General features: G+C 70.5%; 58 protein-coding genes (1 of these 58 only partly in view). 41 read left to right on the top strand and 17 right to left on the bottom strand.

The window, feature by feature from the left end:
• The 5 genes from ACFVW6_RS32710 to ACFVW6_RS32690 all read left to right on the top strand — a co-directional run.
• Positions 1-654, top strand: the end of a protein-coding gene (locus ACFVW6_RS32710) for a choline/carnitine O-acyltransferase (RefSeq protein ID WP_378830408.1). The gene continues 1,167 nt to the left of window position 1, outside the view; only the last 654 of its 1,821 coding nucleotides appear in the window; the start codon falls outside the window, past its left edge; it ends in the stop codon at positions 652-654.
• Positions 655-734: 80 nt separating this feature from the next.
• Positions 735-998, top strand: coding sequence for a phosphoribosyl-ATP diphosphatase (locus tag ACFVW6_RS32705; RefSeq protein WP_043652956.1), 264 nt, complete (start codon positions 735-737; stop codon positions 996-998).
• Positions 999-1,054: 56 nt separating this feature from the next.
• Complete coding sequence (gene hisG / locus ACFVW6_RS32700; RefSeq protein ID WP_355275555.1) at positions 1,055-1,906, top strand: ATP phosphoribosyltransferase; 852 nt, start codon at positions 1,055-1,057, stop codon at positions 1,904-1,906.
• A gap of 173 nt (positions 1,907-2,079) precedes the next feature.
• Positions 2,080-2,214, top strand: a complete 135-nt coding sequence (locus tag ACFVW6_RS32695) for a hypothetical protein (RefSeq protein ID WP_357345547.1) — start codon at positions 2,080-2,082, stop codon at positions 2,212-2,214.
• Positions 2,214-3,341, top strand: a complete 1,128-nt coding sequence (locus ACFVW6_RS32690; protein WP_378830411.1) for a YeiH family protein — start codon at positions 2,214-2,216, stop codon at positions 3,339-3,341. Before ACFVW6_RS32695 ends, ACFVW6_RS32690 begins: the two co-directional genes overlap by 1 nt.
• A 36-nt stretch (positions 3,342-3,377) precedes the next feature.
• Here the strand turns inward: ACFVW6_RS32690 and ACFVW6_RS32685 are convergent, their stop codons facing one another.
• Positions 3,378-4,277 (bottom strand): RecB family exonuclease, encoded by a 900-nt coding sequence (locus ACFVW6_RS32685; protein WP_378830413.1) that lies wholly within the window; start codon positions 4,275-4,277, stop codon positions 3,378-3,380.
• A gap of 82 nt (positions 4,278-4,359) precedes the next feature.
• On the opposite strand from ACFVW6_RS32685, the gene ACFVW6_RS32680 reads away from it, so the two are divergent.
• The 3 genes from ACFVW6_RS32680 (at position 4,360) to ACFVW6_RS32670 (ending at position 6,507) form a co-directional block, all read left to right on the top strand.
• Positions 4,360-5,043: a hypothetical protein gene (locus tag ACFVW6_RS32680; RefSeq protein ID WP_378830415.1), complete on the top strand. Its 684-nt coding sequence runs from the start codon at positions 4,360-4,362 to the stop codon at positions 5,041-5,043.
• Positions 5,040-5,873 carry a tRNA (adenine-N1)-methyltransferase gene (locus ACFVW6_RS32675; protein WP_355275547.1) on the top strand — a complete coding sequence of 278 codons (834 nt, stop codon included), beginning with the start codon at positions 5,040-5,042 and terminating at the stop codon, positions 5,871-5,873. Before ACFVW6_RS32680 ends, ACFVW6_RS32675 begins: the two co-directional genes overlap by 4 nt.
• A gap of 124 nt (positions 5,874-5,997) precedes the next feature.
• Positions 5,998-6,507, top strand: a complete 510-nt coding sequence (locus tag ACFVW6_RS32670; RefSeq protein WP_365013174.1) for a DUF4442 domain-containing protein — start codon at positions 5,998-6,000, stop codon at positions 6,505-6,507.
• A 5-nt stretch (positions 6,508-6,512) separates the two neighbouring features.
• On the opposite strand, the gene ACFVW6_RS32665 is transcribed toward ACFVW6_RS32670, so the two are convergent.
• Both ACFVW6_RS32665 and ACFVW6_RS32660 read right to left on the bottom strand, forming a co-directional pair.
• Positions 6,513-8,063 (bottom strand): acyl-CoA carboxylase subunit beta, encoded by a 1,551-nt coding sequence (locus ACFVW6_RS32665; protein WP_355275544.1) that lies wholly within the window; start codon positions 8,061-8,063, stop codon positions 6,513-6,515.
• 150 nt (positions 8,064-8,213) lie between these two features.
• Positions 8,214-8,738: a hypothetical protein gene (locus tag ACFVW6_RS32660; RefSeq protein ID WP_355275542.1), complete on the bottom strand. Its 525-nt coding sequence runs from the start codon at positions 8,736-8,738 to the stop codon at positions 8,214-8,216.
• Between the two features lie 201 nt (positions 8,739-8,939).
• Between ACFVW6_RS32660 and arc the strand changes: the two genes are divergently transcribed.
• Positions 8,940-10,700, top strand: coding sequence for a proteasome ATPase (gene arc, locus ACFVW6_RS32655; protein WP_355275541.1), 1,761 nt, complete (start codon positions 8,940-8,942; stop codon positions 10,698-10,700).
• 307 nt (positions 10,701-11,007) lie between these two features.
• Here the strand turns inward: arc and ACFVW6_RS32650 are convergent, their stop codons facing one another.
• From ACFVW6_RS32650 to ACFVW6_RS32640, 3 genes are all read right to left on the bottom strand, one after another.
• The gene (locus ACFVW6_RS32650; RefSeq protein ID WP_378830421.1) at positions 11,008-11,703 is read right to left on the bottom strand and encodes a peptidylprolyl isomerase; all 696 of its coding nucleotides are present in this window, start codon (positions 11,701-11,703) and stop codon (positions 11,008-11,010) included.
• A 104-nt stretch (positions 11,704-11,807) separates the two neighbouring features.
• Positions 11,808-12,926: a methyltransferase gene (locus ACFVW6_RS32645; RefSeq protein WP_378830424.1), complete on the bottom strand. Its 1,119-nt coding sequence runs from the start codon at positions 12,924-12,926 to the stop codon at positions 11,808-11,810.
• 248 nt (positions 12,927-13,174) lie between these two features.
• Complete coding sequence (locus ACFVW6_RS32640; protein ID WP_378830426.1) at positions 13,175-14,572, bottom strand: aminotransferase class I/II-fold pyridoxal phosphate-dependent enzyme; 1,398 nt, start codon at positions 14,570-14,572, stop codon at positions 13,175-13,177.
• 122 nt (positions 14,573-14,694) lie between these two features.
• Between ACFVW6_RS32640 and ACFVW6_RS32635 the strand changes: the two genes are divergently transcribed.
• From ACFVW6_RS32635 to ACFVW6_RS32605, 7 genes are read left to right on the top strand one after another with little or no spacing between them, the layout of a single operon-like run.
• Complete coding sequence (locus ACFVW6_RS32635) at positions 14,695-15,534, top strand: nitrilase-related carbon-nitrogen hydrolase (protein ID WP_355275535.1); 840 nt, start codon at positions 14,695-14,697, stop codon at positions 15,532-15,534.
• On the top strand, positions 15,534-16,952 hold the full coding sequence (gene hydA, locus ACFVW6_RS32630; RefSeq protein ID WP_378830429.1) for a dihydropyrimidinase: 1,419 nt from the start codon (positions 15,534-15,536) through the stop codon (positions 16,950-16,952). Before ACFVW6_RS32635 ends, hydA begins: the two co-directional genes overlap by 1 nt.
• A 26-nt stretch (positions 16,953-16,978) precedes the next feature.
• A complete protein-coding gene (locus ACFVW6_RS32625; protein WP_378830432.1) occupies positions 16,979-18,016 on the top strand; it encodes a TIGR03842 family LLM class F420-dependent oxidoreductase in 1,038 nt (345 codons plus the stop codon).
• Entirely contained in the window at positions 18,013-18,954 is a 942-nt protein-coding gene (locus ACFVW6_RS32620) for an ABC transporter permease subunit (protein WP_355275529.1), read from the top strand. The genes ACFVW6_RS32625 and ACFVW6_RS32620 overlap by 4 nt, the downstream gene beginning before the upstream one ends.
• Positions 18,955-18,985: 31 nt before the next feature.
• The gene (locus tag ACFVW6_RS32615) at positions 18,986-19,810 is read left to right on the top strand and encodes an ABC transporter ATP-binding protein (RefSeq protein ID WP_355275527.1); all 825 of its coding nucleotides are present in this window, start codon (positions 18,986-18,988) and stop codon (positions 19,808-19,810) included.
• The gene (locus tag ACFVW6_RS32610) at positions 19,807-20,571 is read left to right on the top strand and encodes an ABC transporter permease (protein ID WP_378830435.1); all 765 of its coding nucleotides are present in this window, start codon (positions 19,807-19,809) and stop codon (positions 20,569-20,571) included. Before ACFVW6_RS32615 ends, ACFVW6_RS32610 begins: the two co-directional genes overlap by 4 nt.
• Positions 20,572-20,584: 13 nt before the next feature.
• Entirely contained in the window at positions 20,585-21,727 is a 1,143-nt protein-coding gene (locus ACFVW6_RS32605; RefSeq protein ID WP_378830438.1) for an ABC transporter substrate-binding protein, read from the top strand.
• Between the two features lie 53 nt (positions 21,728-21,780).
• On the opposite strand, the gene ACFVW6_RS32600 is transcribed toward ACFVW6_RS32605, so the two are convergent.
• Entirely contained in the window at positions 21,781-22,284 is a 504-nt protein-coding gene (locus tag ACFVW6_RS32600) for a nitroreductase/quinone reductase family protein (RefSeq protein ID WP_378830441.1), read from the bottom strand.
• Positions 22,285-22,352: 68 nt separating this feature from the next.
• On the opposite strand from ACFVW6_RS32600, the gene ACFVW6_RS32595 reads away from it, so the two are divergent.
• The gene (locus tag ACFVW6_RS32595; RefSeq protein WP_355275519.1) at positions 22,353-22,709 is read left to right on the top strand and encodes an arsenate reductase family protein; all 357 of its coding nucleotides are present in this window, start codon (positions 22,353-22,355) and stop codon (positions 22,707-22,709) included.
• Positions 22,710-22,874: 165 nt separating this feature from the next.
• Entirely contained in the window at positions 22,875-23,183 is a 309-nt protein-coding gene (locus ACFVW6_RS32590; protein ID WP_355275517.1) for a hypothetical protein, read from the top strand.
• Here ACFVW6_RS32590 and ACFVW6_RS32585 read toward each other — a convergent pair.
• The 3 genes from ACFVW6_RS32585 to ACFVW6_RS32575 all read right to left on the bottom strand — a co-directional run bounded on the left by ACFVW6_RS32585 (position 23,177) and on the right by ACFVW6_RS32575 (position 25,004).
• Positions 23,177-23,710, bottom strand: coding sequence for an NUDIX domain-containing protein (locus ACFVW6_RS32585; protein ID WP_378830444.1), 534 nt, complete (start codon positions 23,708-23,710; stop codon positions 23,177-23,179). The two genes, ACFVW6_RS32590 and ACFVW6_RS32585, sit on opposite strands and share 7 nt — an antisense overlap.
• Positions 23,711-23,729: 19 nt before the next feature.
• Positions 23,730-24,611 carry a membrane protein insertase YidC gene (gene yidC, locus ACFVW6_RS32580; protein WP_378830447.1) on the bottom strand — a complete coding sequence of 294 codons (882 nt, stop codon included), beginning with the start codon at positions 24,609-24,611 and terminating at the stop codon, positions 23,730-23,732.
• A gap of 93 nt (positions 24,612-24,704) precedes the next feature.
• A complete protein-coding gene (locus ACFVW6_RS32575; protein ID WP_355275511.1) occupies positions 24,705-25,004 on the bottom strand; it encodes a DUF6412 domain-containing protein in 300 nt (99 codons plus the stop codon).
• Between the two features lie 82 nt (positions 25,005-25,086).
• On the opposite strand from ACFVW6_RS32575, the gene ACFVW6_RS32570 reads away from it, so the two are divergent.
• The gene (locus tag ACFVW6_RS32570; RefSeq protein WP_355275509.1) at positions 25,087-25,815 is read left to right on the top strand and encodes a TetR/AcrR family transcriptional regulator; all 729 of its coding nucleotides are present in this window, start codon (positions 25,087-25,089) and stop codon (positions 25,813-25,815) included.
• 1 nt (position 25,816) lies between these two features.
• Here the strand turns inward: ACFVW6_RS32570 and ACFVW6_RS32565 are convergent, their stop codons facing one another.
• Positions 25,817-27,001, bottom strand: coding sequence for a DUF418 domain-containing protein (locus tag ACFVW6_RS32565; protein ID WP_378830451.1), 1,185 nt, complete (start codon positions 26,999-27,001; stop codon positions 25,817-25,819).
• Positions 26,998-27,222, bottom strand: a complete 225-nt coding sequence (locus ACFVW6_RS32560; RefSeq protein ID WP_378830453.1) for a hypothetical protein — start codon at positions 27,220-27,222, stop codon at positions 26,998-27,000. The genes ACFVW6_RS32565 and ACFVW6_RS32560 overlap by 4 nt, the downstream gene beginning before the upstream one ends.
• Between ACFVW6_RS32560 and dop the strand changes: the two genes are divergently transcribed.
• The 5 genes from dop (at position 27,221) to pafA (ending at position 32,209) form a co-directional block, all read left to right on the top strand.
• Positions 27,221-28,720, top strand: coding sequence for a depupylase/deamidase Dop (gene dop / locus ACFVW6_RS32555; protein ID WP_355275505.1), 1,500 nt, complete (start codon positions 27,221-27,223; stop codon positions 28,718-28,720). The two genes, ACFVW6_RS32560 and dop, sit on opposite strands and share 2 nt — an antisense overlap.
• A 162-nt stretch (positions 28,721-28,882) precedes the next feature.
• Positions 28,883-29,077 carry a ubiquitin-like protein Pup gene (locus tag ACFVW6_RS32550; protein WP_019047503.1) on the top strand — a complete coding sequence of 65 codons (195 nt, stop codon included), beginning with the start codon at positions 28,883-28,885 and terminating at the stop codon, positions 29,075-29,077.
• Between the two features lie 65 nt (positions 29,078-29,142).
• A complete protein-coding gene (gene prcB, locus ACFVW6_RS32545) occupies positions 29,143-29,919 on the top strand; it encodes a proteasome subunit beta (RefSeq protein ID WP_355275503.1) in 777 nt (258 codons plus the stop codon).
• Positions 29,916-30,683, top strand: a complete 768-nt coding sequence (gene prcA / locus ACFVW6_RS32540; RefSeq protein WP_378830456.1) for a proteasome subunit alpha — start codon at positions 29,916-29,918, stop codon at positions 30,681-30,683. The genes prcB and prcA overlap by 4 nt, the downstream gene beginning before the upstream one ends.
• A 167-nt stretch (positions 30,684-30,850) precedes the next feature.
• On the top strand, positions 30,851-32,209 hold the full coding sequence (pafA, locus tag ACFVW6_RS32535; protein ID WP_355275500.1) for a Pup--protein ligase: 1,359 nt from the start codon (positions 30,851-30,853) through the stop codon (positions 32,207-32,209).
• Positions 32,210-32,301: 92 nt separating this feature from the next.
• On the opposite strand, the gene ACFVW6_RS32530 is transcribed toward pafA, so the two are convergent.
• On the bottom strand, positions 32,302-32,937 hold the full coding sequence (locus ACFVW6_RS32530) for a TetR/AcrR family transcriptional regulator (RefSeq protein ID WP_378830460.1): 636 nt from the start codon (positions 32,935-32,937) through the stop codon (positions 32,302-32,304).
• Between the two features lie 139 nt (positions 32,938-33,076).
• Here ACFVW6_RS32530 and ACFVW6_RS32525 point away from each other — a divergent pair, with 139 nt between their 5' ends.
• From ACFVW6_RS32525 to ACFVW6_RS32500, 6 genes are all read left to right on the top strand, one after another.
• Complete coding sequence (locus tag ACFVW6_RS32525) at positions 33,077-34,228, top strand: acyl-CoA dehydrogenase family protein (protein WP_378830462.1); 1,152 nt, start codon at positions 33,077-33,079, stop codon at positions 34,226-34,228.
• 16 nt (positions 34,229-34,244) lie between these two features.
• Positions 34,245-34,997, top strand: coding sequence for a 3-oxoacyl-ACP reductase FabG (fabG, locus tag ACFVW6_RS32520; protein WP_378830464.1), 753 nt, complete (start codon positions 34,245-34,247; stop codon positions 34,995-34,997).
• Between the two features lie 16 nt (positions 34,998-35,013).
• The gene (locus ACFVW6_RS32515; RefSeq protein WP_355275493.1) at positions 35,014-36,171 is read left to right on the top strand and encodes an acyl-CoA dehydrogenase family protein; all 1,158 of its coding nucleotides are present in this window, start codon (positions 35,014-35,016) and stop codon (positions 36,169-36,171) included.
• On the top strand, positions 36,168-37,367 hold the full coding sequence (pcaF, locus tag ACFVW6_RS32510) for a 3-oxoadipyl-CoA thiolase (protein ID WP_378830467.1): 1,200 nt from the start codon (positions 36,168-36,170) through the stop codon (positions 37,365-37,367). The genes ACFVW6_RS32515 and pcaF overlap by 4 nt, the downstream gene beginning before the upstream one ends.
• 186 nt (positions 37,368-37,553) lie before the next feature.
• A complete protein-coding gene (locus ACFVW6_RS32505) occupies positions 37,554-39,047 on the top strand; it encodes a long-chain fatty acid--CoA ligase (protein WP_378830469.1) in 1,494 nt (497 codons plus the stop codon).
• Positions 39,044-39,499: a MaoC family dehydratase gene (locus ACFVW6_RS32500; RefSeq protein WP_378830471.1), complete on the top strand. Its 456-nt coding sequence runs from the start codon at positions 39,044-39,046 to the stop codon at positions 39,497-39,499. Before ACFVW6_RS32505 ends, ACFVW6_RS32500 begins: the two co-directional genes overlap by 4 nt.
• Positions 39,500-39,516: 17 nt before the next feature.
• Here ACFVW6_RS32500 and ACFVW6_RS32495 read toward each other — a convergent pair whose 3' ends face one another.
• Complete coding sequence (locus ACFVW6_RS32495; protein ID WP_355275485.1) at positions 39,517-39,831, bottom strand: thiamine-binding protein; 315 nt, start codon at positions 39,829-39,831, stop codon at positions 39,517-39,519.
• A gap of 105 nt (positions 39,832-39,936) precedes the next feature.
• Between ACFVW6_RS32495 and ACFVW6_RS32490 the strand changes: the two genes are divergently transcribed.
• From ACFVW6_RS32490 to ACFVW6_RS32460, 7 genes are all read left to right on the top strand, one after another.
• Positions 39,937-40,932, top strand: a complete 996-nt coding sequence (locus tag ACFVW6_RS32490) for a YafY family protein (RefSeq protein ID WP_355275483.1) — start codon at positions 39,937-39,939, stop codon at positions 40,930-40,932.
• Complete coding sequence (locus tag ACFVW6_RS32485) at positions 40,929-41,906, top strand: helix-turn-helix transcriptional regulator (protein WP_378830474.1); 978 nt, start codon at positions 40,929-40,931, stop codon at positions 41,904-41,906. The genes ACFVW6_RS32490 and ACFVW6_RS32485 overlap by 4 nt, the downstream gene beginning before the upstream one ends.
• Positions 41,903-42,931 (top strand): 2-dehydropantoate 2-reductase, encoded by a 1,029-nt coding sequence (locus ACFVW6_RS32480; protein ID WP_378830476.1) that lies wholly within the window; start codon positions 41,903-41,905, stop codon positions 42,929-42,931. The genes ACFVW6_RS32485 and ACFVW6_RS32480 overlap by 4 nt, the downstream gene beginning before the upstream one ends.
• A 92-nt stretch (positions 42,932-43,023) precedes the next feature.
• Positions 43,024-43,290 carry a Sec-independent protein translocase subunit TatA gene (gene tatA / locus ACFVW6_RS32475; protein ID WP_355275478.1) on the top strand — a complete coding sequence of 89 codons (267 nt, stop codon included), beginning with the start codon at positions 43,024-43,026 and terminating at the stop codon, positions 43,288-43,290.
• A 95-nt stretch (positions 43,291-43,385) separates the two neighbouring features.
• Positions 43,386-44,339 (top strand): twin-arginine translocase subunit TatC, encoded by a 954-nt coding sequence (gene tatC, locus ACFVW6_RS32470; protein WP_378830479.1) that lies wholly within the window; start codon positions 43,386-43,388, stop codon positions 44,337-44,339.
• Positions 44,340-44,342: 3 nt separating this feature from the next.
• A complete protein-coding gene (locus ACFVW6_RS32465; RefSeq protein ID WP_378830481.1) occupies positions 44,343-47,039 on the top strand; it encodes a DEAD/DEAH box helicase in 2,697 nt (898 codons plus the stop codon).
• 119 nt (positions 47,040-47,158) lie between these two features.
• Positions 47,159-47,878 carry a DUF4333 domain-containing protein gene (locus ACFVW6_RS32460; RefSeq protein WP_355275473.1) on the top strand — a complete coding sequence of 240 codons (720 nt, stop codon included), beginning with the start codon at positions 47,159-47,161 and terminating at the stop codon, positions 47,876-47,878.
• Between the two features lie 105 nt (positions 47,879-47,983).
• On the opposite strand, the gene ACFVW6_RS32455 is transcribed toward ACFVW6_RS32460, so the two are convergent.
• Entirely contained in the window at positions 47,984-48,955 is a 972-nt protein-coding gene (locus ACFVW6_RS32455) for a 5'-3' exonuclease H3TH domain-containing protein (protein ID WP_378830485.1), read from the bottom strand.
• 117 nt (positions 48,956-49,072) lie between these two features.
• On the opposite strand from ACFVW6_RS32455, the gene ACFVW6_RS32450 reads away from it, so the two are divergent.
• Positions 49,073-50,200, top strand: a complete 1,128-nt coding sequence (locus ACFVW6_RS32450; RefSeq protein ID WP_378830487.1) for a M24 family metallopeptidase — start codon at positions 49,073-49,075, stop codon at positions 50,198-50,200.
• A gap of 6 nt (positions 50,201-50,206) precedes the next feature.
• On the opposite strand, the gene ACFVW6_RS32445 is transcribed toward ACFVW6_RS32450, so the two are convergent.
• Positions 50,207-50,605 (bottom strand): TIGR03618 family F420-dependent PPOX class oxidoreductase, encoded by a 399-nt coding sequence (locus ACFVW6_RS32445; RefSeq protein WP_378830489.1) that lies wholly within the window; start codon positions 50,603-50,605, stop codon positions 50,207-50,209.
• A 97-nt stretch (positions 50,606-50,702) separates the two neighbouring features.
• On the opposite strand from ACFVW6_RS32445, the gene ACFVW6_RS32440 reads away from it, so the two are divergent.
• The 3 genes from ACFVW6_RS32440 to ACFVW6_RS32430 all read left to right on the top strand — a co-directional run bounded on the left by ACFVW6_RS32440 (position 50,703) and on the right by ACFVW6_RS32430 (position 53,688).
• Entirely contained in the window at positions 50,703-51,455 is a 753-nt protein-coding gene (locus ACFVW6_RS32440) for an SDR family NAD(P)-dependent oxidoreductase (RefSeq protein WP_378830491.1), read from the top strand.
• Complete coding sequence (gene cbiE / locus ACFVW6_RS32435) at positions 51,434-52,687, top strand: precorrin-6y C5,15-methyltransferase (decarboxylating) subunit CbiE (protein WP_378830494.1); 1,254 nt, start codon at positions 51,434-51,436, stop codon at positions 52,685-52,687. The genes ACFVW6_RS32440 and cbiE overlap by 22 nt, the downstream gene beginning before the upstream one ends.
• Positions 52,688-52,935: 248 nt before the next feature.
• On the top strand, positions 52,936-53,688 hold the full coding sequence (locus ACFVW6_RS32430; RefSeq protein WP_355275995.1) for a cobalt-precorrin-6A reductase: 753 nt from the start codon (positions 52,936-52,938) through the stop codon (positions 53,686-53,688).
• Positions 53,689-53,693: 5 nt separating this feature from the next.
• On the opposite strand, the gene ACFVW6_RS32425 is transcribed toward ACFVW6_RS32430, so the two are convergent.
• Entirely contained in the window at positions 53,694-54,236 is a 543-nt protein-coding gene (locus ACFVW6_RS32425; protein ID WP_355275465.1) for a PadR family transcriptional regulator, read from the bottom strand.
• Positions 54,237-54,432 lie beyond the last annotated feature (196 nt).

Raw genomic sequence — 54,432 nt, 5'->3', positions numbered from 1 at the left:
CTGGTCTCGTTCGACGACTTCGGCACCGGCGCGGCCAAGCAGCTCGGCATCTCGCCCGACGCGTTCGCCCAGCTGGCCTACCAGCTCGCCCACCGGCGCAGCAAGGGCCTGACCGGCGCCACCTACGAGTCCATCGCGACCCGGCAGTTCCGCAACGGCCGCACCGAGGCCATGCGCGTGGTGACCCCGGAGATGGTGGCCTTCGTCGACGCGATGGTCGACGACTCCGCCGAACGCGCGGACAAGCTGGCCGCGGCCCGCACGGCGGCGTCCGCGCACGTCGGCCGGGCCAAGGAGTGCCAGGCCGGGCAGGCGCCCGAGCAGCACCTGTGGGAGCTGCAGTGGATCCAGCGCCGCCGCGGCGCGGAGCTGGGCGTCGCCGGCGAGCGGATCGCGCTGTTCGACAGCCCCGGCTGGACGATCATGCGCGACGACTACCTGAGCACCAGCTCGGCGCCGTCGGTGCATATCCGCTACTTCGGTTTCGGCTCCACCAGCCCGACCTGCATCGGCATCGCCTACGTGCTGCTGCCGGACCGCTGGAACATCTACCTGGCCACCCCCAAGTCGGTGGCCGACCAGATGTACGCCTTCGCCGACCACCTGCGCACCGCGGTCGCCGACCTGCGCGAACTGCTGGCCGACCCGTCCTGACGGTGACCCGCGCACCGTGGCCGCCGGTGGCCACGGTGCGCGGGAAAACCGGTGTACACGGTGTGAAACAATCACTCATCGTGAAGAACTTCGAATCCCTGTTCGCCGAGCTGCAGGATCGTGCCCAGACCCGTCCCGAGGGGTCGGGCACCGTGGCCGCGCTGGACGCAGGCGTTCATTTCCAGGGTAAGAAGGTGCTCGAGGAAGCCGGTGAGATCTGGCTGGCCGCCGAGCACGAGAGCGACGAAGCGCTCGCCGAGGAGATCTCCCAGCTGCTGTACTGGGTCCAGGTGATGATGGTGGGTCGCGGGCTGAAGCTCGAGGACGTGTACCGACATCTGTGACGGCTGATCCGTCCGGTCGACACCTCCACTTCCGCTCCCCGAAAGGACCCCTTCCCATGTTGCGCGTCGCAGTTCCCAACAAGGGCTCGCTGTCGGAATCCGCCGTCTCGATCCTGAGTGAGGCCGGTTACCGCAAACGCACCGACTCCCGTGAGCTGACCGTCCTCGACCCCGCCAACCAGGTCGAATTCTTCTTCCTGCGGCCCAAGGACATCGCCATCTACGTCGGCTCCGGTGAGCTCGACCTCGGCATCACCGGCCGCGACCTGGCCCTGGATTCCGGGTCGCCGGTCAGCGAGCGCCTCTCGCTCGGCTTCGGCCGTTCCTCGTTCCGCTACGCCGCGCCGGCCGGCGAGGACTGGAAGGTCGAGGATCTGGCGGGCAAGCGCATCGCCACCTCGTACCCGAACCTGGTCCGCGCCGACCTGGCCCGCTTCGGCATCGAGGCCGAGGTCATCCGCCTCGACGGCGCCGTCGAGATCTCGATCCAGCTGGGCGTGGCCGACGCGATCGCCGATGTCGTCGGCTCCGGCCGCACCCTGCGTCAGCACAACCTGGTGGCCTTCGGCGACTCGCTCTGCGATTCCGAGGGCGTGCTGATCGAGCGCACGGGTTCCGACCAGGACGACCGGGCCCGCAACCAGCTCATCGCGCGCATCCAGGGTGTGGTGTTCGCCCAGCAGTACCTGATGCTGGACTACGACTGCCCCAAGTCGCTGCTCGACGAGGCCGTCGCCATCACCCCGGGCCTGGAGTCGCCGACGGTCTCCCCGCTCACCGACCCCGACTGGGTCGCGGTGCGCGCCCTGGTCCCGCGCAAGCAGGGCAACGACCTGATGGACCGCCTCGCCGATCTCGGCGCCAAGGCCATCCTCGCCACCGACATCCGGTCCTGCCGCGCGTTCTGACCTGATTCGTCCCGAACGGCCCGGCGAGCGTGATCGGCTCGCCGGGCCGTTTCGCGTCTCCGGTCGTGCGTGCGGCGCGGTGCGAGATCGGTTCAGGGTGAGCGCAATCGGTGTGTGCCGGGGGAGGGCGTTGCTACCTTGCGGTTTCTCGATGAGGAACACAAGGAGTCACCGTGTCCCAGACACAACCCGAGCCGCGGCCGGGTAGCGCATTCACGTGGAACGAGGACTGGCTGGCCACGGTCGTCGGTCTCGCTCTGATCGGTCTCGTCCTGGTCGGGGCGATCCCCGCGTGGCTGGTGCCGTGATGAGCGAGCCGAAGACCACGACGGAGACCGCCGCGCTGCAGGCCAACCCGCGTCCCACGAGCACCGATATCGCGGCCGGGATCCTGCTCGTGCTCGCGCTCGGCGCGCTGACCCGGTTCTTCGACACCCAGGTGCCGCAGTGGGCGGCCGACACGCCGTTCACGCGGATCGCCAAGTCGGTCGAATACCCGGTGTACGCGATCGCGATCGGTCTGCTCGGCAATGTGGTGCTGAGCAGACTCGGCCTGCGGGAACGGCTTTCGGCCGGGTTCCGGACCGAGTTCTTCATCAAGACCGGTGTGGTGCTGCTCGGCGCGTCGATCAATCTGAAGATCCTGGTGACGGCGGCCGCGCCGTCGATCGTCCAGGCGCTGGCGCTGATCACCATCGTGTTCGGCTTCACCTGGTGGTTCGGCGGCAAGCTCGGCCTCGACGACAAGCTGCGGGCGCTGCTGTCCTCGGCGGTGTCGATCTGCGGGGTGAGCGCCGCGATCGCGGCGGCGGGCGCGGTACAGGCGCGGCGCGAGCAGATCGCCTACGCGGCCTCGCTGGTGATCATCTTCGCGCTGCCCTCGATCTTCCTGCTGCCCTGGCTGGCCGACGCCTTCGGCCTGTCGGACGCGGTGGCGGGCGCCTGGATCGGCGGCAATATCGACACCACGGCCGCGGTGGCCGCGGCGGGCGCGCTCGCCGGGGAGGACGCGCTGAAGATCGCCACGATCGTCAAGACCACGCAGAACGCGCTGATCGGTCTCGTCGCCATCGCGCTGACCGCCTGGTTCGCGTTCCGGGTCGACCGCACGCCGGGCGCGGCCCGGCCGAGTATCGGCGAATTCTGGTCCAGGTTCCCGAAGTTCGTGCTCGGCTTCCTCGCCGCCTCGATCATCGGCACCCTGTACCTGCAGTCGGTCGACAAGAAGACCGGTGCGGCGCACATCGCGATCATCAACGACCTGCGCACCTGGTTCCTGATCCTCGCCTTCGTCTCCATCGGCCTGGAGTTCTCGCTGCGCGGACTGCGCGAGGCGGGCTGGCGCCCGATCGCGGTCTTCGGCTCGGCGGTCGTGGTGAACCTGGCGGTCGGGCTCGGACTATCGGTGCTGCTGTTCCGCGACTTCGCGGTGTGAGGGTGAGCCGGCCGTCGCCGGACGGGCGACGGCCGCTCAGACGTCCTCGGCGGGGCGCGCGTCGGGCAGTCCCAGCTCGACCGGCGCCTGCCGCGGCCAGCCCGGATACGGCGGCGGGGTGCCACCGAACTCCGGGCACAGGTGCTGGAAGTCGCAGAACCGGCACATCGCGGAGCGGCTGGGCGGGAAATCGCCGGTGCGGCCCGCCTCCAGGATCGCCTGCCACAGCGCGATCAGGATCCGTTCGAAGCGGTCCAGCTCGTCGCGGTCGGGGGAGTAGGTGAGCAGCACCTTGTCGGCCAGGTAGATCAGCCGCAGCTGGGCGGGCACGATATCGCGGGTGCGCAGGATCATCAGCGCGTAGAACTTGAGCTGGAACAGCGCCCTGGCCTCGTGCAGCGGGCCGGGGGCGCGCCCGGTCTTGTAGTCGACCACCCGCAGCAGGCCGTTGGGCGCGATATCGATCCGGTCGACGAACCCGCGCAGCGGAATGTCACCGGCCAGCTCGACCTCCACCCGCTCCTCCCGCGAGTCCGGCTCGAACCTGGTCGGATCCTCGAGCTCGTAATAGCTCTCGACCAGCCGCCGAACCTCCGCGAACAGCGCCTCGGGGCCGCCCTCGGCGACCAGTTCGTCGATCCCGTCCCGGTCGGCCCGCACCCGATCCCAGGCGCCGGGCACCAGCTCGGCCGCGCGCTCGGGGTGCCGCTCGGCGGCGGGCAGCCCGAACAGATCCTCGAGCACAGCGTGCACCACCGTGCCCCGCACCGCGGCCCGGGTCGGCGGCTCCGGCACCCGATCGATCGCCCGCAACCGGTACTTGAGCGGGCACTGCTTGAAATCGCTTGCCCGCGAAGGCGACAACGCCGGTCGCGACCGCTGGGCCGGACCGTCGGCGGTGTCGTCGGCGAGGGACGCGGACACGGGCACTGACATACTTCGCAGGGTATCGGCACCCACCGACATCGACCCGCGCTATCGGCGCCACGGTAGCTCCGACGTCCTCACCTCGGCGCGGTTGACGATCTCCGCCGGGCACCACAACGCGATCGCCGAGGTCGCCGACGACAACGGATTGCCGGCGGGCTTCGTCAGCGAGCGATCCAACGGTGGCAAGACCCTGACCGACAGTGAGTGGCTCGTCCACGGCGTCCTGCGCTTCCCCGACGCGGCCACCGCGACCACCGCCGCTGCCGAGTTCGCGGTGGCCGCGACCGCCGAGCGCGGTCTCCTCCAGACGGCCGACTGGACCGCCGCCGACCTGCCCGGTGCGCAGACCGAGCACGCGGCGACCATCGCGCGGGCGCTGGAACGGCAACGGCCACTGCTGGATTCGTTCACCGCGACACCCGAGGCCGAGCTCGCCCGGCTGCCGTACGACCCGGACGGATCTTCGCGTTGTCGATCGGCCGCGATCGCCGCCGCACGGGGCATGGCGGCCGCGCCGGCGCCTGCCGGACGTGCCCGGCGTGTCCTGTCTGACCGACGGCGGGGAGCACGCCGATGCCTGGGTCTGCCTGGTGACCAGCAGAGCCATGTCGCCGAGATCTGGGCGAGGACCCAGGACGCCGCGCACACCGGCGTCCGTGACCAGCAGCGGGTGCTGGTGGCCGCGAAGTGGCGCCCGGTGTCACCCCGTTCGGTGGGTGATCGCGCCGACCTGGCAGGCTGGAGGCTTCACTCGAAGAACGGAGATACATGACGGCCAGACGGACCGGTCCATTCACCATCGGGGACCGGGTGCAGCTGACCGATGCCAAGGGGCGCCTCTACACGGTGGTGCTGGAGGAGGGGAAGGAGTTCCACACCCACCGCGGCGGCATCAAGCACGACGACCTCATCGGCACCGACGAGGGCACCGTCGTGAAGTCCACCAACGGCACCCCCTACCTGGCGTTGCGCCCCCTGCTGGTCGACTACGTGCTGTCGATGCCGCGCGGCGCGGCCGTCATCTACCCGAAGGACGCGGCGCAGATCGTCCACGAGGGCGATGTGTTCCCCGGCGCGCGGGTGCTCGAGGCGGGGGCCGGCTCCGGCGCGCTGACCTGCTCGCTGCTGCGCGCGGTCGGCCCCGAGGGCGAGGTGATCTCCTACGAGATCCGCGACGACCACGCCGAGCACGCCATCCGCAATGTCGAGACCTTCTTCGGCGAGCGCCCGGCGAACTGGTCGCTGACCGTCGCCGACGTCGCCCAGTACGAGGGCGAACAGGTCGACCGGGTGGTCCTGGACATGCTCGCCCCCTGGGACGCGCTGCCTGCCGTGTCCAAGGCGCTCGTTCCCGGCGGTGTGCTGGTCGTCTACGTCGCCACGGTGACCCAGCTGTCGAAGGTCGTCGAGGCGCTGCGCGAGCAGGAGTGCTGGACCGAACCGCGCTCGTGGGAGTCGATGGTGCGTGGCTGGCACGTCGTCGGCCTGGCCGTGCGGCCCGAGCACCGTATGCAGGGGCACACCGCCTTCCTGGTGAGCGCGCGCCGCCTCGCCGAGGGTACGGTCACCCCCAAGCCGCAGCGGCGGCCGTCGAAGGGCTGACGAGGTTTCGGCTCCCTGGATCCGGGGCAGCTTTCGAGGTGGGCGCGCGCGTGCCCGCATCGTGAGCCGCTCCCCGGGGAGCGGCACGGAGCCCGGCCCGTCGGCCGGGTCAGGGAGGGAACCCATGCCGAGTACCGAACCGTCCGCGACAAAGGACCCGTCCGCCGGGATGCTGTATCCCGGCGATTCCCCGCGTCTGTATCGCGCGGTGTTCAACGTCTTCCCGCCCTACCTGTTCGGCGGGGTGCGGGTGAAACACATTGCCGCCGACTGGACGTCGGTCCGCGTCGACTATCGGGTCCGGCCGTGGAACCGCAACAGCCCGAACCGGGCCGCGTTCGGCGGCACCCTGTACTCGATGACCGACCCGTTCTTCGCGATCATGGCCTACGGCCAGCTCGGGCGTGGCTACCGGATCTGGAACATCACCGGGTCCATCGAATTCCTCCGTCCCGGCCGCGGCACCGTCACCGCCACCATGGGGCTCTCGCGCGACCAGGTCGCCGAGATCCGCGAGGCGACCGCGGCGGGCGCGAAATCGATCACCGAGCACAGTGCCGAGATCGTCGACGCGAACGGCACCCTCGTCGCCCGCGCCGCACAGCAGCTCTACGTCCGGCGGCTGCCGGACTGAGCGGTTCAGACCGGGAACAGGCTGTGCTTGCGCGGATTCGGTTCCGCGGACTGCTCCTTCTCCCGCAGCAGGCGCAGCGCGTGCCGGATCTCGAGGCGGGTCTGCGACGGCTCGATGACGGCATCGATGTAGCCGCGCTCGGCGGCCACCCACGGGGTGGCGACGGTGGCGTTGTAGTGGTCGATCATGGCATCGCGGACGGTCGCGCGCTGCTCCTCGGGGACCTGCTGGAGTTGCTTGCGGCCGATCAGGTCGACCGCGCTCTCGGCGCCGATCACCGCGATGCGCGCGGTCGGCCAGGCGAAGCTGACATCGGCGCCGATCTGCTTGCAGGCCATGAATCCGTAGGCGCCGCCATAGGATTTGCGCACGACGAGATTGACGATCGGCACCGTCGCCTCGATGATGGCGCGGAAGACCCGCCCGCCACGCACGATCACCCCGTTGCGTTCCTCCTCGACGCCGGGCAGCACGCCGGGCGTGTCGGCGACGAAGACCAACGGTAGCCCGAACGCGTTGCACAGGCGGATGAAATGGGTCGCCTTGTCGGAGCATCGGGCGTCGATCGCCCCGCCGAGGACGAGCGGCTGATTGGCGACGACCCCGATCGGCCTGCCGTCGACCCTGGCGAAACCGGTGATCAGGTTCTGGGCCGTGCCCGAACGGATCTCGTGGAAGTCGCCGTCGTCGAAGATCCGCAGCAGGATCTCGTGCATGTCGTAGCCTTCGCGATCCGAGTCGGGGATGATCGCGTCGAGTTCCCGGTCGCTGACGGTGGTCTCGGGTTCCAGCCCGGGATTGACGATCGGCGGCTGCTCCAGGCAGCTCGACGGCAGGAAGCTCAGATACGCTCTGGCCCAGGCGAAGGCCTCCTGCTCGGTGGCGCTGACGTGATGGATCGTGCCGTTGCGGACCTGGTTGTGCGCGCCGCCGAGCTCCTCCATGCTGACGTCCTCGCCGGTGACCGCCTTGATCACCTCGGGCCCGGTGACGAACATGTAGGAGTTCTCGGTGGCGACGAGCACATCGGTGTTGACCGGCCCGTAGACCGCGCCCGCCGCGCACTTGCCGAGCATGATCGACACCTGCGGCACGAACCCCGACAGCCGCTCCTGGCGCCTGCTCATCTTGGCGAACCAGGCCAGCGAGGCGACCGCGTCCTGGATCCGCGCGCCGCCGGAGTCGTTGATCGCGACCACCGGGCAGGCCTTGTCGAAGGCGAACCGCAGCGCGTTCTCGACCTTGCGGCCGAACACCTCGCCCGCCGTGCCGCCGTACACGGTCTGATCGTGGGCGACGACCACCACCGGCCTGCCGTCGATCAGGCCGCGCCCGGTGACCACCCCGTCGCCGTAGAGGGCGTTCGGGTTGCCCGGCTGGCGGGCCAGCGCGCCGATCTCGAGGAAGCTGCCGGGGTCCAGCAGCGAACGCACCCGTTCGCGGACGCTCGGGATGCCCTTGGCGGCGCGCTTGGCGACCCCGCCCGCGCCCGCGGGTTCGGCGGCCTGCGCCAGCGACTCCCGCAGTCGTTCCAGCTTCTCTCGCGTACCCGGCATCGCATCCAGCCCTTCGCCCACACGGTCATGTCTCGCGACACGCTAGGGATGGGGGTCGCCGGGAACCGGCTACCGCGGGTTCTCTGTGCAGTTCACAGCGAGCGAACGGCCCCGGCTGGACACCCGGACAGCGCGGGGCCGTGGCGGGCGTCAGGCGGGCGTGCAGGGGGCCTGGGCGAAGCCGAGCAGCAGGCAGCCGCTGGCGTCGGAGATCTTCCAGGTGCCGTCGACCTGCTCCCAGGTGACCGGGAAGGCGGGCGCCGTGCCGTGCGGCGAGGTGATGGTCACATCGGCGGTCGCGGTGTTTCCGCTGGTCACGACGTTGTCGACGGCGAAGGTGAGGGTGTAGCCGGCGAGCATGCCGTTCATCTGGTCGATGTTGGACTTGCGTGCGTCGCCGTTGACGATCAGCTTCGCCTTCTCGTCGGTGGACAGCGCCGGATCCGAGAACTTGATCAGGGTGGCCTTCAGGGAATCGGCGGTGGGGGCGGCGGCGTTGTCACCGGACGGAGTTGCCGAAATGCTGGACGGAGCGGCCGCGATACTGGTACTGCTGCTGGTGGCCTTCGTCGAGGAATCGTCGGAGCCGCCGCAACCGGTCAGTCCGACGGTGACGGCGAGCGCCGCAGCGGCGGTAGCGACGGTGACACGGATCGTGCGGGTAGGAAGGAGCATGCTCGGCAACCTTTCGGCTCGATGGGCGAGGGCACTCGCCTGCTGCCCGGGATCGGAGTGTTAGGGGAGCCTAACACGCAGAATTCGGCGGCCGATGTCGTACCTGCCGTACAAGATGTGATCACGACGAAACCATGTCGGAAAGCGAGAACGGACCGCGCCCGGTAGCGTTGAAAGACCGGGACTGGGAGGAGCAGCATCATGAGCCCCAACGAGAATTCGGATTCGGCGGCCTGGCGAGAGCTCGAGGCGGTACGCGCCGAGGCGGCTGCTCTTCGCAGACAACTCGCCGACTCGCCGGATCGCGCACGCGAATTGGAAGCACGGATCGATTCGCTGACCATCCGCAACGGCAAGTTGATGGACACGCTCAAGGAAGCGCGCCAGCAACTGATCGCCCTGCGTGAGGAAGTCGATCGCCTGGGTCAGCCGCCGAGCGGCTACGGCATCGTCATCCACACCTACGAGGATCAGACGGTCGACGTCTTCACCTCCGGTCGCAAGATGCGCCTCACCTGCTCGCCCAACATCGACGTCGCGACGCTCGAATACGGCCAGACCGTGCGCCTCAACGAAGCGCTCACGGTCGTGGAGGCCGGGAACTTCGACGCCATCGGCGAAATCGGCACGCTGCGCGAGATTCTCGACGACGGCAGGCGGGCCCTGGTGGTCGGCCACGCCGACGAGGAGCGCGTGGTCTGGCTGTCCGGCCCGCTGTCCAAGATCGCCGAGTACGACGACGTCGACGACCCGGATTCCCCGATTCGCAAACTGCGCCCCGGTGATTCGCTGCTGGTCGACACCAAGGCCGGCTTCGCCTTCGAGCGGGTCCCCAAGGCCGAGGTCGAAGACCTTGTGCTGGAAGAGGTTCCCGACGTCGACTACACCGACATCGGTGGCCTCGGCAGGCAGATCGAGCAGATCCGCGACGCGGTGGAACTGCCCTTCCTGCACAAGGATCTGTTCCGCGAGTACGCGCTGCGCCCGCCCAAGGGTGTGCTGCTCTACGGTCCGCCCGGGTGCGGTAAGACGTTGATCGCCAAGGCCGTTGCCAACTCGCTGGCCAAGAAGATCGCCGAAGCCCGTGGTGAGGATGCCAAGGAGGCCAAGTCCTTCTTCCTCAACATCAAGGGCCCCGAGCTGCTCAACAAGTTCGTCGGTGAGACCGAGCGCCACATCCGGATCATCTTCCAGCGGGCGCGGGAGAAGGCCTCCGAGGGCACCCCGGTGATCGTGTTCTTCGACGAGATGGACTCGATCTTCCGGACCCGTGGTTCGGGTGTCTCCTCTGATGTGGAGACCACCGTGGTGCCTCAGCTGCTCTCGGAGATCGACGGTGTCGAGGGTCTCGAGAACGTCATCGTGATCGGCGCGTCCAACCGCGAGGACATGATCGACCCCGCGATCCTGCGGCCGGGCCGCCTGGACGTGAAGATCAAGATCGAGCGGCCGGACGCGGAGTCGGCGCAGGACATCTTCTCCAAGTACCTCACCGAGACGCTGCCGCTGCACGAGAGCGATCTGCGCGAGTTCGACGGCGACAAGGCCGCGTGTGTGGAGGCGATGATCGAGAAGGTCGTCGAGCGGATGTACGCCGAGAGCGACGACAACCGGTTCCTGGAGGTCACCTACGCCAACGGTGACAAGGAGGTCCTGTACTTCAAGGACTTCAACTCCGGCGCGATGATCCAGAACATCGTCGACCGGGCGAAGAAGTACGCGATCAAGGCCGTGCTCGACACCGGCAACCCGGGTCTGCGGATTCAGCACCTCTTCGACTCGATCGTCGACGAGTTCGCCGAGAACGAGGACCTGCCCAACACGACCAACCCGGACGACTGGGCTCGGATCTCGGGCAAGAAGGGCGAGCGGATCGTCTACATCCGTACCCTGGTCACGGGCAAGAACGCCTCGGCCAGCCGCGCGATCGACACGGAGTCGAACACCGGTCAGTACCTGTAGGACCGATCAGCGGAAGGCCGCGTTCCCTCGGGAGCGCGGCCTTCCCGCGTACCGGGACAGTGTGAGTTTTTTTCACGAAAACGCCACGCGACACAGAGTGGATAGGGCACGCTTCAGATGTTCGTTACACCTGATGAGGACCCGTAAACGAGGAGTGTTGTCATGGCCGGTTCCGCCGCTGATCTGCTGACCGAGATCATCCTGCAGACCATTCAGAACCTGTTCAGCTCGATCAGCGCCGGCTGATCACAGCCGTCCGACGAGGGCCGCGTCTCCCACTCTCGGAGACGCGGCCCTCGGTCGTTGATCAGCCCTGTGCGGTGGTCACCGCGTTGAACACCACATCGGCCACCGGGGTGCCGTCGGCCCCGCCACCGGCCACGCCGGCGTTCGCGATGGTGTTCAGCGCGTCCATCCCCGCGGTGATCCGGCCGAACGGGGTGTAGTTGGGCGGCAGCTGGGTGTCGCGGTAGACCAGGAAGAACTGGCTGCCGTTGGTGCCCGGGCCGGCGTTGGCCATGGCCACGGTGCCCGCCGGGTAGACCGCGCCGGCCAGGTTCTCGTCGCCGAACTTGTAGCCGGGGCCGCCCATGCCGGTCGCGGTCGGATCGCCGCACTGCAGGACGTAGATGCCCTGGGTGGTCAGCCGGTGACAGCGGGTGTGGTCGAAGTAGCCCTCGTTCGCCAGGAACGCGAAGGAGTTCACCGTGCGCGGCGCCGCGGCGGCGTCGAGTGTGATCGAGATGGTGCCGCAGGTGGTGTCGAGCGTGGCGGTGTAGGCGGCCGCCGGGTCGATCGTGAGGGCGGGTTCGGTGGTCCACTGCTTGCCGTTCGGCGCGCCGGGCGCGGCCAGCAGGGCGCAGCCGGGGACGAATCCCTGATGGGCGGGCACGGCCTGGGCGACGGGGGCGATCGCCACCACGGCTGCCACGACGGCGCCGAGGCCGAAGGCGGCTCGCCGGGTGGTGCCGACGACGGAACGGTCCTGCGAATGACTGCTCACCTGGACGGTGTCTCCTCGGAATGGGGTGCTGCCGGACGATGTACCGCGCATCCTGCCAGTCGTCGCCGCGACGCGGGGAGGGACCGCCGAACTCGGTCGCCCGGCTAGCGCGCCCGCAATCGCCACAGTGAGGTGGTCTCGGCGGTGCGGGCCGCGGCCAGCGGATCGTCGCGATCGGCGGCGCGCGGGTGGCGCGGCCGGGTGGTGAGGCGGGCCAGCACCCGCAGTCCGGCCTCGTCGAGCAGACGGGGGACGTGCTCGGCCGAGCGCAGGCCGAGTAGTTCGGCCAGGTCGGACAGCACCAGCCAGCCTTCGCCCCGTGGCGTCAGATGCGCGCGCAGGCCGTGCGCGAAATCGGTGAGCATCGACTGATCCCGGTCGTAGACACCACGTTCCAGATCCGAGGTCGGTGTGCCGGGGAGCCAGGGCGGATTGCAGACGACGAGATCGGCGCGCCCCTGCGGATACAGCGTGGGACCGGTGACGGTGATCCGGTCGCCGTAGCCGAGCCGGGTGAGATTGCCGATCGCGCAGCGCACCGCGCGCGGGTTGATGTCGGTGGCGGTGATCCGGGAGACGCCGCGCTGGGCCAGCAGCGCGGCGAGCACGCCGGTGCCGGTGCCCAGATCGAAGGCGGTGCGCACCTCGGGATCCAGCGGCGCGTCCGCGACCAGGTCGACGTATTCGCCCCGGGTGGGGGAGAAGACGCCGTAGCCGGGATGGATGCGGGCGCTGAGCGCGGGCACCTCCACGCCCTGCTGCTGCCAGCGGTAGGCGCTGAGCACCCCGAGCAGTTCCGGGAAGGTGACGACCCGGCTCGCGGCGGCCGGGCCGTAGGCGGCGGCGCAGGCCGCCCGCACCTCGGGTGCCCGGCGCAGGGCGAGGCCGCCGGCCGCGTCGAGCTGGACCAGTACCGCGCCGAGAATGCCCGCGCGACGGCGTTTCCGGGCCCGCTCGTCGCTGTAGCGCGCCGTCAAGTCACGGGCTGGGGACGCGCGGTGTCCACGGTCGGCGCGACGGCCCAACGCCGCCAGCAGTTGTCGCCCGTTGTGGTAGTCGCCCTGCCAGAGCAGGGATTCGCCCGCGCGGATGCGCCGGAACGCCTGATCGGCGGGCAGCCGATCGTCGGCGGTCGACACGGCGACAGGCGCGGGCGCGCCGTTCTCGGAATGCCACGGCGCGGTGTGCTGGATGCGGTCTTCGGTCCAAACGATGGTGGACACGGGAGTCTCCCGGTGGTCGACGGTGCTGGTGACACGACGAGCACTTCGACGCCGGGTGCGAGAGGCGCAGCGGACAGCCTCGGTCGCTACCGCGCCGAAATGCGCGGGACCACGTCGCCGAGGACCATGCCGAGCGTCACCACTGCTGCCTTTCGCGGGGGGAGAAGGTTCCATTCTGCCGTATCGGCGCCGCACGCGACCGGCCGGGGCAGGTCAGGGCAGCGTTCGGCAGGCGGATCGCCGACCGCTCACGGGCGGCGGATGCGGCGGTAGGTGGGGGTGGCGGCGGTGGCGGCGGCCAGCTCGGCGGCCAGCCAGGGGAGGTCGACGGTGGGGGACAGGGTGCCCAGGGTGAGGCGGAGGTGGTCGGTCGGCGGCTGGGCGGCGACGGTGAAGGGGCCGCCGGGCGCGGCCTTGATGCCCGCGGCGGCGAGGCTGATCATGGCGGCGTTCTCGTCGTGGACGGGGAGCCAGAGGTTGATGCCGTCGCCGGGGGTGACGGTGACGCCGTGGGCGGCCAGGGCGCGGCGCAGGGCGGTGGCGCGGCGCCGGTACTCGCGGCGGGCGCGGGTGACGGTGGCGCGGGCGTCCGCGTCGTGCAGCATGGTGAGCAGCACGCGCTGGAGCAGGCGGCTGGACCAGCCGGGGCCGAGCATGCGGCGCTCGACCACCGGGTCCAGCAGCGCCGCGGGGCCGCCCGCGACGGCCAGGCGCAGGTCGGCGCCATGGGATTTGGAGTACGAGCGGATGTAGACGCCGCGGTCGGGGAAGCGGGCGGCGAGCGAGCGCAGCGGACTGGTCGCGATGCCGGCGGAGTGGTCGTCCTCGATGATCAGGGCGGGGTGCGGGGCCAGCAGCGCCGCGAGCGCGCGCACCCGGGCGGCGTCGAGCGAGGCGCCGGTGGGGTTGTGCGCGCGTGGTTGCAGGATCACCGCCCGGGGTGCCGGGCCGTCGAAGGCGCGCGCGAATTCCTCGGGGCGGAAACCGGATTCGTCGAGGCGCACGGCGATCGGCCGGGCGCCGAGGCGGGTCAGCAGATCGAGGAACGGCGGAAAGCAGGGGTCTTCCACGATGACCGGGTCGCCGAAGCGGACATGCGCGGCGAGCAGCCGGTCGACCGCGTCGAGCGCGCCGTCGAGCACGGCCAGCCGCTCGCACGGCCACGGCCAGTCGGCGCGCAGCGTGGTGGCGAGGGTGGGCAGCACCGCCTCGCCGAGATAGTGCGCCGACAGATCGCCCGGCGCGGTGTCGCGGGACAGGGCGTGCAGGGCGGCGGCCAGGTCGGGCAGCAGCGCCGGATCGGGGGTGCCGCGGGACAGATCGACGCGAAAGGCGTTGTCGGAGGGCGAATGCAGCCGCTGATAGCGCCCGGCGGGCTCCGGCGGCAGCTCGCCGACGAAGGTGCCCGCCCGCCCCCTGGCGACGATCGCGCCGGTGGCCGCCAGCGCTCGCCACGCCTGATTGACGGTGGCGGGGGAGACCCGCAGCTCCCGCGCGACCTCGCGCACGGTCGGCAGCCGGGTCCCGGGAGCCAGTGCGCCGGAACGGATCCGGCGGCCGACGGCGGCGGCGATCCCGGCGGCGCTGCGCTCGTCGAGGTCCCCGGCGAAGTCCGCGGGCAGCACGGTCGGCGAGACGTCGGTCATGGCCCCATTCTGCGGCCGTAACAAACCCTATCCCCGGTACACCGCCAGGTTTTACGACAACGAAACTGTTTCCGCGCAGATGTAACACAATGCGATCGTCGGAGGGGGCAATATAACAAAGCATGGGAATCGTCAGAGCGGCCCTGGTCCAGACCACCTGGACCGGCGACAAAGAATCCATGATCAAGGCCCACGAGGACTACGCCCGGCAGGCGGCGGCGCAGGGCGCGCAGGTGATCTGCTTCCAGGAGTTGTTCTACGGACCGTATTTCTGCCAGCAGCAGGACCCGAAGTTCTACGACTACGCCGAATCGGTGCCCGGCCCGACGACCGAGCGGTTCGCCGCCCTGGCCGCCGAACTGAATCTGGTGATGGTGCTGCCGGTGTACGAGCAGGAGCAGCCGGGCGTGCTGTACAACACCGCGGCGGTGATCGACGCCGACGGTAGTTACCTGGGCAAATACCGCAAACACCACATTCCGCAGGTGCGCGGATTCTGGGAGAAGTTCTACTTCCGGCCGGGCAATCTGGGCTGGCCGGTGTTCGACACCGCGGTCGGCAAGGTGGGCGTCTACATCTGTTACGACCGCCATTTCCCGGAGGGGTGGCGGGCGCTCGGACTCGCGGGCGCGGAAATCGTGTTCAACCCGTCGGCGACCTCGCGCGGACTGTCGAGTTATCTGTGGAAGCTGGAACAGCCGGCCTCCGCGGTGGCCAACGAGTATTACATCGGCGCGATCAACCGGGTCGGGATCGAAGCCGAATACGGCGACGACGATTTCTACGGCACGAGCTATTTCGTCGACCCCGAGGGGAAATTCGTCGGCGAGGTCGCCTCCGACACCGCGCCGGAATTGGTCGTCCGTGATCTCGACATGGACCTGATCAAGGTGGTGCGGGATCGGTGGGCCTTCTACCGCGACCGCAGACCCGACGCCTACGGATCGCTGGTGGAGCCCTGATGCGCACCTTCATCCACGGCGGGACGGTGGTCAGCGCCACCGGGTCCCAGCTGCTCGACGTGCTGATCGAGGACGAGACCATCGTCGCGGTGCTGCACCCGGGCTCGACCGTGCTCGGGTCCGACCTGGCCGCCACCGCCGACACCGTCATCGACGCGACCGGCAAATACGTGATCCCCGGCGGCGTCGACGGCCACACCCACATGCAGCTGCCGTTCGGCGGCACCGAGGCCAGCGACACCTTCGAGACCGGCACCAGGGCCGCGGCCTGGGGCGGCACCACCACCATCGTCGATTTCGCGGTGCAGAAGCCGGGGCAGCGGGTGCAGGACACCCTGGCCGAATGGCACGAGAAGGCAGCGGGCAACTGCGCCGTCGACTACGGCTTCCACCAGATCATCGGTGACGTCAACGACGAATCACTCAAGGGGATGAGCGAACTCGTCGCCGAGGGTGTTACCAGCTTCAAGCTGTTCATGGCGTACCCGGGCGTCTTCTACTCCACCGACGGGCAGATCCTGCGGGCCATGCAGACCGCGGGTGACCTCGGCGCGCTGCTGATGATGCACGCCGAGAACGGCATCGCCATCGATGTGCTGGTGGAGCAGGCGCTGGCCCGCGGCGACACCGCGCCGTACTTCCACGGCACCAGCAGGCCGTGGGAGATGGAGGAGGAGGCGACCCACCGGGCGATCATGCTGGCGCAGCTGACCGGCGCGCCGCTGTACGTGGTGCACGTCTCGGCCAAGCAGGCGATGGAACAGATCGTCACCGCGCGCGACGCGGGCCGCAACGTCTTCGCCGAGACCTGTCCGCAGTACCTGTACCTCTCGCTCGAAGAACAGCTGGGCGCACCGGGTTTCGAGGGCGCCAAGTGGGTCTGCTCGACCCCGCTGCGGTCGCGGGCCGAGGGCCATCAGGACGAACTGTGGCGCTACATCCGCACCGGTGACGTCACCGCGGTCAGCACCGACCACTGCCCGTTCTGCATGAAGGACCAGAAGGAACTCGGCCTCGGCGATTTCAGCAAGATCCCCAACGGGATCGGCGGCGTCGAGCATCGGATGGATCTGCTGTTCCAGGGCGTCAAGGACGGGCGGATCTCGCTGGAACGCTGGGTGGAGGTCTGCTGCACCGCGCCGGCCCGGATGTTCGGGATGTATCCGCGCAAGGGGGTGATCAGTCCGGGCGCCGACGCCGACGTGGTGATCTACGACCCGAACGGGCACACCAGCATCGGCCTCGGCAAGACCCACCACATGAACATGGACCACTCGGCCTGGGAGGGCTTCGAGATCGACGGCCACGTCGACACCGTCCTGTCCCGTGGCCGGGTGATCGTCGACGGCGGCGCCTATCACGGCCGCGCCGGGCACGGCCGTTTCGTGCGGCGCGGGCTGTCGCAGAACCTCCTGTAAGAACCCCTATCCGAACGGAGAGTGCCATGGACATCGGTGTCGTCCTGCAGTGCACCCCACCCGCGTCGCGGGTGATCGAGCTGGCCAGAGTGGCCGAGACACACGGGTTCTCGCATGTCTGGACGTTCGACTCGCACCTGCTGTGGCAGGAGCCGTACGTGATCTACAGCCAGATCCTGGCCGCCACCCGCAAGGTGATCGTCGGTCCGATGGTCACCAACCCGGCGACCAGGGACCAGACGGTCACCGCGTCGACCTTCGCCACGCTCAACGAGATGTTCGGCAACCGCACCATCTGCGGTATCGGACGCGGTGATTCGGCGGTGCGCACCCTCGGCGGCAAGCCGACCACTCTGGCGACGCTGCGGAATTCGGTGGAGGTGATCCGCGAACTCGCCAACGGGCGCACCGCCCGGGTCGGCGACACCGAGGTGCGGTTCCCGTGGGCCGCGGACTCCCGGCTGGAGGTGTGGGTCGCCGGGTACGGGCCCAAAGCCCTCGAATTGACCGGTCAGGTGGCCGACGGCTTCATCCTCCAGCTCGCCGACCCCGACATCACCGCGTGGACCATCGCCAAGGTGCGCGGCGCCGCCGAGGCCGCAGGCCGCGATCCCCGCTCGGTCACGATCTGCGTCGCCGCACCCGCCTACGTCACCGACGGGACCCCGGCCGGGCTCGACCACGCCAGGGAACAGTGTCGCTGGTTCGGCGGCATGGTCGGCAACCACGTGGCCGACATCGTCGCGAGATACGGTGCGGGCGGCGATATCCCGGCCGCGCTCACCGACTACATCGCGGGCAGGCAGGGCTACGACTACAACGAGCACGGACGGGCGGGCAATACGCACGCGGAGTTCGTGCCCGACGAGATCGTCGACCGGTTCTGCCTGCTCGGCACGCCCGACGAGCAGCTGGAACGGCTGTGGGAGCTGGAGCGGCTCGGCGTCGACCAGTTCGCCGTCTACCTGCAGCACGATGCCAAGACGGCCACCCTCGAGGCCTACGGCGAGCAGGTGCTGCCCCGGCTGCACCTGCCGGTCACGGCCACCAGGGACGCCGGATGACCGCGGTGGCGCCGGAACCGCCGGTGACGGTGCTCGCGCCCGCGCCGCTGCGGCCCCGCTCGGCGCACCGGGCCCGCGCGGCGCGCATCGGCTACGCGGTCGCCGCGTTCGTGTCGGTCGCGGTGATCTGGGAACTGGTGAAGCTGCTCGTCCCGGCCGACGGCGTGCGCATCGGCGGGGTGCGGGTGCTGCCGCGCACCGGCGACGCCGCGCTGCCGCACGTGTGGTCGGTGGTGACCGTGCTCGGCGAGGCCGACGGCACCGGCACCGTCGGCACGACGCTGCTGCGCACCGCCGGATTCACCCTGACGCTCGCCCTGCTCGCGCTGCTGCTCGGCACGGTGATCGGCATCGCGCTCGCGGTGGCGATGCAGCGATTCGGCCCGCTCGAGCGTGGCATCCTGCCGTATGTCGTGCTCTCGCAGACCGTTCCGCTGATCGCGCTGGCCCCGCTGGTGGCCGCGTGGGGTGGCAAGCTCGCCATCGGCGGGCAGCCGTGGCGGCCGTGGATGAGCATCGTCGTGATCGCCGCCTACCTGGCGTTCTTCCCGGTCGCGATCGGCATGCTGCGCGGCCTGCACGCGCCGTCGGCGGCCTCGGTGGAGCTGATGCGCAGCTGTTCGGCGGGATGGTGGGCGACCCTGACCCGCTTGCGTTTTCCCGCCGCGGTGCCGTCGCTGATGCCCGCGTTGCGGCTGGCCGCCGCCGCGGCCGTGATCGGCGCGGTGGTCGCCGAGATCTCCACCGGCACCGCGGGCGGGATCGGCCGCCAGATCATCGTGTTCTCCCAGCAGGCCACCGGTGACGCCGCCCGGCTCTACGCGGCGGTCATCGCCGCGGCCCTGCTCGGGGTGGTGCTGACCGGACTGGTCGGCCTCGTCGAGCTGGCCGTGCGCCGCTACAACCATCCGCCGGGCACCGGCGATCCCTCCTCGTAGTTCTCGTTGTCCAGGAAGAAGCACGCATCGCATGACCTCGTCAGCAGTCGGCGCCCCGCCGCCACCGGCGGTCGAACTCACCCACCTCGGCAAGACCTTCGCCGCCGGTGCCGTGACCGCGCTCGCCGATGTCTCCCTCACCGTCGCCCCGGGCGAATTCGTCTCCCTCATCGGGCCTTCCGGCTGCGGCAAGTCCACCCTGCTGCGGATCATCGCCGATCTGGAGACGCCGACCGGCGGCACCGTGACCGTGCACGGCAAGACCGCCCGGCAGGCCAGGATCGACCAGGACTACGGCATCGCCTTCCAGCAGGCGGGCCTGCTGGACTGGCGCACCGTCGCCGCCAATGTCGAACTGCCGCTGGAACTGCACCGGGTCCCCAAGGCGCAGCGCCGGGCCCGCAGCGCCGAACTGCTCGCCATGGCGGGGCTCACCGAGTTCGCCGACCGCTACCCGGCCGAACTGTCCGGCGGCATGCAGCAGCGCGTCGCGATCGCGCGGGCCCTGGCCCGGACCCCGGCGCTGCTGCTGATGGACGAGCCGTTCGGCGCGCTCGACGAGATGACCAGGGAGCGGATGCAGGGCGAGCTGCTGCGGATCGCGGGGGAGACCGGCGCCGCGGTGGTGTTCGTGACGCACTCGATCCCCGAAGCGGTGTACCTGTCGGACCGGGTGGTGGTGCTCTCGGCGCGGCCCGGCCGGATCAGCGACATCGTGCCCACCGGCGGGTGGGGGCGCGACACCGACGCCGACGTGCGATCCTCGGCGGAGTTCTTCGCCGCGGTGGCCGCCGTGCGTGCCGCGCTGCGCGGGGAGCACACGGAGCAGGCCGTGGCCGGACGGGACCTGCCATGAGGACCTGGCTGCCACCGATCGTGGTGGGTGTCGTCGTGCTGGCGCTGTGGCAGGTGCTCACCGTCGCGGCGGGAGTGCCGTCGTTCCTGCTGCCCGCGCCGAGCGCGATCGCCGAGCAGTTCGCCGGCAACGCGGGCCGGATCCTGGACGCCGCGCTGGCCACCGGGGCCAACGCGCTGGTCGGGTTCGTGGTCGGGACGGTGCTCGGGATCGCCGCCGCCGTGCTCGCGGTGCGGTTCCGGATCGTCGACGGGCTGCTCACCCCGCTGGCCGCCGCCGCGGCCGCCGTGCCCATCGTGGCGCTCGCGCCGTTGCTGAACACGATGTACTCGACCACCACGGAGACACCCCGCCGGATCGTCGTCACCATCGTCGTGTTCTTCCCGGTGTTCGTCAGTACCGCGCGCGGCCTGCGTCAGGTGCCGAAGGTGCAGGCCGACCTGATGACCTCCTACGCCGCCACCGACTGGCAGGTCACCCGCACCGTGCGGCTGCCCGCCGCGCTGCCGCACCTGTTCACCGGACTGCGGATCGCCGCGCCCGGCGCGGTCATCGCGGCCGTCATCGCCGAATACTTCGGCGGCCTCCAGAACGGGCTCGGCAGCCGGATCACCTCCGCCGCCGCCAATACCGCCTATCCGCGGGCCTGGGCGTACGTGGTCGGCGCGATGGCCGTCGGCCTGGTCTTCCTCGCCGCGGTCCTGCTCCTCGAACAGCTCACCCGCCGACCCCGCACCCCACTGCTGTCCACGATCCGATGAGGGAGATCCATCCATGAGCAAGACCGCACTCCGGCTGCGCAGTTGTCTGGCGCTGGCCGCGCTCGCCGCCGCCGCGCTGACCGGCTGCAGCACCACCGACACCGCCTCGGAGACCACCGCCGACGGTCTCACCAAGGTGAAGCTGCAGTTGCAGTGGTTCAAACAGGGCCAGTTCGCCGGGTACCTGGCGGCCGTCGACCAGGGGTTCTACCGGGAGCAGGGGCTGTCGGTGGAGATCCTCGACGGCGGCACCGACATCGTCCCGCAGACCGTGCTCGCCCAGGGCCAGGCCGACTACGCGGTGGCCTGGGTACCCAAGGCGCTGGCCTCGCGGGAGGCGGGCGCCGGCATCACCGAGATCGCGCAGGTGTTCCAGCGTTCGGGCACCAAGCAGGTCTCGTTCAAGGCCGACAACATCACCGGACCGGCCGCCCTGCGTGGCAAGACCGTCGGAAACTGGGGCTACGGCAACGAATTCGAGCTCTTCGCCGGGATGACCAAGGCGGGCATCGACCCGGCCAAGGACGTGAAGCTGGTCCAGCAGCAGTTCGACATGAACGCCTTCCTCGCCAAGGACATCGCCGCCGCCCAGGCCATGTCCTACAACGAGTACGCCCAGCTGCTCGAGACGAAGAACCCGGCCACCGGAAAGCTCTACACGGCCGAGGATTTCACCACCATCGACTGGAATGCCGAAGGCGTGGCGATGTTGCAGGACGCGCTGTGGGCCAACACCGAGAAGCTGAAGGATCCGAAGTACCAGGAGCAGACGGTGAAGTTCCTGGTCGCCTCGCTGAAGGGCTGGGCGTTCTGCCGGGACAACCTCGACAAGTGCCGTGACATCACCGTCGCCGCGGGCGCGACGCTGGGCGCCGGGCACCAGCAGTGGCAGATCAACGAGGTGAACAAGCTGATCTGGCCCTCGCCCGCCGGGATCGGCACCGTCGACAAGGCGGCCTGGGACCGCACGGTGACCATCGCCAAGGAGACCAGGAACGCCGAGGGCGCGACGGTGCTGACCAAGGATCCCGGCCCCGACGCCTACACCACCGAGTACGTCACCAAGGCCCTCGATCAGCTGCGGGCCGCCGGCGTCGAGGTGACCGGGGCCGGATTCCAGCCCACTCAGGTCACGCCCACCGAAGGCGGCAAGTAGGCCGGACCCGACGACGGCCCGGCGGGTGGGTCCGCCGGGCCGTCGTCGTGCGGTCAGCGCGGGATGAGCTCGACGACCACGCCGCCCTGCTGCCAGGTCTGGTAGATGTCGGCCTTGGACGGCTCGCCGTCGGCGGTGAAGCCGATGCCGTTGAACTTGGCGTTCTGCTTGTTGTCGCGGGCGATCACCGTGTACAGGTCGAGCACCGCCTGCTCGTCGGAATGCACGGTGGCGGTGAAGGATTCGGGGGATCGCCCGCGCGAGAGGCGCACCTCGGCGCCGCCGCGCAGGTTCTTGACCCACGGGCGCAGGGCGGTGCCGATCAGCAGCGCGCCGTCGTGGACGGTGTAGGCGACCGGGACGTCGTAGACCGTGCCGGACTTGCGGCCGGTGACGTGCAGGGTCGCCAGCCGCTTGCCGACGATGCCGGACAGCACCGGCACCTTCAGCAGGCCGCGGACGAGGGTGTTGACCCGGCCCTGGGAGGGGCGGATCGGTTCGGGACCGGTGGTTGTCGGTGTGCCGTACGGGTTTTCGGAGGGCGCGGTGTCGCTCATCCCTCCAGTATCGGCCGGTGCGCCCGCGCCCGCAGTTCGCGTCCGTGCCCGCCCACTACGCTGCGGGTATGACCGAGATCTGGCACAACCCCCGCTGCACGAAGAGTCGCAACGCCACCGCGCACCTGGACGCCGCCGGAGTCGAGTACACGGTGCGGCGCTACCTCGACGATCCGCCGACGGTCGAGGAATTGCGCGCGGTGCTGGCCCGGCTCGGCGCGCGGCCGTGGGACATCACCCGCACCGGTGAGCAGATCGCCAAGGATCTCGGCATGGCGGGCTGGGGTCGGACCGACGCCGATGTCGACCGGTGGCTGGCCGCACTCGCCGAGCACCCCAAGCTGATCCAGCGTCCGATCGTGCTCACCGCCGACGGTGGCGCGGTGGTGGCCCGCGACGAGGAATCGCTGCGGTCGCTCGACTGATCGTGGCTTGCCCGGCGATAACTCTTCGGACGAGGGCGTAACGGCGACCGCGGTTTGGGTGATGTAGATCACATCATCGGGACGCGGTGTCCCGAGGCGGATATCGAACCGAACGTGGATGCCGGCGGGTTCGACAGCGGGAACTCCACGCGGTGGGAGGTTGTCATGAAATCTCTACGCAAGATCGCTGTGGGAGCCACGGCCGCCGGTCTCATCGGCGCCTCGACTCTGCTCGCCGGACCCGTCCAGGCGCAACCACCGGGTCACTGCTCGGTGAACCCCATTGCCGGCACCGGCGCCTTCTCCCAGTGTGGCGACCCGGTCTGGCACCAGGTTCGCGTCACCTGCTGGGCCTGGTGGAGCTGGTTCAGCAGCTACGAGCGCTACGGGCAGCCCGCGTTCGGCGGTTTCCACTCCGAAACCGCCTGTGACCTGCCGTTCAGCATGCAGACCTGGCAGGTGATCGTCTACTGAGCCAGCAGCTCGCCGAGCAGGATCCGGGTGTCGGGGACGAACGGCCAGGCCGGATCGGCCAGGTGTGCCCGGAGTTCGGCGTCGGTCCACCACCAGCCGTCCGCGATCTCGGACGGCTGGTGGTGGACCGGGCCGTCGGCGCGGATCTCGTAGCCGAACAGATGGCAGCGCAGCGGCCTGCCCGCCCAGCTGCCGTCCCAGGACGCGGTGGCGCGCAAGGTGATCGGCGTGTCGGCATCCGGGGTGATGCCGAGTTCCTCGCGGAGTTCGCGCCGGGCGGTGTCGGCGGGATCCTCGCCCGCGTCGACGACGCCCCCGGCCAGGCAGTCGTGCAGGCCGGCGAAGACGAGTTTGCTGTCGGTGCGCCGGTGGACATAGATCCGGCGGCCGTCGGTGGAGCGCACCAGCACGCCCGCGCTGGCGTGCCAGAGCCCCTCGCGATAGACCGTGCCCCGCTCGGCCGCGCCGATCACCGCACCTTCGGCGTCGTACACGGCGAGCAGTTCCGACTCCGGATGCGCAGACACCGCCCGAGGGTAACGCGTCTCAGCGGCGCCGCCGTGTCGGCTTCACCCCCGGTCGCGGCGCGGCCGCCTTCGCGCGCGCGGCCGACAGCGCCGCCGCGGCGGCGGCCTCGGCGTCGAGCTTGCGGCGGATCAGATACTGCTGCCCGCACGTCCACACCGCGTTCGTGGCGAAGTAGGTGAGCACGGCGACGGGCAGGATCGCGCCGCTGACCAGCGCGCCCACGGGGAACACCCACAGCGACAACCGGCGCAGGATCGCGGACGTGGTGTCGGTCGCGGGCGGGGTCAGCCGGGCGGTGAGGTGGGTGGCGAGCGCGGTGATCAGCACCAGCGGAATCGCGAGCGCGGCGACCGAGACGAACACCTCGCCCGCCCCGGTCAGGGTCGCCGACAGCGGAGCGCCGAAGACCCTGGCGTCGAGGAAGGCGTTCACCTCGCGCACCCCGAACAGATAGTTCGGCGTCGCGCTGTTCACCGCGGGCGGCAGCGGGGCATCGGTCGCGGCGAACGGGCCGACCGCGTAGGCGCCGGTGCGGTCGAACGAGCGCAGGACGTGGAACAGGCCGAGGAACACCAGGGCCTGGGCGATCATCGGAACGAACCCGCCGAACAGGCGCACCCCGTGGTCGCGGTGCAGCGCCCGGGTCTTCTCGGCCTGCGCGCGCTGGTCGCCGGGGTGCTGGGCACGGATCTTGTCGAGCTGTGGTCGCAGCGACCGCAGCACGGCCTGGGAGCGGGCTTGCCGCAGCGCCGGGACGACGAGCAGCGCGCGGACGGTGACGACGAGGGCGACCACGGCCAGCAGCCAGGCGAGGCCGTCGGCGGGACCGAGGGGGACGGCGAGGAGCCGGTGCCAGCACCAGAGCACGGCGGACACCGGGAAGTACACGAAATCGAGCATGACGGAACGACCTGTCCGGACAACGTGCGCGAGCGCGCACGAGAGGGGAGTGGGATCACGGCAGCCGACCGGTAGCGCGCACGGCGCTACCCGTCAGTGGTGATCGATCCCCGGTGCTCGCGGACGTGGGCGGCCCGCGGCGTCCGGATTGCTCTGGCGCAGAAAGGAACCCCGCAGGCGGCGCTCGGCCGAGCGGGGTGGACCGGCGGTGGCGACCCGGACCGGCAGCTGCCGGTGCGTGGTGATCGCGACCAGCGCGCACACCATGGCCGCGGCGACCGCGCCGAAGGCCAGCATGCGGGCGGTGTCGCCGCCGGGCGTCGTCAGCAGCACGAACGCGGGCAGCACGCACGCGAGCACCGCGTACGCCATCAGCACTGCCCGGGACCGCATGCCGCCGAGCATACCGATCGGCGGCGGGTGGTTGGTGGAACGCTGTGTCACGGTCACCTCCGGTCCGGGTATCGTTGGCACTGTGACTGCACCTTCCGCCCAGGACGCGCAGCCCGTCGGTGACGGGCGCGCCACCCGCTGGCACGGCCACAAGGCCCGCCGCCGGGCGGAGATGATCGATGCCGCCATCGAGGTGATCGACGAACACGGGCTCGAGATCTCGGTGCAGCTGATCGCCGAGCACCTGGGCCTGCCCCGGCCGGTGGTGTACCGGCACGTCGGCGGCCGCGCCGAACTCGACGCCCTCGCCCGCCAGCGCATCCTGGAGCTGCTGCTCGCGGAGTTGCTGCCCGCGCTGGAGCCGGACGGGACGCTCAAGGACGCGGTGCGCGGCGCCATCGGCACCTACCTCGGCTGGATCGAACGCCACCCCAACCTGCACCGCTTCCTCGGTGACGCCGCGCCCGACGGCGGCGCCGCCACCCTGGGCGGCGCGGGGCGCCAGGTCGGTGGGCAGCTGGCCGACATGTTCGCCGCCACGCTGGCCCGCTTCGGGATCGATCCCGCCCGTGCCCGGCCGATGGCCTTCGGCATGGTCGGCCTGGTCGACGGCGTGGTGGCCAGCTGGCGCGCCGACCCGGAGCCGGTGCTGTCGGCCGAACAGATCCAGGGCATCCTGACCGAGTCGGTGCTGTCGCTGTTCGAGGGCAACGCCCGCAGCCTCGGTGTCCCGCTGCAACGGGATTCGCTGGTGGCCGACCTGCTGGTCGCGCCCGATGCCGCCCCGCCACCGGCGGAGCGGCTGCGCTGACTCACCCCGCCGGCGTGAGCAGCTGATAGGTGCGCTGCCACAGCCATTCGACCGGGCCGCGCTCGAAGCGGCGCAACCAGAAGTGGGCGAACATCGTGATCAGGACGACCACCAGCAGGTAGATCCCGATCGTGAACGGCACCCGCGCGGACGGTGTGACGCTCGCGGCGAGCCCGAAACCCCAGCCGTAGCAGAGCATTCCGGCGATCAGATTCTGCAGGATGTAGCAGCTCAGTGCCGTCCGGCCGACCTCGCTCAGCCGCGCCCCCGCGTAGCCGACCCGCGACCTGCGCAGATAGAACTCCGCGACCGCCGCGAGAATGCCCAGCGCGACGAACGGCGCCGTGCCGTAGCGGGTGAGCAGCACCAGGTCGCCGCCACCGAAGACGCCGACCGTGAAGTCCAGCGGCGCCGCGATACCGAAGCCGATCACCAGCAGCCGGCGGCGGATGCGCGCCCCCGCGGGCTGGAACACCCCGGCGCGATACAGCCGCGCGCCGAGCAGGAACAGCGCCACCGACATCGGGAAGACGAAGATCGCCTCCACCCGGAAGGCCCCGGCATTCTCGATCCGGAACAGCACCAGATCCCAGAAGGAGCCGTCCGCGTAGGGATTCGGGTCGAGGGGTTCGGTAGCCGACGGCTCCGCGGCGGGCGCGAAGGTCAGGGCGGCCGCGATCAGGGTCAGCATCGTCACGTGGATCGACGCCGCGACGATCAGCCACCGGCGTTGCGCCCGGTCGCTCGTCGCCAGCAGGTAGGCGACGACCAGGCCGGTGACCGCGTACCCCATCAGCACGTCGAACTCGGCGACGAGCAGGAAGTTCACCAGGCCGTCCAGGAAGAGCAGGCCCGCTCGCACGGGATAGCGGCCCGGCCAGCGGCGTCCGCCGCGCCGGGCCGAATCCTGCTGGATGGCCAGCCCGATCCCGAACATCACCGTCAGCAGGCCGAGGAACTTGCCCTGGGCCAGTTGCTGGAGCACCCGTTCGGTCCACAGCCAGCCGTCGGTCGCGGCGGCGCCGAGCCCATCGATGTAGCCGGTCAACCCGGCCGGATCGGTGAAGATCCAGATATTGGTACCGAGGGTGCCCAGGATCGCGATGCCACGCAGGACATCGAGCGCGAGCAGCCGGGTCGGCCGTTCGGTCACCTCGCCGGTGAGCTGTTGCACGGATTCGCTCATGGCTTCGAGTATCTCGGCCGGGCCCCGCCCGCCGGATCGCCCGCGAGGACCACCCCGGGTCCGCCGAGCGGGGGACCGGGGGTGCGCCCGATCGCCGACAGCAGCCGGACGTCGCCGGCCTGCTCACCGGCCTGCGTCCGCGCGGGTGAGCCCGGGGCGCCGGAGGCCGCTGGGCCGAGATGCCGGTGCGCGTCGGGCCCGTCGCCTAGGCTCGACAGCATGCAGCGCATCATCGGAATCGAGGTCGAGTACGGCATCTCGACCCCCACGGAGCCGACGGCCAACCCGATCCTCACCTCCACCCAGGCCGTTCTCGCCTACGCCGCCGCCGAGGGCGTACCGCGGGCCAAGCGGACGCGCTGGGACTACGAGGTGGAATCCCCGCTGCGTGACGCGCGTGGTTTCGACCTGAGCCGGATGAGCGGACCCGCTCCCGTGATCGACGCCGACGAGGTCGGCGCGGCGAACATGATCCTCACCAACGGCGCCCGGCTCTACGTCGACCACGCCCATCCGGAGTACTCCGCGCCCGAGGTGGTCGACCCGCTCGACGCGGTCATCTGGGACAAGGCGGGCGAGCGGGTGATGGAGGCCGCCGCCCGGCACGCCTCCAGCGTCCCCGGCGCACCGCGCCTGCAGCTGTACAAGAACAACGTCGACGGCAAGGGCGCCTCCTACGGCACCCACGAGAACTACCTGATGAACCGCGACACCCCGTTCAGCCACATCATCGCGGGGCTCACGCCGTTCTTCGTCTCCCGCCAGGTGATCTGCGGGTCCGGCCGGGTCGGCATCGGCCAGTCCGGCGACCACGCGGGCTTCCAGCTGTCCCAGCGCGCCGACTACATCGAGGTCGAGGTCGGCCTGGAGACCACGCTCAAGCGCGGCATCATCAACACCCGCGACGAGCCGCACGCCGACGCCGACAAGTACCGGCGCCTGCACGTGATCATCGGCGACGCCAACCTGGCCGAGATGTCGACCTACCTGAAGGTCGGCACCACCGCGCTGGTGCTGGATCTGATCGAGGCGGGCGAGGACCTCTCGGAGTTCCAGCTGGCCCGCCCGGTCACCGCCGTGCACCAGATCAGCCACGACCCGTCGCTGCGCGCCACCGTGGCGCTGGCCGACGGCCGCGAGCTGACCGGCCTTGCGCTGCAACGGCTCTACCACGAGCGCGTCGCCAAGTTCATCGACCGCGAGGGCAACGACGACCCGCGCGTGCGCGACATCGTCGACAACTGGGCCATGGTCCTGGACCTGCTCGAGCGCGACCCGATGGAGTGCGCCAACCTGCTCGACTGGCCGGCCAAGCTACGCCTGCTCGAGGGCATGCGCAGCCGCGAGGGCCTGGGCTGGGCCGCGCCCAAGCTGCACCTGATGGACCTGCAGTACTCCGATGTGCGCCTGGACAAGGGCCTCTACAACCGCCTGGTGGCGCGCGGCTCGATGAAGCGGCTCGTCAGCGAGCAGCAGGTGCTCGACGCGATGACCAAGCCGCCGACCGACACCCGCGCGTACTTCCGCGGTGAGTGCCTGCGCCGGTTCGGCGCCGATATCGCCGCCGCCAGTTGGGATTCGGTGATCTTCGACCTCGGTGGCGATTCGCTGGTGCGAATCCCCACCCTGGAGCCGCGCCGCGGCACGAAAGCGCACGTCGGGAAGCTGCTCGACGCCGCGCAGTCGGCCGCCGACCTGGTCGACCAGCTCACGCACTGAGGCGTTTTCCGGCACGACAGGGCGACAATCCGATCGCTAATAGACCACCTTGTCGGATCGGCTCGGTAGGGTTGTGGGACGAGCACGAACATCGCTCATGATCGCCGACCGTGCTCATCCGAAAGGTCGCGGTCATGATGAGGAAAGAGGAGGTCGGCTGCCATGGCACAAGAGCAGACCAAGCGCGCCGGGGGTGGCGACGAGGACGAGGGTCCCGAGGGCGTCGACGCGGCGGGTCAGGAACGCCGCGAGAAGCTCGCGGAGGAAACCGACGACCTGCTCGACGAGATCGATGACGTGCTCGAGGAGAACGCCGAGGACTTCGTGCGGGCATATGTGCAGAAGGGCGGCCAGTGACCTCAGGTGACCCGTTGCGCCTCCACGCGGGGCAGGCTCTCTCCTCGTTCACCGAACATCTCCGCATGCACGCTCCGGACCTGTTGCCCGGCAACAGGTTCGGCGCCTCGGATCTGACCGCGGCGAAGGATCTGGCGCCGCACGGCACCACCATCGTCGCGGTCACCTATCGGGGTGGCGTGCTCATCGCGGGCGACCGCAGGGCCACCATGGGCAACCTGCTGGCCAGTCGCGACACCGAGAAGGTGTACATCACCGACACCTTCTCGGCGGCGGGCATCGCGGGCACCGCGGGCATCGCGATCGAGATGATCCGGCTGTTCGCGGTGGAGCTCGAGTACTACGAGAAGATCGAAGGCGTGCCGCTGACCTTCGACGGTAAAGCCAACAAGTTGTCGAAGATGGTCCGCGACAACCTGCCGGCCGCCCTGCAGGGTCTGGCCGTCGTGCCGATCCTCGTCGGCTACGACGACCAGATCGCCGACCTCGACAAATCCGGCCGCATCGTGTCCTACGACGTGGTCGGCGGGCGCAGCGAGGAGCGGTTCGGCTACACCGCGGTCGGCTCCGGTTCGATGTTCGCGAAGTCCTCGCTCAAGAAGCTCTACCAGCGCGGCCTCGATCAGGACCGGGCGTTGCGGATCGCGGTGGAGTCGCTGTTCGACGCCGCCGACGACGACACCGCCACCGGTGGTCCGGACATGCTGCGCGGCATCTACCCGACAGCGGTGGTGATCGACGCCGAGGGTGCGACCGAGGTGGGCGAGGACCGCCTGGCCGAGATCGCCCGCGGCGTGATCGCCGACCGGGAAGCCGCGGAAGAAGGGGGCGCCGTCCTATGACGCTGCCGTATTACGCCTCGGCCGAGCAGATCATGCGCGACAAGACCGAGCTCGCCCGCAAGGGCATCGGTCGCGGTCGCAGTGTGGTGGTGCTGGTCTACGACAAGGGCGTGCTGTTCGTCGCCGAGAACCCCTCGGCGACGTTGCACAAGGTCAGCGAACTCTACGACCGTGTCGGTTTCGCCGCGGTCGGCAAGTACAACGAGTTCGAGGCCCTGCGCCGCGGCGGCATCCTGCAGGCCGACCTCAAGGGCTATCAGTACGACCGGCGCGATGTCACCGGCCGTGGCCTGGCCAACCTCTACGCGCAGAGCCTGGGCTCGATCTTCACCGATCAGCTCAAGCCCTACGAGGTGGAGCTGTGTGTCGCCGAGGTCGGGTATCCGGAACAGTCGCCGACCTCGGTGCTGTACCGGATCACCTTCGACGGGTCGATCGTCGACGAACGCGAGTACGTCGTCATGGGCGGCACCACCGAGCCCATCGTGACCGCGCTCAAGGCCGCCTACAAGCCGGGTCTGACCCTGGACGAGGCGCTGAAGGTGGCGATCGGGGCGCTGCAGGCCGGTCAGCCCGAGGCCGACAAGGACAAGCGCGTGCTCGGTGAGTCCTCCCTCGAGGTGGCCACGCTCGAGCAGTCCCGGCCCCGCCGGGCGTTCCGCCGGCTGCAGGGTGCGGCCCTGGAGCAGGCGCTGGGTACGCCGAAGGCGAAAGCCGTGAAGGAAGCGAAGCTGCCCGAGCCCGAGGACGGCGCGGGGGAGTAGACCCCGCCGTCACGATCATGAACGGGCCCCCGGACCGATCCGGTCCGGGGGCCCGTTCTCGTCGTGCTCGCGGAGGTCGTTCGCTGTCCGAATCGTTGTGAACACGTATGCGAATGGGATGTCCGGAGCGCCGCGCGGGCCCTGGTCATGGCTGTAGTGTCGATAGTGTGCAGCGACGAATCATGGGGATCGAGACCGAGTTCGGTGTGACATGCACCTTCCACGGTCACCGTCGGCTGTCCCCCGACGAGGTGGCCCGGTACCTGTTCCGCCGGGTGGTGTCCTGGGGCCGTAGCTCTAATGTCTTCCTTCGAAACGGTGCCAGGTTGTACCTCGACGTCGGATCGCATCCCGAGTACGCCACGGCAGAATGCGACAGCCTGGTGCAGCTGGTCACCCACGACCGGGCGGGCGAGCGGGTGCTGGAAGACCTGCTGATAGACGCCGAACAGCGGCTCGCCGAGGAAGGCATCGGCGGCGACATCTACCTGTTCAAGAACAACACCGACTCCGCGGGCAACTCCTACGGCTGCCACGAGAACTTCCTCGTGGTGCGCGCGGGTGAGTTCTCCCGGATCTCCGACGTGTTGCTGCCGTTCCTGGTCACCCGCCAGCTCATCTGCGGTGCGGGCAAGGTGCTGCAGACGCCCAAGGCGGCCACGTTCTGCCTCTCGCAGCGTGCCGAGCACATCTGGGAGGGCGTCTCCTCGGCGACCACCCGCTCGCGCCCGATCATCAACACCCGCGACGAGCCGCACGCCGACGCCGAGAAGTACCGGCGCCTGCACGTGATCGTGGGCGACTCCAACATGGCCGAGCCGACGACGATGCTCAAGGTGGGCACGGCGTCGCTGGTGCTGGAGATGATCGAGGCGGGCGTCTCGTTCCGCGACTTCGCCCTCGACAACCCGATCCGGGCGATCCGCGAGGTGAGCCACGATCTGACCGGTCGCCGTCCGGTGCGGCTGGCCGGTGGCAGGCAGGCCAGCGCGCTCGAGATCCAGCGCGAGTACTACGCCCGCGCCGTCGAGCACCTCCGCAACCGCGACCGCGATCCGCAGGTCGACGCGGTGGTCGACCTGTGGGGCCGCACCCTTGACGCCGTCGAGGCGCAGGACTTCGCCAAGGTCGACACCGAGATCGACTGGGTGATCAAGCGCAAGCTGTTCCAGCGCTACCAGGACCGCTACAACATGGAGCTGTCGGATCCGAAGATCGCCCAGCTCGACCTGGCCTACCACGACATCAAGCGTGGTCGCGGCGTCTTCGACCTGCTGCAGCGCAAGGGTCTGGCCAAGCGGATCACCGAGGACGAGGCCGTCGACGCTGCGGTGGAGACCCCGCCGCAGACCACCCGCGCCAAGCTGCGCGGTGATTTCATCACCGCCGCGCAGGAGGCGGGCCGCGATTTCACGGTCGATTGGGTGCATTTGAAGTTGAACGATCAAGCGCAGCGCACCGTGTTGTGCAAGGATCCGTTCCGGTCGGTCGACGAGCGGGTCGATCGGCTGATCGCCTCGATGTAGGCGAACCCCCGAGACGGGGGACCCGGCGACGGGACCGATGGCGCGAGGGAGCGATTGCGTAGACGCCACCGGTCCCGTCGTCGTCTGTGGGTTCAGTCGGGTCTGACGACGCTCGCGTAGGTGCCGCGCAGGCCCGCGATGAACGAGGTCAGGGCCAGTTCGAAGCTGTCGTCGTCGATCTCCTCGGCGACCGCGCGCAGCAGGTGCGCCTGGTTCAGGTGCGGGTAGCGGTCCCGGTAGACCTGCACGTCGTCGGCGAATCCACCCGCGAACGACCCCACCGTCGACCCCATCACCAGGTAGCGGGTGGCCGCGCCGATCATGGTCGCGTAGCGCGGCGGCCAGCCCGCGCCCACCAGGCCGCCGTGCACGGCGTCGGCCGCGCGCAGGTTCTCCGCGCGCCGGCCGGGGCCCGCGGCGAGGTAGGGCACGAAGTTCGGGTGCGTGACCAGCGCCGTCCGGTAGCTGCGGGCCCAGGCGGCCAGACCGTCGTCCCAGGGCAGGGTGTCGAAGCCCGAGGTGTCGACGTGGCTCATGATGCCCGTCGCGATGTCGTCGAACAGGTCGTCCTTGTTCGGGTAGTGGCCGTACAGCGAGGCGGCCTGCACACCGAGTTCGGCGGCCAGCTTGCGCATGGAGACCTCGGCGAGGCCGTCCCGGTCGATCATGGCCAGCGCGGTGTCGCGAATGCGTTCGCGGCTCAACAGCGGTACGCGCGGCCTCGCCATGCGCCACTCCTCGTCTGCTCGGGGGTCGGTGGGGATTCGAACGCTATCACCGATGGGCATTTCGGCCCTTGATTAACCGAACGGCGTTAGGATACGGTGCCCGAGTAAACCTAACACCGTTTGGTTCAGGAGTGGTCCGATGGATCTCGCACTCACGCAAGCGCACAGCGACCTGCGCGAGCTCGCCCGCACATGGGTGGACAAAGAAGTCGTCCCGCACGCCGCGCAGTGGGATCGGGCAGAATCGGTCGACCCGGCCATCGTCGGCAAGCTCGGTGCGCTGGGGTTCCTCGGCATCGGGATCGACGAGGAGTACGGCGGCTCCGGCGGGGACGCCCTGGCCTACTGCGTGCTGCTGGAGGAGCTGGGCCGCGGCGACAGCGCGGTGCGCGGCATCGTGTCGGTGTCGCTGGGACTGGTCGGCAAGTCGATCGCCGCCTATGGCACCGAGGAGCAGAAGCGCCGTTTCCTGCCGCCACTGTGCGCGGGCGAGCAGCTCGGGTGCTTCGCGCTGACCGAGCCGGGGACCGGGTCCGACGCGGCCAACCTGATCACCCGCGCCACCCGGGACGGGGCGGACTGGGTCATCGACGGCACCAAGATCTTCATCACCAACGGCACTTGGGCCGACGTGGCACTGGTGTTCGCGCGCACCGGGGGACCGGGACCGAAGGGCGTGACCGCCTTCCTCGTCCCGACCGATTCGCCCGGTTTCGGCCGGACCGAGATCAAGGGCAAGCTCGGGCTGCGCGGACAGGCCACGGCCGAACTGGTCCTGGACCGGGTCCGGGTGCCCGACGCGCTGCGCCTCGGCGCGGAAGGCCAGGGCTTCCGGATCGCGATGGCGGCGCTGGACAAGGGGCGGATGGGGGTGGCCGCGGGCTGTGTCGGCCTGGCGCGCGCCTGCCTGGAGGCCGCGGTGCGCTACGCCGGGGAGCGTGAGCAGTTCGGCAAGCCGATCGCGGGCTATCAGCTGGTGCAGGAACTGCTCGCCGACATCGCGGTGGAGACCGAGGCCGCGCGGTTGCTGGCCTGGCGTGCCGCCGATCTCGTCGACCGGGGCGAGCCGTTCGGTACCGCCGCCTCGATGGCGAAGCTGTTCGCCTCCGAGGCCGCGGTCAAGGCCGCCAACAACGCGATCCAGGTCTTCGGTGGCTACGGCTACATCGACGAGTACCCGGTCGCCAAGTATCTGCGCGACGCGCGCGTGCTGACCCTCTACGAGGGCACCACCCAGATCCAGAAACTGCTCATCGGCCGCGCCCTCACCGGCGTGAACGCCATTGTCTGACAGAGGAGTACGAACCATGACCCACAGAACCGCCTTCGTCACCGGAGCGGCGCGCGGCATCGGCGCGGCCACCGCGGCCCGCCTGGCGGCCGCCGGCTGCGCCGTGGCCGTCGTCGATCTCGACGCCGACGCGGCCGTGCTGACCGCCGGGAAGATCAACGCCGCGGGCGGCACCGCGATCGGACTCGGTTGCGATGTCACCGACGAGGATTCGGTGGCCGCCGCCGTGGCGCGCACCGTCGCCGACCTCGGCTCGCTCGACGTGCTGGTGAACAACGCCGGCGTGCTGCGCGACAACCTGCTGTTCAAGATGTCGGTGGACGACTGGGACACCGTCATGTCGGTGCACCTGCGCGGGGCGTTCCTGTGCAGCAGGGCCACGCAGAAGCACATGGTGGAGCGCGGCGGCGGCGCGATCGTCAACACCTCGAGCGTGTCGGCGCTGGGCAATCGCGGGCAGGCCAACTACGCCGCGGCCAAGGCGGGCATCCAGGGCCTGACCCGCACGCTGGCCATGGAACTCGGCCCGTTCGGCATCCGGGTCAACGCGGTCGCGCCCGGCTTCATCGCCACCGAGATGACCGCGGCCACCGCCGCCCGGATGGGCGTGAGCGCCGAGGAGTTGCAGGCCAAGACCGCCGGGATCACGCCGCTGCGCCGGGTCGGCACGCCCGACGACATCGCGGGCGTTGTCGCGTTCCTCGCCTCCGACGACGCCGGGTTCGTCACCGGTCAGACGCTGTACGTCGACGGCGGACGCCGTCTCTAGGTTTCGGGAGTCATTCATGCAGCGCACAGTTTTCACCGATGAGCACGAGGCGTTCCGCAAGACGGCGCGCGCGTTCATCGAGTCGCAGGTCGTGCCGGTCTACGACCAGTGGTACGAGGCGGGCATCGTGCCGCGCGAGTTCTACCGCTCGCTGGCCGATCTCGGCGTGTTCGGGATCGAGGTGCCCGAGGAATACGGGGGCGCGGGGATCGACTCGTTCAAGTTCCAGGCGATCCTGATGGAGGAAACCGCCAGGGCCGGTGTGTCGTTCGGTGGGTCGGGCGTGCACGTCGGCCTGTGTCTGCCGTACCTGAAGAACCTCGCGACCGACGAGCAGAAGCGGCGGTGGCTGCCGGGGTTCGTCTCGGGGGAGATCATGTTCGCCATCGCGATGACCGAGCCGGGCACCGGGTCGGATCTGGCCGGGATGCGGACCACCGCGCAGCTGTCCGAGGACGGCACCCACTACGTGCTCAACGGGGCGAAGACCTTCATCACCGGCGGGGTGCACGCCGATCGGGTGATCGTCTGCGCGCGGACCGCCCCGCCCGCGGAGACCGATCGGCGCCACGGTATTTCGCTGTTCGTGGTCGACACGAGTTCGCCGGGGTACGCGGTCGGCCGCAAGCTCGACAAGCTCGGCCTCAAGGTGTCCGACACCGCCGAACTGTCCTTCACCGACGTGCGGGTCCCGGTGGCCGACCTGCTCGGCGCGCCGCATCAGGGATTCGGCTACCTCGGGCAGAACCTGCCGCAGGAGCGGTTGTCCATCGCGGTCGGCGCCTACGCGCAGGCCAAGTCGGCGATCCGGTTCGCGCTCGAATACACCAGGGGCCGGACGGTATTCGGCCAGCCGGTGGCGCAGTTCCAGAACACCAAGTTCGAGCTGGCCGCCTGTCGGGCCGAGGTGGACGCCGCCGAGGCCGTGGTCGATCGCGCGCTCGACGCCCTGGACCGGGGCGAACTCACCCCGGCCGACGCCGCGTCGGCCAAGCTGTTCTGCACCGAGGTCGCCTCGCGGGTGATCGACCGCTGCCTGCAGCTGCACGGCGGGTACGGCTACATCACCGAATATCCCGTGGCCCGCCTCTACGCCGACAACCGGGTGAACCGGATCTACGGCGGCACCAGCGAAGTGATGAAGATGATCATCGCCAAGGACATGGGCCTGTGACGGGCCGCGCGTTCCTGGTCGACGGTGTCCGCACGCCGTTCGGCCGCTACGGCGGCGCGCTGGCCGAGGTGCGCCCCGACGACCTGGCCGCGCAGGTGATCACCGCGCTCAGGGAACGAGTGCCCGCCGTGGACTGGGCGCGGGTCGACGATGTCGTGTTCGGCTGCGCGAACCAGGCGGGTGAGGACAACCGCAATGTCGCCCGGATGGCGGCGCTGCTGGCCGGGCTGCCGGTGGACGTTCCCGGCGTGACGGTCAACCGGTTGTGCGCGTCGGGCCTGGACGCGATCGGCTACGCGGCCAGGGCGCTCAAGGCCGGTGACGCCGACCTGGTGATCGCGGGCGGGGTCGAGTCGATGACGCGGGCACCGTACGTGCTGCCGAAAACCGGTGCGCCGTGGGACCGTTCGGCGCAGCTGGCCGACACCACGCTCGGCTGGCGGCTGGTGAATCCGCGGCTGCGGGCGGAGTACGGCATCGACTCGATGCCCGAGACCGCCCAGCACGTCGCCGACGAGCACGGCATCGCCCGCGCCGATCAGGACGCCTTCGCGCTGCGCTCGCAACAGCGGGCGGCGGCGGCGATCGCGCGCGGCAGGCTCGCTCGTGAGATCACCCCGGTGCCGGTCCCGCAGCGACGCGGGGAACCCGTCGTCGTCGACCGCGACGAGCATCCGCGTGAGACGAGCGTCGAGGCACTCGCCCGGCTGCGTCCGGTGGTGTCGGGCGGGTCGATCACGGCGGGCAACTCCTCGGGGATCAACGACGGTGCCGCCGCGGTGCTGATCGCCTCCGAGGCCGCGGTGCGGCGCTACGGCCTGACCCCGCTGGCCGAGGTCGGTGCCGTGACGACGGCCGGGGTGCCGCCGCGCGTCATGGGCATCGGACCGGTCCCCGCGGTCGAGAAGCTGCTCGCGCGAACAGGTCTGGCGATCGCCGACATCGACGTCGTCGAACTCAACGAGGCCTTCGCGGCCCAGGCCCTGGCCGTCCTGCGCGGACTCGGACTGCCCGACGACGCCGAACACGTGAACCCGAACGGCGGCGCGATCGCGCTCGGCCACCCGCTCGGCGCCAGCGGTGCGCGCCTGGCGCTCACCGCCGCACTCGAACTCGCCGATCGCGACGCGCGCCACGCGGTGGTCACCCTGTGTGTCGGGGTCGGGCAGGGCCTCGCGGTCCACCTCCGTCGCTGACCCCCGTCGCCCGCACCGGGCATCCGATGCGGGCGACGCCGATCGACCGTTCGGGCCCTCCCTCCGAGGTGCGGGCCGACGGTCCCCGAACTCCGACCGATCCGGTCACCCACCGATCCGGTCACCCACCGCGCGACACCGCGGGTGCGCGCTCCCTCGCCGAAGCCGTCGACTCCAGGAATCCTGATGAATGCCACTCTCTCCCTGGCGAGCATCCTCGCCGAACCCGCCCGCCGCCGCCCGGATCACCTCGCGCTGATCGAGGGCGAGCACCGCATCACCTTCGCCGACCTGTGGCGGCAGGCACGGGAACAGGCAGGCGCCCTGATCGCGCGCGGGGTCCGGCCCGGTGACCGGGTGGCCCTGCTGTGCCCGAACACCGCCGACTTCCCGCGCGCGTACTTCGCGATCCTCGCCGCGGGCGCGGTGGTGGTGCCGGTGCACCTGCTGCTCACCGCGCCCGAGATGGAATACGTGCTGCGCGACAGCGCGGCCTCGCTGCTGATCTGTCATCCGATGGTGGCCGAGACCGGTGCCGCGGCGGCGAGCGCGGCGGGCATCGATGTCGTCGCCCCGCAAGACCTGGCGGGCGAGGCGATTCCGGCGTTCGTCTCGCGCGGTCCGCTCGACACCGCCGTCGTCTTCTACACCAGCGGCACCACCGGCACCCCCAAGGGCGCCGAACTGAACCACCTCAACATGGTGATGTGCGCGACGGTGAACACCTTCGACGCCAACGAGATCCACCGTGACGACATCGCGCTCGGCGCGCTGCCGCTGTTCCACGTGTTCGGGCAGACGGTCTCGATGAACTCGCACTGGCGGGTGGGCGGAACGCTGGTGCTGCTGCCCCGATTCGACGCGGCGCAGGCGATCGCGCTGATGGCGGCGGAGCGGGTCAACCTCTTCCACGGCGTGCCGACGATGTACCTCGCGCTCATCGAGGCGGCGGCGCGGGCGCCGGAGCTGCCCGCGCTGAAGCTGTGCGTGAGCGGTGGTGCGGCGCTACCGGTGTCGGTGCTGGAGGACTTCGAGCGACTCTTCCGCGCGCCGGTGCTCGAGGGCTACGGGCTGTCGGAGACCTCGCCGACCGCGGCGGTCAACCAGCCGATCTACGGCGCCGAGGCGGGCACGGTCGGGCACCCGGTGTGGGGCGTCGACGTGGAGATCGCCGATCCCGCGATCACCGACCGGATCGTGCTGCTGCCGATCGGCGAGACCGGCGAGGTGGTGGTGCGCGGACACAATGTGTTCAACGGTTACACCGGCAGGCCCGAGGCGACCGCGGCCGCCGTCGTCGACGGCTGGTTCCGCACCGGCGATCTGGGCACCAGGGACGCCACCGGCCGGATCCGCATCGTCGACCGGATCAAGGAGATGATCCTGCGCGGCGGGTTCAACGTGTATCCGACGGAGGTCGAGGCCGCGCTGGTGCGGCATCCGCGCATCGCGCAGGTCGCGGTGATCGGCGTGCCCGACGAGCACTACGGTGAGGAGATCGTGGCCGTCGTCGTGGCCGACGGTGAGCTGACCGCCCAGGACGTGATCGAGTTCGGCAGGCAACAGGTGGCCAGGTACAAGTACCCGCGCCGCGTGGAATTCGTCACCGAGCTGCCGCTCGGTCCCACCCACAAGGTGCTCAAGCGCGAACTGCGCCGACGTTTCGGAGGTGTGGCATGACCACGGATTTCGCCGATTTCGACACCCTGCGCGCGGCGGCGGGCACCGAACTCGGTCCCAGCGACTGGATCACCATCGACCAGGAGCGGATCGACCGGTTCGCCGACGCCACCGGCGATCACCAGTGGATCCACGTCGATCCGGTGCGGGCCGCCGCGGGCCCGTACGGCACGACCATCGCGCACGGCTTCCTCACGCTGTCGCTGATCGTGCCGATCACCCAGCAGGTGATGACGGTCAGCGCCGCGAGCGCGGCGATCAACTACGGCCTGGACCGGGTCCGGTTCCTCACCCCGGTGCCGGTGGGCAGCCGGATCCGGGGCCGGGTGGCGCTCACCGAGGTGACCGAGATATCCGGCGGCGTGCAGGCGCATCGGCGCGTCACCGTGGAACTGGAGGGCGCGCAGCGTCCCGCCTGCGTGGCCGACGCCATCGCCCGCTACCTGCGCTGAACCGTCCGGGGCGGCGGCTAGTAGCCGTCGCCCTCGGCCAGGTAGCGCTCGATCGTCGCGACCTTGGTGGTGAGCGCGTCGGTGACACCGGGCCGCAGATCGGCCTTGAGCACCAGGCTGCAGCGCGGCGCGACCGCGAGGATCGCGTCGCACGCCGACTTCACCACCGCCATCACCTCGTCCCAGTCGCCCTCGATCGTCGTGAACATGGCATCGGTCCGATGCGGCAGGCCCGAGGCCCGCACCACGCGCACGGCGGCCGCCACGGCCTCGCCGACCGACCCGTCGGCATGGGCGGCGCCACTGGGCGCCACGGAGAACGCAACAAGCATGGTGGTCCTTTCGCTGCGGGTATCCGCACCATTGTGCCGCCGCGGACCGCGGGCAACCGTGCGCCGACGCGCCGCCGCGGTCACCCGACCATTACCCTCTATCGGGTGGCGATATCCAAGGTCGAGCGGCTGATGAATCTGGTCATCGCGCTGCTGTCGACCCGGCAGTTCCTGAGCGCGGAGCGCATTCGCGCCAGTGTGGCCGGTTACGAGGACTCCGCGACCGACGAGGCGTTCAGCCGGATGTTCGAGCGCGACAAGAACGAACTGCGCGACCTGGGCATTCCGCTGGAAGTGGGCCCGGTGGGGCGGTTCTCGACGCTCGAGGGCTACCGGATCAACCGCGACGCCTACGAGCTGCCCGACATCGACCTGTCCAGCGAGGAGGCGGCCGCGGTCGCCGTCGCCGTGCAGATGTGGGCCTCGCCCGAGCTGGCCAGCGCCGCCGAGGGCGCGCTGCTCAAGCTGCGCGCGGCCGGCGTCACCGTCGAGACGGAGAACGTCGGGGTGTCGGTGCCCGCCGTGCCGGCTCGCACCCGTGGCTCGGAGCCGGTGTTGCGCGAGCTGCTCGCGGCGATCGACGCCGGGCAGGCGGTGCGGTTCGGGCACCACAGCGCCGTCACCGATCCGTTCGTCACTCGCGATGTGGAGCCCTGGGGCGTGGTCACCCGGCACGGCCGCTGGTACCTGGTCGGGCACGACCGCGAGCGCGACGCCGTGCGCACCTTCCGGCTGTCCCGGATCGGTGGCGAGGTCACGCCGTACGGTCCGCACAACGCGGTCCGCAAGCCGGCCGACGCGGATCTGCGCGCCATCGTCGACCGGGTCACCGGCGACGCGCCCGTCACCGGGTCGGCCACCGTCTGGGTCGCCAAGGGGCGCGGGCGCGAACTACGCCGCATCGGCACCGAACTCGGGCCAAGGGAACTCGGCGGCCGCGACGGCTCGGTCGTGGAGGTGCCGGTCCGCTCGCGCGACTGGGTGGCCCGGCTGATCACCGGCCTCGGCCCGGATGTGCTGGTGCTGGATCCGCCGGAACTGCGCGCCGATGTGATGAACCGGCTACGGTCGGTACTCGACCACACGGAGGTGGCGTCGTGAGTTCGCGCCTGTCCCTACGCCTTTCGCGCCTGCTGAACATGGTGCCGTACCTGCTCGCGCACCCCGGCATCAGCGCCGCCGAGGCCGCCGCCGAGCTGGGGGTGACCACCAAACAGCTGATGAGCGACCTCAACCAGCTGTGGATGTGCGGGCTGCCCGGGTACGGGCCCGGCGATCTGATCGACCTGTCGTTCTCCGAGGAGAGCATCGAGGTCACCTTCTCCGCGGGCATCGACCGGCCGCTGCGACTGACCTCCACCGAGGCGACGGCGCTGCTGGTCGCGCTGCGCTCGATCGTGGAGATGCCCGGCATGGTCGACCCGACCGCCGCGCACGCCGCGATCGCCAAGATCGAATCGGCCATCGCCAGCACCGACGCCGTCGTCACCCCGGCCGCCGTGCCCGTCGAACAGCCGGTCGTGGCCACCGTGCGCGCCGCGCTCGCCGACGCCAGCGCCCTGCGCCTGGTCTACTACTCGGCCAGCCGCGACGAGGTCTCCGAACGCATCGTCGACCCCATCCGGGTGGTGCTGGTCGACAACAACAGCTACCTGCAGGCGTGGTGCAGGCAGGCCGAGGGCGTGCGGCTGTTCCGGTTCGACCGGATCGAGGACGCCACCGAACTCGACGAACCCGCCCGTCCGCCCAGCCACGCCGCCGCCGACGCGGCCGCCCTCGACCTGTTCCAGGACGACCCCGACGTGCCGCTGGCCCGGCTGCGCCTGCGCGCCGACTACGCCTGGGTGCTCGACCAGTACCCGATGCACCGCATCGAGTCCCGCCCCGACGGCAGCATCGAGGCGGGCATGCGCTTCGCCTCCGCCGAGTGGATGGCGCGCCTGCTGCTCGGGTTCGGCACCGGCGTCACCGTGCTCGGCCCGCCGGAACTGGTCACGGCGGTGCGCGACCGCGCCGATGCCGCCCTGGCCGCCTACGCGGCCGCCGGACTGCCCGGGGAGACCGAACCCGCGTGAACCAGCGAGTACTGGTCCTCGGGGCGGGCAGCATCGGGGTCTTCATCGGCGGTCAGCTGGCCGCGGCGGGCTTGGACGTGATCTTCGTCGGCCGCCAGCGCGTGCTCGACGACATCGCCGAGCACGGTCTGCACCTCACCGATCTCGACGGCGGCTCGATCGACGTGTCGCCGGATCGCTTCGGGCTGGCCCTGGAGCCGGACGAACCGGAACTGGCCGACCTCGTCCTGGTCACCGTGAAATCCGCCGCCACCGCGTCCGTCGTGCGGACCGTCGCGGGCAGGCTGCGCCCCGGCACCCCGGTGGTGAGCCTGCAGAACGGCATCGGCAACGACAGCCTGATCCGGGAGGTCCTGCCGACCAGCGTCGTGCTGCCCGGCATGGTCCCGTTCAACGTGGTGCACCGTGGCAACGGCCGGTTCCACCGGGGCAGCGACGGCGTCGTGGCGATCCAGGACGACCCGGTGGTCGACCGGTTCGCCGACCACTTCCGGGCCGCCGGCCTGCCGCTGCGCCGCTATCGCGACCTGCGCCCGGTGCAGTGGGCCAAGCTGCTGCTCAACCTCAACAACCCGATCAACGCGCTGTCCGGGCGGCCACTGCGCGAGGAACTCGCCGAGCGCGACTACCGCCGCTGCCTCGCGCTCGCCCAGGCCGAAGCCCTCGCGGTGATGAACACTGCGCGAATTCGGCCCGCTCAGCTGACGGCGATCCCGCCGGAACTCATGGTGCATCTGCTGCGCGTTCCCGATGTCGTCTTCCGCCGGGTGTTCGGCAAGGTACTGGCCATCGACCCGCTGGCCCGCTCCTCGATGGCCGACGATCTCGCCCTGGGCAGGCGGACGGAAATCGCGTGGTTGTGCGGCGAAATCGTGCGTCTCGGCGAGATGGTCGGGCAGCCGACACCGGTCAACCGCAGGCTCACCGAGCTGATCCGGAAGGCCGAATCCGGCGACACCCGCCGGTTCACCGGAAGCCGGCTGTTCGCCGAGCTGACCGGGGCGGCGTCCGCCGTCCAGGGTTGAACGCGTGGCGAACACCGCTGCGGGTGGCCGGTCATGACGCTCCGAGTGCAGGTAGCATCGGTAATCACCACAGTCTTTGGAGGTATCTGATAATGGGCACGTTCAGCTGGACGCACCTGCTGATCATCGCGTTGCTGTTCGTCCTGCTCTTCGGCGCGAAGCGGCTGCCGGACGCGGCGCGCGGTCTCGGCCGGTCGCTGCGGATCTTCAAGAGCGAGGTCGGGCAGATGCAGTCGGAGTCGGCCACGCAGGCCACTACACCGCAGGCTGCCCCGGCGCCGCAGCAGCAGCTGCCCGCGTCGGCCCCGCAGGCGCAGACCCCGATCGTCGAACCGCAGCAGGGCCAGAAGTCGGCCTGACCTCGGTGTTCACCCCCGGAGCGCGTCAGTCGCTCCGGGGCTGAGTGCTGTTGTCGAGCATCCGCCGGACCGAGGGTTAGAGGCCACCACCCACCATGCGCATTCCGTTCGATCCACGGCGCAGCAAGCGCAGGACGAATCCCGACGGCACCATGTCGTTGGTCGAGCACCTGCAGGAACTGCGCACCCGGCTGTTGCTGGCGCTGGCCGCGATCGCGGTCACCACGCTCGTCGGCTTCTTCTGGTACGCGCACCCGTTCTTCGGTATCGAGAGCCTGGGCGAGATCCTGCGCGGACCGTACTGTTCGCTGCCGGAGTCGGCGCGGGCGAGCCTGAGCGCCGACGGCTCCTGCCGGCTGCTGGCGACCGCGCCCTTCGAACAGTTCATGCTGCGCCTGAAGGTCGGCTTCACCGCCGGTGTCGTGCTCGCGGCGCCGTTCTGGCTCTACCAGCTGTGGGCGTTCATCACCCCCGGCCTCTACGCCAAGGAACGCCGGTACGCGGTGGGGTTCGTGGTGTCGGGCACCGTGCTGTTCGTGACCGGCGCCGTGCTGGCCTACGTCGTCGTCTCACACGCGTTGTCGTTCCTGTTGACCATCGGTGACAACGTCCAGATCACCGCGCTCAGCGGTACCCAGTACTTCGGGTTCATCATCCAGTTGCTGATCATCTTCGGCGTCAGCTTCGAGACGCCGCTGGTCATCATCGGGCTGAACCTGGTCGGCGTGCTGCCCTACGTGAAGCTCAAGGCGTGGCGGCGCGGCATCATCTTCGGCCTGTTCGTCTTCGCCGCGGTCGTGACTCCGCAGGACCCGTTCTCGATGCTGGCGCTGGCCTGCGCGCTGACGGTGCTGTTCGAACTGGCGGTGCAGTTCGCCCGGTTCAACGACGCCCGCCGGGCCCGCCGCGCGGCCAACGAGGGCTGGGGTTCGCTCTCCGACGAGGAGGCCTCCCCGCTGGACACGCCGGACCCGGTGCGGCCCGCCGACCCGGTCGCCGACCCGGAGAAAACCACCCGCCCGGTGTCGGACTACTCCGATACGCTCTGACGGGTGACCGATTCTCCCGCGCGGGCCAACGAGTTGGCGCAGTTCGCCAGCGAAATCCCTTTCGATCTCGACCCTTTCCAGCGGACCGCCTGCGCGGCGCTGGAGGACGGGCACAGCGTGCTCGTCTGCGCCCCGACCGGCGCGGGCAAGACGATCGTCGGTGAGTTCGCGGTCCACATGGCGCTGGCCTCGGGCGGCAAATGCTTCTACACCACGCCGATCAAGGCGCTGTCGAACCAGAAGTTCGCCGACCTGACCGCGCGCTACGGCCGCGACAGCGTCGGCCTGCTCACCGGCGACCAGTCGATCAACCCCGACGCACCGGTGGTCGTGATGACCACCGAGGTGCTGCGCAACATGCTCTACGCGTCCTCGGACTCGCTGCGCGGACTGTCCTATGTCGTGATGGACGAGGTGCACTACCTGGCCGACCGGTTCCGCGGCGCGGTGTGGGAGGAAGTCATCCTGCACCTCTCGCCGGACGTGCGGCTGGTGAGCCTGTCGGCGACGGTGTCCAACGCCGAGGAGTTCGGCGCCTGGATGGAGACCGTGCGCGGCGACACCGCCGTGGTGGTCGACGAGACCAGGCCGGTGCCGCTGTGGCAGCACGTGATGGTCGGGCGGCGGATGTTCGACCTGTTCGACACCAAGTCCAGCGACCAGAAGGTGCTCGTCGACGAAGACCTCGTGCGGTTCATCCGCCAGCGTGAGGCCGCCGACCGGATGCAGGGCTACGGCGGCCCGCGGGGCCGCGGTGGTCGCGGCAATTTCCGGCCGCTGCCGCGCCCTGAGGTGCTGGCCCGCCTCGACGAGGAAGGCCTGCTGCCCGCGATCACGTTCATCTTCAGCCGGGCGGGCTGCGACGGCGCGCTGGCCCAGTGCCTGCGCGCCCGGCTCGACCTGAGCAGGCCCGACGACGTCGCGCGGATCGACGAGATCATCGAGAAGCACACCGGCGACCTGCCCAAGGGCGACCTCGAGGTGCTCGGCTACTGGGAGTGGCGCGAGGCGCTGCACCGCGGGCTGGCCGCCCACCACGCCGGCATGCTGCCCGCGTTCCGGCACACCGTCGAGGAACTGTTCGTCCAGGGCCTGGTCCGAGCGGTGTTCGCGACCGAGACCCTGGCACTGGGCATCAACATGCCCGCCCGCACGGTCGTGCTCGAGCGCCTGGTGAAGTTCAACGGCGAATCGCACGCCGAGCTGACGCCGGGGGAGTACACCCAGCTCACCGGGCGCGCGGGCAGGCGCGGCATCGATGTCGAGGGCCACGCGGTGGTGCTGTGGCAGCCCGAGGTCGACACCAGCGCGGTCGCCGGCCTGGCCTCCACCCGCACCTATCCGCTGCGCAGTTCGTTCCGGCCCGGCTACAACATGTCGATCAACCTGATCGACCGGATGGGCGCGCAGGAGGCGCGGGCGCTGCTCGAGCGCTCCTTCGCCCAGTTCCAGGCGGACCGGTCGGTCGTCGGGCTGGTGCGCGGCATCGAACGCAACCAGGGCGCGATGCGCAAGCTGGAGAGCCAGCTCGGCGGCGTCGACGGCGGGTTCATGGAGTACATGTCGCTGCGCGAGCGGATCAAGCAGCGCGAGCGCGAGATCCAGCAGCAGGGCCGCGCCGATCGCCGCGGTGCCGCTGTCAAGGCCCTGATCGAATTGCGCCGCGGTGACGTGGTGGCGATTCCGTCGGGCAGGCGCGCCGGGCTCGCGGTGATCCTGGAACCCGATCAGACCCCCGGTGACCCGCGTCCGCTTGTGCTCACCGAGGACCACTGGGCCGGCCGGGTCTCGGCGGCGGACTTCCCGGTGCCCGCCGAGGCGCTCGGGCACATGCGGTTGCCACGACGGGTCGATCACCGCACCGCGCGCATCCGCCGCGATCTGGCCTCGGCCCTGCGCAGCACCGGGATCTCCGCGCCGGGCAGGCGCAGGCGCAACGACCACACCCGCGGCGGCGAGGATCGCGAGCTCTCGACGCTGCGCCGCAGCCTGCGGTCGCACCCGGCGCACAACAGGCCCGATCGCGAACAGCTCAGCCGCACCGGTGAGCGCTACGCCCGGCTCGCGCGCGAGACCGAGTCGATGCGCCAGAAGGTTGCCGCGACGACGAATTCGCTCGCGCGCACCTTCGACCGGATCGTCGGCCTGCTCGAGGAACGCGGGTTCGTCGAGCACGGCGAGGTGACCGCCGACGGCAGGCGGCTGGCCCGGATCTACGCCGAGAGCGACCTGGTGGTCGCCGAGGTGTTGCGCCAGGGGCTGTGGCGCGGGCTCGGCGCGGCCGAACTCGCGGCCGTGGTCTCCACGCTGGTCTACGAGTCGCGCCAGGAAGGCGGGTTCCTCACCGCGTCCGGCCCGACCGAACCGATCCGCCGGGCGGTCGGCGCGACCATCGAAGTGTGGACCCAGCTGCGCTCCGACGAGTCACGGCACAAGCTGCCGCCCACCCGCGAACCCGACCTCGGTTTCGTCACCGGCGTGTACAAGTGGGCCCGCGGCGACGCATTGGCCGAGGCGTTGCTGGCCAGTGGCGATCAGGGCACGCCGCTGTCGGCGGGCGATTTCGTGCGCTGGTGCAGGCAGGTCATCGACCTGCTCGACCAGATCCACAACACCGCCGACGACCCGGAGATCGCGGCCACCGCGGCCAAGGCGGTGCGCGCGGTTCGGCGGGGTGTCGTCGCGGTGGACGCCGCGTAGTGGATACGTCTGTGATTTGATTTCCTGGCGTACCGACCGTGATGGCGGAGTCGTGCGAAAGCGGCTGGCCTGGCGCGGGGGGCTACCGTATGTACAACGATGCGAGTGGAGGCGAGTGGATGAGCGGCCCGTACGGACCGAATGGCCCAGGGGAGGGAAGCAACGATCCCACCCAGCACTGGGGAGGTCAGCAGCCGCAGCAGGCTCAGCCGACCCAGCACTGGGGTGGTGGGCAGCAGCCGCAGCAGGCTCAGCCGACCCAGCACTGGGGTGACCCGAACGCGCAGCAGCCGCAGCAGCAGTGGGGTCAGCAACCGCAGCAACCGGCGCAGCAGCCGCAGTGGGGACAGCAGCCGCAGCAGCCGACCGGCCCGCAGCAGCAATGGGGTCAGACCCAGCCGCCGCCGCAGGACTGGAACGCGCAGCAGCCGCAGCAGCAGTGGGGTCAGCCGCAGCAGCAGTGGGGACAGCAGCCGCAGCAGCCCGGTCAGCAGCAGTGGGGCCAGCAGCCCCCGTCGTCGTCGGGTGGCAAGGGCAAGGGCCTGGTGATCGGTCTGATCGCGGCGGGCGTGCTGGTGCTCGCCGCCGTCGTCGGTCTGATCCTGGTCGTGTTCTCCTCCGACGAACTCGACTCCGCCGCCGTGCAGGACGGCGTCTCGCGCGTGCTGAAGGACTCCTACGGCATCGCCGACGTCTCCGACGTGTCGTGCCCCTCGGGTCAGGAGGTGAAGGTCGACGCGACCTTCACCTGCGACCTGAAGGTCAGCGGTGAGGCGAAGAAGGTCACCGTCAAGATCACCAAGGACGATGGCACCTACGAGGTCGGCCGCCCGAACTAGGCTGCCGCACCCCCGATTCCGGGCCGTCCGCGCGTACGCGGGCGGCCCGGAATCGTCTACCGGCCCGGAATCGTCTACCGGCCCGGAATCGTCTACCGGGCCGGATCAGCTGTGGGCCGCGGTCAGCGCGGTGACGAGCCGGGTGATCGGGCTCTCGGCGTTGTAGGCGGCGGCCAGGGCGAGCAGCCGATCGGGGTCGACCGGTGTCGCGGGCAGCCGGTCCGGTCCGGACAGGATCACCTCGGCGTCGCGCACCACCTGCACGACCGGCGCGGCGACCTTCAGATAGTCCTGGGCCGCAACCAGTTTCGCGCGGACGCCCTTGGCCAGGTCGGACCCGGGATCGTCGACCGCCGCGAGCAGCGCGTCGAGCGAACCGAACTTCGAGATCAGCTGCGCCGCGGACTTGTCGCCGATGCCCGCCACCCCGGGCAGCCCGTCGGAGGCGTCCCCGCGCAGGGTGGCCATGTCGGCGTAGGCCGGTCCCGCGTTCCGTTCCGGCACACCGTATTTCGCCGACACCTCGGCGGGCCCGAACAGTTCGGCCTTGGCCAGGCCGCGGCCCGCGTAGAGGACCCGGACCGGCGGCGCCGGCTCGTCGCGGACCAGCTGGAGCAGATCGCGGTCGCCGCTGACGACGACCACCGGGTCCGTGCGCTCCCGGCTGGCGAGCGTGCCGAGCACGTCGTCGGCTTCGAGCCCCTCCGCGCCGCCGGTGGCGATTCCGGCGGCGGCGAGCACCTCGAGGATCATCTCGACCTGCGGGGTCAGCGTGTCGGGGACTTCCTCGGCGCCCGGCGCCGCGCCGCTGCTGGTGTCGAGCCGGTGCGCCTTGTAGGACGGCACCAGCGCGACCCGGAACGGCGGCCGCCAATCCAGGTCGAGCCCGACGACCAGCCTGCTCGGCCGGTGCTTGGTGATCAGCGAGGCCACCATGTCGGTGAAGCCGCGCAGCGCGTTGACCGAGCGTCCGTCGGCCGCCCTGAGCTTGTCGGGGATCGCGTAGTAGGCGCGGAACCACAGGCTGGCGCCGTCGAGGATCAGCAGGGGTCCACGGGAGGTCTGGTCAGCGGTCACGGGCTCGATTGTGCCCCGAAAGCCCCGTCCCGCGCCCACCGTGCTCCGGGCGCGTCCGGTCGCGGAGAGATCACGTGTCCTGGGCCGGTGCGCCCGTGGCGGGTAACGTCGAACCCTATGAGCGCGCACACGGATGCCAGGTTCGCGGCGAACGTCTACGGTCAGCGGCTGGAGCGGGCGGTCGAACTGATGCGCGCGGCGCATCTGGACGCCCTGCTCATCACCCCCGGCCCCGATCTGCGATATCTCATCGGATCGGCCGCCGAATCGTTCGAGCGGCTCACCTGCCTGGTGATCCCCGCCGACGGCGCCACGCCCTCGGTGGTGATCCCGAAACTCGAGCTGGCCTCGCTGGACGGATCGGCGGCGGGCGAACTCGGCCTGCAGGTCCTGGACTGGGTCGACGGCGTCGACCCGTATCAGCTGGTGCGCTCGACCCTGCACGCCGGCTCGCGCATCGCCGTCGCCGACGCCATGCCCGCCCTGCACCTGATCCCGCTCGCCGAGTCGACCACCGGCCTGCCCGCGTCGGCGACCCCGGTGCTGCGGCAGTCGCGGATGATCAAGGACGAGGCCGAGATCGAGGCGCTGCGCCGGGCGGGCGCCGCCATCGACCGGGTGCACGCCAGGATGGGCGAATTCCTGCGGCCCGGGCGGACCGAGGCCGAGGTGGGCGCCGACATCACCGCCGCCATCGTCGAGGAGGGCCACACCGAGGCGGCGTTCGTCATCGTCGGCAGCGGCCCGCACGGGGCCGACCCGCACCACGGGGTCTCCGACCGGGTCGTGGAATCCGGCGACGTGGTCGTCATCGATATCGGCGGCCCCGTCGAACCCGGCTACTTCTCCGACTCCACCCGCACCTACGTGCTCGGGTCGCCGAGCACACAGGTCGCCGAGCAGATGGCCCTGCTGGAGGCGGCCCAGGCCGCCGCGGTGGCCGCGGTCCGCCCCGGGGTGACCGCGGAGTCCATCGACGCCGCCGCGCGCACCGTGCTGGCCGACGCGGGCCTCGGCGACGCCTTCGTGCACCGCACCGGCCACGGCATCGGGCTGTCGGTGCACGAGGAGCCCTACATCGTGGCGGGCAACGATCTGGTGCTCGAGCCGGGTATGGCGTTCAGCATCGAGCCCGGCATCTACTTCCGCGGGAAGTGGGGCGCCCGGATCGAGGACATCGTGGTCGTCACCGCCGACGGCGCCGAGTCGATGAACAACCGGCCGCACGGTCTGACGGTCCTGTAGACGGACCTACTTCAGCGTGCTCGACGAGAGCACCCGGCGCACCCGGATCGCGACGACGACCCGCGTCGGGTTCTCCCGCGGCACCCGGTAGCGGGCGGTGTAGCGGCGCACGGCCTCGGCCACGTCGTCGGCCTCGGTGAGCACGGTGGCCGGCCCTTCGAGGGTGAGCCAGCGCGGCCCCTCGACCTGACTCACCGCCGCGTACCCGCCGCGCGCCGCGTTGCGCGCCTTCACCGAAGCGCCGTCGGTGATGACCCGGGCGATCCCGCTCTCGGCGTCCCAGGTGAACCCCACCGCGACCACGTGCGGTGTGCCGTCGGCGCGCAGGGTCGTCAGGGTGGCCAGATGCCGCTCGGTGACGAAGTCGAGGGCGGCGGGGGACAGCGGTGTGGTGGCGGTCGGCATGCGGGAAACGGTAGCCCGGACCGCGGGTCGCCGATCGCGCGGGTTTCGGCCTCGACACCCGAATTCCCCGTCCGGCGCCGGATGACAGACTGATCCCATGGCAGAGCAGCAGAACGACGGACCGGTGCTGGTCCTGGGCGGACGCAGTGAGATCGGGGTCGAGGTGGCGCGCAGGCTGGCGCCCGGTCGCGTGGTGATCCTGGCCGCCCGCCGGTCCGGCGCGCTGGACGCCGAGATCGAGCAGGTGCGCGCCGCGGGCGCGACCGCCGTGCACACCGTGGAATTCGACGCCGACGACACCGCCACGCACGCGCCCCTGCTGGAGAAGATCGCCGCCGAGCACGGCGGCATCGGCACCGCGGTGGTGGCCTTCGGCGTCCTCGGCGATCAGGCGCGCGCCGAACACGATCCGGCTCACGCGGTCGCGGTCGTGCACACCGACTACGTCGCCCAGGTCAGTGTCCTGACGACGCTGGCGACCCTGCTGCGGGCCCAGGACTCCGGGCAGATCGTCGTGTTCAGCTCGATCGCCGGGGTGCGGGTGCGCCGGGCCAACTACGTCTACGGTTCGGCGAAGGCGGGGCTCGACGGCTTCGCGAAGGGGCTCGGGGACGCCCTGCACGACACCGGTGTCCAGCTGCTGCTGGTCCGGTCCGGGTTCGTGATCGGCCGGATGACCACCGGCATGGATCCCGCGCCGATGTCCAGCACGCCCGGCCAGGTCGCCGACGCCGTCGTGCGGGCCCTCGGCCGCGGCAGGACCTACGTCGCGGTGCCCGGCAGGATCGCGGTGATGTTCTTCGTGATGCGGCTGCTGCCGCAGTTCGTGTGGCGCCGGATGCCGCGGTGACCGACGCGGCCTGGTCGGGGCATCCGATCGTCGTCCTCGGGATCGGCGCCGACGGCTGGTCCGGGCTCGGCGAGCCGGCCCGCGCCGCGATCGGCGCGTGCGAGGTCGTCTTCGGGTCGCCGCGCCAGCTGGCGCTGCTCCCGGACAGCGACGCCGAATCGGTGCCGTGGCCGAGCCCGCTGCTGCCCGCGCTGCCGGAGTTGTTCGCGCGCTACGCCGGTCGGCGTATCGGGGTGCTGGCCAGCGGCGACCCCATGTTCTACGGCATCGGCGTCACCCTGGCCCGTCGCTTCGGCGCGCGGGCGCTGCGGGTGTTCCCGCAGCCGTCCTCGGTGTCGCTGGCGTGCGCGCGGCTGGGCTGGCCGCTGGCCGAGGTCCCGGTGGTGAGCGTGGTTGCCCGCCCGTTGCCCACCGTGCTGCCCGAACTGGCCGACGGCCGCAGGCTGCTGGTGCTCAGCGAGGACGAGTCGACGCCGCACCTGCTGGCGCGATTGTTGCGCGACAACGGGTTCGGCGCGTCCACGCTCACCGTGCTCGAACAGCTCGGCGGGCCCGCCGAACGCACGAGTACCGGCACCGCGGCGCGCTGGGCCCACCCGCACGGCGACCCGCTCAACGTCGTCGCGATCGACTGTGTCGCCGAGGTGGGCGGCCGCCGCGACACCCGGTTGCCCGGCTTGGCCGACACCGCCTTCACCGGCGACGGCCAGCTCACCAAAGCCGAGGTCCGGGCCCTGACGGTCACCGCGCTGGCCCCGGCGCCCGGCGAGACGCTGTGGGATGTCGGCGGCGGGTCCGGCAGCATCGCGATCGAATGGTGCCGCACCCATCCGCTGTGCCGTGCGGTCACCTTCGAACGGCTGCCCGCGCGCCGCGAGCAGATCGCCGTCAATGCCGCCGCGCTGGGCGTTCCGGGAATAACGGTCAGGGGCGAGGTGCGCTCGGAGTTTGCCGAGAGCGAATTGGCGGCGCCGGATGCGATATTTCTCGGCGGCGGGCTCACCCAGGACGGTGTGTTCGACCAGTGCTGGCAGCGGCTGCGCCCGGGCGGTCGCCTGGTCGCCAACGCGGTCACCGCGGAATCGGAAGCGCAGCTACTGGACTGGACCGCCACCCACGGCGGCGAGCTGCGAAAATTCCAGATCTACCGGGGTGAACCGCTCGGCGGGTTCACCGCGTGGCGGCCGCACCTCCCGGTCGCCCAGTGGATCGTCACAAAACCCGCTGGTTAGCGCGATTCTTCGATCACGGACAAATCACGCGCAGATCACGGTGAAATCGTTCATGCTGGGTCCTGATGCCATGAAAGTTACGAACCGAACGTGTAAGAAGCGTGCCTCGAGGGTAGGGTCGGGGCCGTTCCGGGTAAATCCCGCCGGTTCGATTTTTCCATGATGGGGAGTTACATGAAGTACACGAAGTTCATCGCGGTCGGCGCGTCGCCGGTCGCCGCAGGTTGGGCCGATGTCAGCGGGCAGCCCTGAGGGTCCTGATCCTCGGCGGCACGGGCGAAGCTCGGGAGCTGGCGCGGATCGCGTCCGGTGAACGGGGACTCGACATCGTGTCCTCCCTCGCCGGGCGGGTCGCGCAGCCGCGGCTGCCCGTCGGTCCGGTCCGCGTAGGCGGGTTCGGTGGTGTCGAGGGCCTCCGAACCTGGCTGCGTGAGAACGCGATCGATGCCGTCGTGGACGCGACTCATCCCTTCGCCGCGCAGGTCACCTCCCACGCGGCGACCGCCGCGGACGACCTGGGCATCCCCGCGCTGCACCTGCGGCGACCCGAGTGGGTGCAGCGCCGCGGTGACCTGTGGACGCGGGTGCCCGATCTGTCGTCGGCGGCCGCCGCCCTGGCCGCCCACGGTGAGCGGGTGCTGCTCACCATCGGCAGGCAGGGGGTCGGCGCGTTCGCGGGCTGCGGGCGGCACCGGTTCGTGATCCGCTCGATCGACGCGCCCGCCGCGCCGCTGCCCCCGCGCTACGAACTGCTGCTGGCGCGAGGACCGTTCACCTTCGACGACGAGCTGGTGCTGATGTCGCGGCACCGGATCGACGTGCTGGTGACCAAGAACAGCGGCGGTGCGCAGACCGAGGCGAAGATCTTCGCGGCCCGCACCGCGGGCCTGCCGGTGGTGATGATCGATCGGCCGCCGCTGCCGGTCGGCGCGGTGACCGTCGACGAGGTCGGCGCCGCGGTGGACTGGCTGCACGACGCGGCCTCACCCCGGGTGCGCTGAGCCGCTCACTGCGGTCGCGGCCCCGTGAAGATGCGGGGCAGCTGGTCGAACCAGTGCAGTACCGCCCGTTCGTAGGCGATGCCGAATTCGAGGGTGGCGCGCTGATGGGGCGCGAGCGCGGTCGGGTCCTCGTCGAGGTAGCGGTCGAGCCGGTCCTGGTGGATGTTCTTGTTGGCGGCGATGATCCGGTCGCGATGCGCCGGGTCGAGGTGTTCGCCGAAGGAGAGGGTGAGCAGCAGCGGCACCCGGATCGTCTCGGCGCCGGGGTCGCGGGCGATCCACTCGGCGAAGGCCTCGCGGCCGGTGTCGGTGATCCGGTAGGGCGTGCGCTCCCTGGCGCCCCGTTCGCCCTTGGTCACCAGGCCCGCGGCGTCCATGGCGGTCAGCTCGCGATACACCTGGCTCTGGGTGATCGTCCAGAAGTCGCCGATCCGTTGCTGGGCCTGGGTCGCGAGGTCCCAGCCCGACATCGGGCCCTCGTGCAGGAACCCCAGTAGTGAGGCCGCGGTGGAGTTCAGCGGGCGGCGTCGAGTCGCGGTATCGGTCAACGGTCAACTCCCTTCGAACGACATTCCTAAGTGGAATGTTACGCCTTGGGTGCGCTGTCCACCAAGACCGGAGGTGTTGCGGTGTGTTCGCCCGGCGCGGGGGGGGGGGGGGGGGGGGGCCCCCCCCCCGGGGGCAAGAGAACACCGGCGCGGTGGAGGAGGGGGCCACCCCCCACGGGTAAAGAGAGAACGGCGG

It is taken from the genome of Nocardia sp. NPDC058244, assembly GCF_042882065.1.
Classification (GTDB): Bacteria; Actinomycetota; Actinomycetes; order Mycobacteriales; family Mycobacteriaceae; genus Nocardia.
Note: the sequence above shows the minus strand (reverse complement) of the source record. Positions and strands in the feature narration are given on the sequence as shown.

What these genes read in the sequence shown, in the direction of transcription:
- hisG (WP_355275555.1), top strand. Translation starts at nt 1,055, where the DNA reads ATGTTGCGCGTCGCAGTTCCCAACAAGGGCTCGCTGTCGGAATCCGCC.
- ACFVW6_RS32690 (WP_378830411.1), top strand. Translation starts at nt 2,214, where the DNA reads ATGAGCGAGCCGAAGACCACGACGGAGACCGCCGCGCTGCAGGCCAAC.
- ACFVW6_RS32685 (WP_378830413.1), bottom strand. Translation starts at nt 4,277, where the DNA reads ATGTCAGTGCCCGTGTCCGCGTCCCTCGCCGACGACACCGCCGACGGT.
- ACFVW6_RS32675 (WP_355275547.1), top strand. Translation starts at nt 5,040, where the DNA reads ATGACGGCCAGACGGACCGGTCCATTCACCATCGGGGACCGGGTGCAG.
- ACFVW6_RS32670 (WP_365013174.1), top strand. Translation starts at nt 5,998, where the DNA reads ATGCCGAGTACCGAACCGTCCGCGACAAAGGACCCGTCCGCCGGGATG.
- ACFVW6_RS32665 (WP_355275544.1), bottom strand. Translation starts at nt 8,063, where the DNA reads ATGCCGGGTACGCGAGAGAAGCTGGAACGACTGCGGGAGTCGCTGGCG.
- ACFVW6_RS32660 (WP_355275542.1), bottom strand. Translation starts at nt 8,738, where the DNA reads ATGCTCCTTCCTACCCGCACGATCCGTGTCACCGTCGCTACCGCCGCT.
- arc (WP_355275541.1), top strand. Translation starts at nt 8,940, where the DNA reads ATGAGCCCCAACGAGAATTCGGATTCGGCGGCCTGGCGAGAGCTCGAG.
- ACFVW6_RS32640 (WP_378830426.1), bottom strand. Translation starts at nt 14,572, where the DNA reads ATGACCGACGTCTCGCCGACCGTGCTGCCCGCGGACTTCGCCGGGGAC.
- ACFVW6_RS32635 (WP_355275535.1), top strand. Translation starts at nt 14,695, where the DNA reads ATGGGAATCGTCAGAGCGGCCCTGGTCCAGACCACCTGGACCGGCGAC.
- hydA (WP_378830429.1), top strand. Translation starts at nt 15,534, where the DNA reads ATGCGCACCTTCATCCACGGCGGGACGGTGGTCAGCGCCACCGGGTCC.
- ACFVW6_RS32625 (WP_378830432.1), top strand. Translation starts at nt 16,979, where the DNA reads ATGGACATCGGTGTCGTCCTGCAGTGCACCCCACCCGCGTCGCGGGTG.
- ACFVW6_RS32620 (WP_355275529.1), top strand. Translation starts at nt 18,013, where the DNA reads ATGACCGCGGTGGCGCCGGAACCGCCGGTGACGGTGCTCGCGCCCGCG.
- ACFVW6_RS32615 (WP_355275527.1), top strand. Translation starts at nt 18,986, where the DNA reads ATGACCTCGTCAGCAGTCGGCGCCCCGCCGCCACCGGCGGTCGAACTC.
- ACFVW6_RS32610 (WP_378830435.1), top strand. Translation starts at nt 19,807, where the DNA reads ATGAGGACCTGGCTGCCACCGATCGTGGTGGGTGTCGTCGTGCTGGCG.
- ACFVW6_RS32605 (WP_378830438.1), top strand. Translation starts at nt 20,585, where the DNA reads ATGAGCAAGACCGCACTCCGGCTGCGCAGTTGTCTGGCGCTGGCCGCG.
- ACFVW6_RS32600 (WP_378830441.1), bottom strand. Translation starts at nt 22,284, where the DNA reads ATGAGCGACACCGCGCCCTCCGAAAACCCGTACGGCACACCGACAACC.
- ACFVW6_RS32595 (WP_355275519.1), top strand. Translation starts at nt 22,353, where the DNA reads ATGACCGAGATCTGGCACAACCCCCGCTGCACGAAGAGTCGCAACGCC.
- ACFVW6_RS32590 (WP_355275517.1), top strand. Translation starts at nt 22,875, where the DNA reads ATGAAATCTCTACGCAAGATCGCTGTGGGAGCCACGGCCGCCGGTCTC.
- yidC (WP_378830447.1), bottom strand. Translation starts at nt 24,611, where the DNA reads ATGCTCGATTTCGTGTACTTCCCGGTGTCCGCCGTGCTCTGGTGCTGG.
- ACFVW6_RS32575 (WP_355275511.1), bottom strand. Translation starts at nt 25,004, where the DNA reads ATGCGGTCCCGGGCAGTGCTGATGGCGTACGCGGTGCTCGCGTGCGTG.
- ACFVW6_RS32565 (WP_378830451.1), bottom strand. Translation starts at nt 27,001, where the DNA reads ATGAGCGAATCCGTGCAACAGCTCACCGGCGAGGTGACCGAACGGCCG.
- dop (WP_355275505.1), top strand. Translation starts at nt 27,221, where the DNA reads ATGCAGCGCATCATCGGAATCGAGGTCGAGTACGGCATCTCGACCCCC.
- ACFVW6_RS32560 (WP_378830453.1), bottom strand. Translation starts at nt 27,222, where the DNA reads ATGCTGTCGAGCCTAGGCGACGGGCCCGACGCGCACCGGCATCTCGGC.
- ACFVW6_RS32550 (WP_019047503.1), top strand. Translation starts at nt 28,883, where the DNA reads ATGGCACAAGAGCAGACCAAGCGCGCCGGGGGTGGCGACGAGGACGAG.
- prcB (WP_355275503.1), top strand. Translation starts at nt 29,143, where the DNA reads ATGCACGCTCCGGACCTGTTGCCCGGCAACAGGTTCGGCGCCTCGGAT.
- prcA (WP_378830456.1), top strand. Translation starts at nt 29,916, where the DNA reads ATGACGCTGCCGTATTACGCCTCGGCCGAGCAGATCATGCGCGACAAG.
- ACFVW6_RS32530 (WP_378830460.1), bottom strand. Translation starts at nt 32,937, where the DNA reads ATGGCGAGGCCGCGCGTACCGCTGTTGAGCCGCGAACGCATTCGCGAC.
- ACFVW6_RS32525 (WP_378830462.1), top strand. Translation starts at nt 33,077, where the DNA reads ATGGATCTCGCACTCACGCAAGCGCACAGCGACCTGCGCGAGCTCGCC.
- fabG (WP_378830464.1), top strand. Translation starts at nt 34,245, where the DNA reads ATGACCCACAGAACCGCCTTCGTCACCGGAGCGGCGCGCGGCATCGGC.
- ACFVW6_RS32515 (WP_355275493.1), top strand. Translation starts at nt 35,014, where the DNA reads ATGCAGCGCACAGTTTTCACCGATGAGCACGAGGCGTTCCGCAAGACG.
- ACFVW6_RS32505 (WP_378830469.1), top strand. Translation starts at nt 37,554, where the DNA reads ATGAATGCCACTCTCTCCCTGGCGAGCATCCTCGCCGAACCCGCCCGC.
- ACFVW6_RS32500 (WP_378830471.1), top strand. Translation starts at nt 39,044, where the DNA reads ATGACCACGGATTTCGCCGATTTCGACACCCTGCGCGCGGCGGCGGGC.
- ACFVW6_RS32495 (WP_355275485.1), bottom strand. Translation starts at nt 39,831, where the DNA reads ATGCTTGTTGCGTTCTCCGTGGCGCCCAGTGGCGCCGCCCATGCCGAC.
- tatA (WP_355275478.1), top strand. Translation starts at nt 43,024, where the DNA reads ATGGGCACGTTCAGCTGGACGCACCTGCTGATCATCGCGTTGCTGTTC.
- tatC (WP_378830479.1), top strand. Translation starts at nt 43,386, where the DNA reads ATGCGCATTCCGTTCGATCCACGGCGCAGCAAGCGCAGGACGAATCCC.
- ACFVW6_RS32460 (WP_355275473.1), top strand. Translation starts at nt 47,159, where the DNA reads ATGAGCGGCCCGTACGGACCGAATGGCCCAGGGGAGGGAAGCAACGAT.
- ACFVW6_RS32450 (WP_378830487.1), top strand. Translation starts at nt 49,073, where the DNA reads ATGAGCGCGCACACGGATGCCAGGTTCGCGGCGAACGTCTACGGTCAG.
- ACFVW6_RS32445 (WP_378830489.1), bottom strand. Translation starts at nt 50,605, where the DNA reads ATGCCGACCGCCACCACACCGCTGTCCCCCGCCGCCCTCGACTTCGTC.
- ACFVW6_RS32440 (WP_378830491.1), top strand. Translation starts at nt 50,703, where the DNA reads ATGGCAGAGCAGCAGAACGACGGACCGGTGCTGGTCCTGGGCGGACGC.